At 64.2% G+C, this 55,897-nt stretch carries 51 protein-coding genes, 2 tRNA genes, 1 pseudogene and 1 riboswitch (1 of these 55 cut by a window edge); of the genes and pseudogenes, 21 read left to right on the top strand and 33 right to left on the bottom strand.

The annotated features are described in order from the left end of the window. Positions 1–565: 565 nt before the first annotated feature. Complete coding sequence (locus J6497_RS30465) at positions 566–2,263, bottom strand: diguanylate cyclase domain-containing protein (RefSeq protein WP_225707939.1); 1,698 nt, start codon at positions 2,261–2,263, stop codon at positions 566–568. A gap of 109 nt (positions 2,264–2,372) precedes the next feature. On the opposite strand from J6497_RS30465, the gene J6497_RS30470 reads away from it, so the two are divergent. Continuing rightward, positions 2,373–3,062: a YggS family pyridoxal phosphate-dependent enzyme gene (locus J6497_RS30470; RefSeq protein ID WP_225707940.1), complete on the top strand. Its 690-nt coding sequence runs from the start codon at positions 2,373–2,375 to the stop codon at positions 3,060–3,062. A gap of 144 nt (positions 3,063–3,206) precedes the next feature. On the opposite strand, the gene J6497_RS30475 is transcribed toward J6497_RS30470, so the two are convergent. Continuing rightward, the gene (locus J6497_RS30475; protein WP_225707941.1) at positions 3,207–3,776 is read right to left on the bottom strand and encodes a L,D-transpeptidase family protein; all 570 of its coding nucleotides are present in this window, start codon (positions 3,774–3,776) and stop codon (positions 3,207–3,209) included. A 215-nt stretch (positions 3,777–3,991) separates the two neighbouring features. Between J6497_RS30475 and J6497_RS30480 the strand changes: the two genes are divergently transcribed. Beyond that, entirely contained in the window at positions 3,992–4,678 is a 687-nt protein-coding gene (locus J6497_RS30480; RefSeq protein ID WP_027582830.1) for a response regulator transcription factor, read from the top strand. 41 nt (positions 4,679–4,719) lie between these two features. Continuing rightward, on the top strand, positions 4,720–5,163 hold the full coding sequence (locus tag J6497_RS30485) for a cyclic nucleotide-binding domain-containing protein (protein WP_225707942.1): 444 nt from the start codon (positions 4,720–4,722) through the stop codon (positions 5,161–5,163). 259 nt (positions 5,164–5,422) lie between these two features. On the opposite strand, the gene J6497_RS30490 is transcribed toward J6497_RS30485, so the two are convergent. The 4 genes from J6497_RS30490 to J6497_RS30505 all read right to left on the bottom strand — a co-directional run bounded on the left by J6497_RS30490 (position 5,423) and on the right by J6497_RS30505 (position 11,003). Further along, positions 5,423–6,238 carry an exodeoxyribonuclease III gene (locus J6497_RS30490; RefSeq protein WP_225707943.1) on the bottom strand — a complete coding sequence of 272 codons (816 nt, stop codon included), beginning with the start codon at positions 6,236–6,238 and terminating at the stop codon, positions 5,423–5,425. Positions 6,239–6,394: 156 nt separating this feature from the next. Then, positions 6,395–7,201: an outer membrane lipoprotein carrier protein LolA gene (locus J6497_RS30495; RefSeq protein ID WP_225707944.1), complete on the bottom strand. Its 807-nt coding sequence runs from the start codon at positions 7,199–7,201 to the stop codon at positions 6,395–6,397. Positions 7,202–7,301: 100 nt separating this feature from the next. Continuing rightward, on the bottom strand, positions 7,302–9,758 hold the full coding sequence (locus J6497_RS30500) for a DNA translocase FtsK (RefSeq protein ID WP_225707945.1): 2,457 nt from the start codon (positions 9,756–9,758) through the stop codon (positions 7,302–7,304). An 18-nt stretch (positions 9,759–9,776) separates the two neighbouring features. Then, positions 9,777–11,003: an aminotransferase class I/II-fold pyridoxal phosphate-dependent enzyme gene (locus J6497_RS30505; protein ID WP_225707946.1), complete on the bottom strand. Its 1,227-nt coding sequence runs from the start codon at positions 11,001–11,003 to the stop codon at positions 9,777–9,779. A 176-nt stretch (positions 11,004–11,179) separates the two neighbouring features. Between J6497_RS30505 and J6497_RS30510 the strand changes: the two genes are divergently transcribed. After that, a complete protein-coding gene (locus J6497_RS30510) occupies positions 11,180–11,416 on the top strand; it encodes an AbrB/MazE/SpoVT family DNA-binding domain-containing protein (protein ID WP_225707947.1) in 237 nt (78 codons plus the stop codon). After that, on the top strand, positions 11,413–11,823 hold the full coding sequence (locus J6497_RS30515) for a type II toxin-antitoxin system VapC family toxin (protein ID WP_225707948.1): 411 nt from the start codon (positions 11,413–11,415) through the stop codon (positions 11,821–11,823). The genes J6497_RS30510 and J6497_RS30515 overlap by 4 nt, the downstream gene beginning before the upstream one ends. Positions 11,824–11,973: 150 nt before the next feature. Here J6497_RS30515 and J6497_RS30520 read toward each other — a convergent pair whose 3' ends face one another. The 4 genes and pseudogenes from J6497_RS30520 to J6497_RS30535 form a co-directional block, all read right to left on the bottom strand. Beyond that, a complete protein-coding gene (locus tag J6497_RS30520; protein WP_225707949.1) occupies positions 11,974–13,416 on the bottom strand; it encodes an ammonium transporter in 1,443 nt (480 codons plus the stop codon). Between the two features lie 38 nt (positions 13,417–13,454). Next, positions 13,455–13,793 (bottom strand): P-II family nitrogen regulator, encoded by a 339-nt coding sequence (locus J6497_RS30525; RefSeq protein WP_225707950.1) that lies wholly within the window; start codon positions 13,791–13,793, stop codon positions 13,455–13,457. A gap of 305 nt (positions 13,794–14,098) precedes the next feature. Beyond that, a pseudogene (locus tag J6497_RS30530) lies at positions 14,099–15,398 on the bottom strand (ammonium transporter). Between the two features lie 72 nt (positions 15,399–15,470). Then, on the bottom strand, positions 15,471–15,809 hold the full coding sequence (locus J6497_RS30535; protein WP_028164749.1) for a P-II family nitrogen regulator: 339 nt from the start codon (positions 15,807–15,809) through the stop codon (positions 15,471–15,473). Positions 15,810–16,060: 251 nt separating this feature from the next. On the opposite strand from J6497_RS30535, the gene J6497_RS30540 reads away from it, so the two are divergent. Further along, positions 16,061–16,945: a DUF4339 domain-containing protein gene (locus tag J6497_RS30540; RefSeq protein WP_225707951.1), complete on the top strand. Its 885-nt coding sequence runs from the start codon at positions 16,061–16,063 to the stop codon at positions 16,943–16,945. A gap of 52 nt (positions 16,946–16,997) precedes the next feature. Here the strand turns inward: J6497_RS30540 and J6497_RS30545 are convergent, their stop codons facing one another. After that, positions 16,998–18,080 carry an ISAs1 family transposase gene (locus J6497_RS30545; protein WP_225707952.1) on the bottom strand — a complete coding sequence of 361 codons (1,083 nt, stop codon included), beginning with the start codon at positions 18,078–18,080 and terminating at the stop codon, positions 16,998–17,000. Positions 18,081–18,326: 246 nt separating this feature from the next. Continuing rightward, positions 18,327–19,187: an acyl-CoA thioesterase II gene (gene tesB / locus J6497_RS30550; RefSeq protein ID WP_225707953.1), complete on the bottom strand. Its 861-nt coding sequence runs from the start codon at positions 19,185–19,187 to the stop codon at positions 18,327–18,329. 292 nt (positions 19,188–19,479) lie between these two features. On the opposite strand from tesB, the gene J6497_RS30555 reads away from it, so the two are divergent. Next, the gene (locus J6497_RS30555) at positions 19,480–20,700 is read left to right on the top strand and encodes a ubiquinone biosynthesis hydroxylase (protein ID WP_225707954.1); all 1,221 of its coding nucleotides are present in this window, start codon (positions 19,480–19,482) and stop codon (positions 20,698–20,700) included. 78 nt (positions 20,701–20,778) lie between these two features. Here J6497_RS30555 and J6497_RS30560 read toward each other — a convergent pair whose 3' ends face one another. Next, on the bottom strand, positions 20,779–20,976 hold the full coding sequence (locus J6497_RS30560) for a Trm112 family protein (RefSeq protein ID WP_225707955.1): 198 nt from the start codon (positions 20,974–20,976) through the stop codon (positions 20,779–20,781). Positions 20,977–21,017: 41 nt separating this feature from the next. Beyond that, positions 21,018–21,554, bottom strand: coding sequence for a TetR/AcrR family transcriptional regulator (locus J6497_RS30565; RefSeq protein WP_225707956.1), 537 nt, complete (start codon positions 21,552–21,554; stop codon positions 21,018–21,020). Between the two features lie 93 nt (positions 21,555–21,647). On the opposite strand from J6497_RS30565, the gene J6497_RS30570 reads away from it, so the two are divergent. Beyond that, positions 21,648–21,998 (top strand): hypothetical protein, encoded by a 351-nt coding sequence (locus J6497_RS30570; protein ID WP_225707957.1) that lies wholly within the window; start codon positions 21,648–21,650, stop codon positions 21,996–21,998. A 154-nt stretch (positions 21,999–22,152) separates the two neighbouring features. Here the strand turns inward: J6497_RS30570 and J6497_RS30575 are convergent, their stop codons facing one another. Together J6497_RS30575 and trxA are read right to left on the bottom strand one after the other, a co-directional pair. After that, on the bottom strand, positions 22,153–22,827 hold the full coding sequence (locus tag J6497_RS30575) for an LON peptidase substrate-binding domain-containing protein (protein ID WP_225707958.1): 675 nt from the start codon (positions 22,825–22,827) through the stop codon (positions 22,153–22,155). A gap of 153 nt (positions 22,828–22,980) precedes the next feature. Then, complete coding sequence (gene trxA, locus J6497_RS30580) at positions 22,981–23,901, bottom strand: thioredoxin (RefSeq protein WP_225707959.1); 921 nt, start codon at positions 23,899–23,901, stop codon at positions 22,981–22,983. Positions 23,902–24,225: 324 nt separating this feature from the next. Between trxA and J6497_RS30585 the strand changes: the two genes are divergently transcribed. The 3 genes from J6497_RS30585 to J6497_RS30595 all read left to right on the top strand — a co-directional run bounded on the left by J6497_RS30585 (position 24,226) and on the right by J6497_RS30595 (position 26,782). Beyond that, positions 24,226–24,300, top strand: a tRNA-Gly gene (locus tag J6497_RS30585). A gap of 427 nt (positions 24,301–24,727) precedes the next feature. Further along, positions 24,728–26,005, top strand: a complete 1,278-nt coding sequence (locus tag J6497_RS30590; RefSeq protein WP_225707960.1) for a PQQ-dependent sugar dehydrogenase — start codon at positions 24,728–24,730, stop codon at positions 26,003–26,005. Positions 26,006–26,185: 180 nt separating this feature from the next. Then, on the top strand, positions 26,186–26,782 hold the full coding sequence (locus tag J6497_RS30595) for a c-type cytochrome (protein WP_225707961.1): 597 nt from the start codon (positions 26,186–26,188) through the stop codon (positions 26,780–26,782). Between the two features lie 32 nt (positions 26,783–26,814). Here the strand turns inward: J6497_RS30595 and panE are convergent, their stop codons facing one another. The 3 genes from panE to J6497_RS30610 all read right to left on the bottom strand — a co-directional run bounded on the left by panE (position 26,815) and on the right by J6497_RS30610 (position 28,958). Next, positions 26,815–27,732 (bottom strand): 2-dehydropantoate 2-reductase, encoded by a 918-nt coding sequence (gene panE, locus J6497_RS30600; RefSeq protein ID WP_225707962.1) that lies wholly within the window; start codon positions 27,730–27,732, stop codon positions 26,815–26,817. 161 nt (positions 27,733–27,893) lie between these two features. Beyond that, a complete protein-coding gene (locus J6497_RS30605; RefSeq protein WP_225707963.1) occupies positions 27,894–28,151 on the bottom strand; it encodes a hypothetical protein in 258 nt (85 codons plus the stop codon). 225 nt (positions 28,152–28,376) lie between these two features. Further along, complete coding sequence (locus tag J6497_RS30610; protein WP_225707964.1) at positions 28,377–28,958, bottom strand: DUF2239 family protein; 582 nt, start codon at positions 28,956–28,958, stop codon at positions 28,377–28,379. A gap of 157 nt (positions 28,959–29,115) precedes the next feature. Between J6497_RS30610 and J6497_RS30615 the strand changes: the two genes are divergently transcribed. After that, positions 29,116–29,781: a glutathione S-transferase family protein gene (locus J6497_RS30615; protein ID WP_225707965.1), complete on the top strand. Its 666-nt coding sequence runs from the start codon at positions 29,116–29,118 to the stop codon at positions 29,779–29,781. Between the two features lie 161 nt (positions 29,782–29,942). On the opposite strand, the gene J6497_RS30620 is transcribed toward J6497_RS30615, so the two are convergent. The 3 genes from J6497_RS30620 to ggt all read right to left on the bottom strand — a co-directional run bounded on the left by J6497_RS30620 (position 29,943) and on the right by ggt (position 34,196). Further along, positions 29,943–30,839, bottom strand: coding sequence for an SDR family oxidoreductase (locus tag J6497_RS30620; RefSeq protein ID WP_225707966.1), 897 nt, complete (start codon positions 30,837–30,839; stop codon positions 29,943–29,945). Positions 30,840–31,064: 225 nt separating this feature from the next. Beyond that, positions 31,065–32,363 (bottom strand): MFS transporter, encoded by a 1,299-nt coding sequence (locus tag J6497_RS30625; protein WP_225707967.1) that lies wholly within the window; start codon positions 32,361–32,363, stop codon positions 31,065–31,067. Between the two features lie 186 nt (positions 32,364–32,549). Continuing rightward, on the bottom strand, positions 32,550–34,196 hold the full coding sequence (gene ggt, locus J6497_RS30630; RefSeq protein WP_225707987.1) for a gamma-glutamyltransferase: 1,647 nt from the start codon (positions 34,194–34,196) through the stop codon (positions 32,550–32,552). Positions 34,197–34,422: 226 nt separating this feature from the next. Here ggt and J6497_RS30635 point away from each other — a divergent pair, with 226 nt between their 5' ends. Next, positions 34,423–35,802 carry an MFS transporter gene (locus J6497_RS30635; protein ID WP_225707988.1) on the top strand — a complete coding sequence of 460 codons (1,380 nt, stop codon included), beginning with the start codon at positions 34,423–34,425 and terminating at the stop codon, positions 35,800–35,802. A gap of 9 nt (positions 35,803–35,811) precedes the next feature. Here the strand turns inward: J6497_RS30635 and purH are convergent, their stop codons facing one another. The 3 genes from purH to J6497_RS30650 form a co-directional block, all read right to left on the bottom strand. After that, positions 35,812–37,404: a bifunctional phosphoribosylaminoimidazolecarboxamide formyltransferase/IMP cyclohydrolase gene (purH, locus tag J6497_RS30640; RefSeq protein ID WP_225707968.1), complete on the bottom strand. Its 1,593-nt coding sequence runs from the start codon at positions 37,402–37,404 to the stop codon at positions 35,812–35,814. Positions 37,405–37,427: 23 nt separating this feature from the next. Further along, positions 37,428–37,509: riboswitch (ZMP/ZTP riboswitch) on the bottom strand. A 59-nt stretch (positions 37,510–37,568) separates the two neighbouring features. Then, the gene (locus J6497_RS30645; RefSeq protein WP_225707969.1) at positions 37,569–39,323 is read right to left on the bottom strand and encodes a heparinase II/III family protein; all 1,755 of its coding nucleotides are present in this window, start codon (positions 39,321–39,323) and stop codon (positions 37,569–37,571) included. A gap of 114 nt (positions 39,324–39,437) precedes the next feature. Beyond that, positions 39,438–40,784, bottom strand: coding sequence for an RsmB/NOP family class I SAM-dependent RNA methyltransferase (locus J6497_RS30650; protein WP_225707970.1), 1,347 nt, complete (start codon positions 40,782–40,784; stop codon positions 39,438–39,440). A gap of 186 nt (positions 40,785–40,970) precedes the next feature. On the opposite strand from J6497_RS30650, the gene J6497_RS30655 reads away from it, so the two are divergent. Continuing rightward, positions 40,971–41,168, top strand: coding sequence for a DUF1674 domain-containing protein (locus J6497_RS30655; protein ID WP_225707971.1), 198 nt, complete (start codon positions 40,971–40,973; stop codon positions 41,166–41,168). 218 nt (positions 41,169–41,386) lie between these two features. Further along, positions 41,387–41,896 (top strand): thermonuclease family protein, encoded by a 510-nt coding sequence (locus J6497_RS30660; protein WP_376708293.1) that lies wholly within the window; start codon positions 41,387–41,389, stop codon positions 41,894–41,896. Between the two features lie 53 nt (positions 41,897–41,949). Here J6497_RS30660 and J6497_RS30665 read toward each other — a convergent pair whose 3' ends face one another. From J6497_RS30665 to acs, 3 genes are all read right to left on the bottom strand, one after another. After that, entirely contained in the window at positions 41,950–42,465 is a 516-nt protein-coding gene (locus J6497_RS30665; RefSeq protein ID WP_225707973.1) for a L,D-transpeptidase, read from the bottom strand. 290 nt (positions 42,466–42,755) lie between these two features. Next, the gene (locus J6497_RS30670) at positions 42,756–43,148 is read right to left on the bottom strand and encodes a Kazal-type serine protease inhibitor family protein (RefSeq protein WP_225707974.1); all 393 of its coding nucleotides are present in this window, start codon (positions 43,146–43,148) and stop codon (positions 42,756–42,758) included. Between the two features lie 22 nt (positions 43,149–43,170). After that, the gene (gene acs, locus J6497_RS30675) at positions 43,171–45,123 is read right to left on the bottom strand and encodes an acetate--CoA ligase (protein WP_225707975.1); all 1,953 of its coding nucleotides are present in this window, start codon (positions 45,121–45,123) and stop codon (positions 43,171–43,173) included. A 361-nt stretch (positions 45,124–45,484) separates the two neighbouring features. On the opposite strand from acs, the gene J6497_RS30680 reads away from it, so the two are divergent. After that, positions 45,485–46,633, top strand: coding sequence for a DNA topoisomerase IB (locus J6497_RS30680; RefSeq protein ID WP_225707976.1), 1,149 nt, complete (start codon positions 45,485–45,487; stop codon positions 46,631–46,633). A gap of 163 nt (positions 46,634–46,796) precedes the next feature. On the opposite strand, the gene J6497_RS30685 is transcribed toward J6497_RS30680, so the two are convergent. The 3 genes from J6497_RS30685 to tsaD form a co-directional block, all read right to left on the bottom strand. Continuing rightward, on the bottom strand, positions 46,797–47,210 hold the full coding sequence (locus J6497_RS30685; RefSeq protein ID WP_225707977.1) for an EVE domain-containing protein: 414 nt from the start codon (positions 47,208–47,210) through the stop codon (positions 46,797–46,799). A gap of 2 nt (positions 47,211–47,212) precedes the next feature. After that, the gene (locus J6497_RS30690; protein ID WP_225707978.1) at positions 47,213–48,193 is read right to left on the bottom strand and encodes an NAD(P)H-dependent glycerol-3-phosphate dehydrogenase; all 981 of its coding nucleotides are present in this window, start codon (positions 48,191–48,193) and stop codon (positions 47,213–47,215) included. A 198-nt stretch (positions 48,194–48,391) separates the two neighbouring features. Then, positions 48,392–49,465: a tRNA (adenosine(37)-N6)-threonylcarbamoyltransferase complex transferase subunit TsaD gene (gene tsaD / locus J6497_RS30695; RefSeq protein ID WP_225707989.1), complete on the bottom strand. Its 1,074-nt coding sequence runs from the start codon at positions 49,463–49,465 to the stop codon at positions 48,392–48,394. 140 nt (positions 49,466–49,605) lie between these two features. On the opposite strand from tsaD, the gene J6497_RS30700 reads away from it, so the two are divergent. The 4 genes from J6497_RS30700 (at position 49,606) to J6497_RS30715 (ending at position 53,722) form a co-directional block, all read left to right on the top strand. Then, entirely contained in the window at positions 49,606–50,343 is a 738-nt protein-coding gene (locus tag J6497_RS30700; RefSeq protein WP_225707979.1) for a uroporphyrinogen-III synthase, read from the top strand. Between the two features lie 95 nt (positions 50,344–50,438). Further along, positions 50,439–51,686: a COG4223 family protein gene (locus tag J6497_RS30705; protein WP_225707980.1), complete on the top strand. Its 1,248-nt coding sequence runs from the start codon at positions 50,439–50,441 to the stop codon at positions 51,684–51,686. A gap of 7 nt (positions 51,687–51,693) precedes the next feature. Then, positions 51,694–53,478, top strand: coding sequence for a heme biosynthesis protein HemY (locus J6497_RS30710; protein WP_225707981.1), 1,785 nt, complete (start codon positions 51,694–51,696; stop codon positions 53,476–53,478). 168 nt (positions 53,479–53,646) lie between these two features. Beyond that, a tRNA-Thr gene (locus J6497_RS30715) sits at positions 53,647–53,722 on the top strand. Between the two features lie 149 nt (positions 53,723–53,871). Here J6497_RS30715 and J6497_RS30720 read toward each other — a convergent pair. After that, positions 53,872–54,924 carry a polysaccharide deacetylase family protein gene (locus J6497_RS30720; RefSeq protein WP_225707982.1) on the bottom strand — a complete coding sequence of 351 codons (1,053 nt, stop codon included), beginning with the start codon at positions 54,922–54,924 and terminating at the stop codon, positions 53,872–53,874. Positions 54,925–55,254: 330 nt separating this feature from the next. Here J6497_RS30720 and J6497_RS30725 point away from each other — a divergent pair, with 330 nt between their 5' ends. After that, on the top strand, positions 55,255–55,467 hold the full coding sequence (locus J6497_RS30725; RefSeq protein WP_225707983.1) for a hypothetical protein: 213 nt from the start codon (positions 55,255–55,257) through the stop codon (positions 55,465–55,467). Positions 55,468–55,478: 11 nt separating this feature from the next. Here J6497_RS30725 and J6497_RS30730 read toward each other — a convergent pair whose 3' ends face one another. Then, positions 55,479–55,897: the 3' end of an MFS transporter gene (locus J6497_RS30730; RefSeq protein ID WP_225707984.1), read on the bottom strand. Its footprint extends 1,273 nt past the window's final position; the window shows 419 of its 1,692 coding nt (coding positions 1,274–1,692); its start codon lies beyond the right edge, outside the window — the gene reads right to left on this strand; it ends in the stop codon at positions 55,479–55,481.

The following is a 55,897-nucleotide window of genomic DNA, read 5'->3' on the forward strand; positions in this document are numbered from 1 at the left end:
GCACCCGTGGGCCCCGTGCAACAAAAAGCTCGGGGGTAGGACCACAGGTCAACCGAAGCAACTCCGGCTTTCCCTGCGCAGTGGTTTACGGCTTACTTCGTGCTCTTCCCGGTGACCGGGCTTTCTTGCCACCGTCGCCTCTCGCGCAAACTTGCTTCGCGCAAAAAACTTAGCGCCAGCGTCGGGGCGCCAGAACCACACGACTTCGCCGTCCACGGATAGTCACGCTCGTCAGTCGCAACACCCGCGTCCACCGCATCTCACCGCACGTTCGTGACGATCGCGAGCCGCCCCTCATCCGCCGTGAGACGCGCGGAGTTAAATCACTGATTTGCCCGACGACGGAAGCGGAATGTTTTTCGCGCGAGGGGTGGACGGGGCAAATCATCTTGGAATCACTGGCGAATTCTTCTCCGCCGTCATTCCGGGGCGCGCCTCTTGGCGCGAGCCCGGAATCCATTGAGCCACGGGCGCTGCGGAGAAATGGATTCCGGGCTCGATGCTTCGCATCGCCCCGGAATGACGGAAAAAATGGACCTTGTCCTCCTGAAATCACGAAACGAGATCAGCTCGCCATCGCCATTTCTGCCGCGCCCTTCGAGCCTTGCACAAGGCCGTGCTCGACGACGGTGTTGCGGCCCAGGTGTTTGGCGGCGTAGAGGGCGGCGTCGGCGGCTTCGATCAGATCGCCGGGGTTGAGCGACGGGCTCGGCTTGGTGCAGGCCACGCCGATGCTGGCGGTGACGATCTGGTGGCTGGAGGTCGCGTGCGGCAGGCGGAGATCCTGCACCGCGGCGCGCACGATCTCGCCGACCTCTTTCGCGCGCCCGGCACTGGTATTCGGCAACAACAGGCAGAATTCCTCGCCGCCATAGCGGCAGGCGAAGCCCAGCGTGTCGGCGGCGATGCCGGAGAGCGTCTCGCCGAGCCTCGTCAGGCAGGCGTCGCCTTCGGGATGGCCGTAGGTGTCGTTGTAGAGCTTGAAGTGATCGACATCGATCATCAGGAGCGACAGCTCGCAATCATATTGCTGCCCCTTCATCCACTCGAAATCGAGCCGGCTCTGGAAGCCGCGGCGATTGGCAAGCCCCGAGAGCACGTCGATTGAAGCCATCACCGTCAGGCGGTCGTTGGTCGCGACGAGATCGCGTTCGCGCTGGCTGAGCTGCGCGGCCATCGCATTGAAGGCGCGGGCGAGAGGAACGAACTCCGCCGGCAGCTTGTTCTTCGCGACGCGCACCGACCAATCGCCCTCGCCGAAGCGCTTGGCCATGTGGGTCATCACGTCGATCGGATGGATGATCAGTTTCTCCGCGCCGACGAGCGCGCCGAACAGCACCAGCAGGCAGACGAAGCCGAGCTGCCAGTAGGCGGTGCGGATATCGCCATCGATCGCTGCCGTCACCTTGGCCTCATCGATGCTGACGATCAGCCGCGAGCGCGTGCCGGGAATACGCGCAAAGCTGATCGTGCGGTTCGTGCCATCCGCCGCGGTGAAGGAAATCGAGCCGGAGGACTCACCGTAACTAAGCGCTTTATCCGCGATTGCGGACAGCAGCGGCACGGTGTCCAATGAGCGGCCGATCATGCCCGCCTGATCCAGAGGTGCCGCGAGAACCGTACCGGCACTGTCGACCAAAACAGAGGAAACGCCGGCTCGTCCACCGTAATTGGTCATGATCTTGGACATCCAGTCCAGATTGATCGCGGCGAGAACCACGGAGTCGGTTTCATTGTTGATGGCGGCCACCGGGTAAGCGGCCATCACGACTGGCGTGTTGGTGGGACGGGCCACGATGAAATCGCTCAGGACGAATTCCCGGTGCGCCCGGGCTTCCGTTACATAGGGCCGGTCACTGAGATCGAGGCCGACATAGGTGTTGTTGGTGGCGCACTGGACACGGTCGTCGCTGCCGAGAAACATCAGGCTGCGGATCCAGGGCATGTTGGCGGGCACGCTGGCGCGCAGGATCTCGCAGCTCTTGCCGATGCCGCCGGCGGATGCGCGGATATAGGCGGTGGATTTCAGCACCGTCTCGACCGAGGAGATGACCTCGCGCTGGGCGTCGGCGCTATGTGCCGCTAGCGCAGCGAATTCTTCGGCGGCGTGCGCGAGCTGCTTGGCCCGCGAATCTTCCAGGGTGCGGACGCGGTCCAGCATCAACGGGGCCACCAGCAACAGCGCGAGCAGGGCCAGCCGCGCGCGAATACCCAGAAGATTCTTGAGTTTGGCGCGTTGGCGGTTGAAATTAATTTTAGACATCAATGTCCCCTGCCCCACTGGTGAAAGTAGAACAAAGGGTTCAAGAAGCTTTTCCCGGATTTGGTAAAATTCGAGGAAACCCCCGGAAGAGTACGCGTTGGTAGATGACATGACACCGGAAAACACAGCGCCGCTAACCGCGCATTCACCAAACGGTCTCGCAGAGGTCGAGGCGGAAATCGCACGCGCCTGCAAGGATGCGCGTCGGGATCGTAGCTCGGTGACGTTGATCGCCGTGTCGAAAACCTTCGGCGCAGATGCAATTTCGCCCGTAGTCGCGGCCGGCCAGCGGGTTTTCGGGGAGAATCGCGTGCAGGAGGCCAAGGCGAAGTGGCCTTCCTTGATGCAGGCGCATCCCGGCATCGTGCTGCACTTGATCGGGCCGCTGCAATCCAACAAAGCCAAGGAGGCGGTGGCGTTGTTCGATGCCATCCATTCGGTGGACCGCCCCAGCATTTGCGAAGCATTAGCCAAAGAAATCAAAAACCAGAACCGGCAGCCGCAATTGTTCGTCCAGATCAATACCGGCGAGGAATCGCAAAAAGCGGGCGTCGCTCCCTCTGATGCGGATGCCTTTATCGCACGCTGCCGAGAGCATTACGGGCTCCCGATTTCCGGCCTGATGTGCATCCCGCCGGTCAACGAGCCCCCTGCTCCGCATTTTGCGCTGACGGCCAAGATCGCCGCGCGCAATGGTCTGACAAATCTCTCGATGGGCATGAGCGCCGATTTCGCCACCGCGATCCGGATGGGTGCGACCCATGTGCGCGTGGGATCTGCGATTTTCGGGGCGCGGTGAGCGCGTAGAGAAACACCCGCAAGGGCTAGTCTGTCCCCTCACCCTGAGGCCGCGCAGCGGCCGTCTCCAAGGGCGAGGCCACCAGCGGGGGCCTCGTGGTTCGAGACGCGCTGCGCGCTCCTCACCATGAGGGTTGAGAGTTTTCTATCCGATCACGATTCTCGTCTGCGGGTTCATCCGCCGCAGCAGCCGCAGCATCGAGGACTTCGTCATCGAAACGCAACCGGCGGTCGGCGCGAAATTTGGACGGGCGAGATGCAGGAACACCGCGCTGCCGCGGCCGGCGATGCGCGGGGCGGTGTTGTGGTCGATCTCGATGATAAAGTCATAGAGATGATCCTCGCGCGTCAGCCGGTCACCGTTCTGCGCGCGGGTCAGCTGCACGGGCTGGTTGTAGTGGCGATCGCGCGGATCCTCGCACCAGGCATCCTCACGCCGGATCGGGCGGGTCGGCAGGAAACTGCGCGGTCGTGGGGAGCGGTCCGCGCGCCACCACAATTGCCGTGGGTGGAAAACCCCCCGGGGTGTGCCGCCATCGCCCTCGCGCTTGTTGGCGAGGATGCCGCCCCAGCCGAGCGCCACCGGCACCGACCAGCCATCGGCGGTCAGCCACCCCCGGCACGGATTACCGGCGGCGGCGTGAACGCGAATCAGGGACAGCGGTCGATCACGCCCGGTTGTCTGATAAGTGATTGAAACGTTGGAGCTTCCCATGCAAATGCGGCGGGTTCCACCCTTGCCTCCCCGGCCTCGATTGTTCTATCTCGCCCTATTGCAGCACATTCGTCCAACCGGCCGCTGATTTGGGATAGACTGTGTTCGGCTTGTGAATCGGCAACGATCGACTACCTAAATATGAGTCTCGCTATCAAGTCCCGGCCAAAGCGCTTTCCGCTTGTCCGCTGCCCGCCTCCAAGAGGATCGTACCTATGGCCAACGCCCGCAAGATTTTGATCGTGGATGATGACACCGATTTGCGTGACACGCTCGTCGAGCAGCTTTCGTTGCATGAGGAATTCGAGGCCTCCGCGGTTGATACCGGCGCCAAGGGTGCCAGCGCCGCCAAAACCAACTCTCCCGATCTGGTCCTGATGGATGTAGGCCTTCCCGATACCGATGGCCGCGAGGTGGTACGGTCCTTGCGCAAGGGTGGCTTCAAGGCACCGATCATCATGCTGACGGGGCATGACACCGATTCGGACACCATCCTGGGCCTGGAATCCGGCGCCAACGACTATGTGGCAAAGCCCTTCCGCTTCGCGGTGTTGCTGGCCCGGATCCGGGCCCAGCTCCGGCAGCACGAGGCGAGCGAAGACGCGGTATTCTCCGTCGGTCCCTACAGCTTCCGCCCCGGCTCGAAAATGCTGACCGCCGCCAATGCGCGGAAGGTGCGGCTGACCGAGAAGGAAACCGCGATCCTGCGGTTCCTCTACCGTGCGGGTCAGATGCCGGTGTCGCGAGAGACGCTATTGCAGGAGGTCTGGGGCTACAATTCCGGCGTCACCACCCACACGCTGGAGACGCATATCTACCGGCTCCGGCAGAAGATCGAGAAGGACGCCGCCAATCCCGAGATCCTGGTGACGGAAGCCGGTGGCTACAAGCTGGTGCCGTGATACGATTCGGTCACGAATCGTACCCCCGGTCACCGGCCTGAATGTCGATCGAAGATGACGTAGCGCTGCTTGAACGCGTCTCCACCTTGCGCCTGCTGGGGGATACTGCGTTGCGCATGCTCGCGATCGGCTCCGAACAGCGCAATTTCGAACGTGGCGATGTTCTGTTCCATGCTGGCGACCAGGCGGACGCGGGCTATGTCGTCCAGTATGGCGCCTTCCGTGTCGAGGACGGCGGCGCCGAGATCATCGCCGGCCCCGGCGCGCTGATCGGCGAGCTCGCGCTCATCGTGCCGATGAAACGGCCGTCGACTGCGACCGCGCTGGAGCGTTCCACCTGCATTCGAATCGCGCGCAGCCTGTTTCAGCGCGTGCTCGAGAGTGATCCTGCCGCGGCGCGGAAACTGCGCGACGAATTCGCCAAGCGCACCAGCCAAATCGCCAGCGATATCGTGGTGGCGGGCAGGAAGATGGGTAAGTCGTAGTTCTCCGTCGTCCCGGCGACGAGAATACAGGCGTTTCAGTTCTGCGACGCCCGTGCGGCAAACTCCCGCCTCTCCCCTTGTGGGAGAGGCCGGATTTCGCGCGTAAGCGGGAAATCCGGGTGAGGGGTATGTCTCCGCGAGCTCAAGTCCCTCGATGGACCGGGACCCCTCACCCGGATTGCATTCCGCTGCGCTGCATGCAATCCGGCCTCTCCCACAAGGGGAGAGGCGGCCCTGAGCAAGCGGAAGCTGCGCAGCGCTACACCTCCAGCGTGACCGTCACCGGCACGTGATCCGATGGGCGCTCCCAGCCGCGGGCGTCGCGGGCGATCTTGAAATCGGTGACGCTGTCCTTCAGCGCGCGCGAGACCCAGATATGGTCGAGCCGGCGGCCGCGGTCGCCGACGGTCCAGTCGGCGGCGCGGTAGCTCCACCAGGTGTAGACTTTTTCGGAGAGCGGAATTCGCTCGCGCGCGACGTCGAACCATTCGCCGTGCACCTGGGCTGCGAGCAGTTTCTCGCATTCGATCGGCGTATGCGAGACGACCTTCAAAAGCTGCTTGTGCGACCACACGTCGTTCTCATGGGGCGCCACGTTGAGATCGCCGACCAGGATGTGGCGATCGCCGCCGCGCGGATGCAAGGGCTCGCAGGATTTCATCTCGTCGAGGAATTGCAGCTTGTGCTCGAATTTCGGATTGAGTGCGGGATCGGGGATGTCGCCGCCGGCCGGCACATAGAAGTTATGTAGCACCAGCGGCTGTGAAAGCTGCGCCTTGCCGCCGAACTCGACCGAGATGTGGCGGGAATCGATCTTGTCGCAGAAGGTGCGGATGTCAGTCTTCTCGAACGGCACTTTCGAGATGATGGCGACGCCGTGATAGCCCTTCTGTCCGTTCAGTGCGACGTGCTCATAGCCGAGCCGCTTGAAGCGCTTCAGCGGAAAGGCGTCGTCGATGCATTTGGTTTCCTGAAGACAGAGCACGTCCGGCCGCGCCTGCTTGATGAATTTGGCGACGAGGTCGATGCGCAGGCGCACCGAGTTGATGTTCCAGGTTGTCAGGGAAAGACGCATGGGAAATGCGTCTTAGCATGAATTGCGGCGGCGGACAGGATTGTCCACAGGGAGCGCGGGGACGTAGGATGGGTAGAGCGCAGCGAAACCCATCAATTGCTGCCGCGGTGAAGATGATGGGTTTCGCTGCGCTCTACCCATCCTACATGAGCGCAACTAACCCGGCGGGGTCTGGTAGTTCGTGAAATCGATCTTGAACAGGCCGGGATCGACCTTCTTCGTGGTATCGAGATTGTAGACGGCAACGGTGGTGTCGTAGCCTTGCGGATCGGTGACGGTCCACTGCTTGAGCTGGCCGTCCTTGGCGCCGACCATCAGCATCAAGCGGCTGGTGCCGATCAGCGCTTGCTTCTCCTCGATGGTGATCGAGATGAAGACGTCGTCGGCGGTGACGCTGACGACGTTGGTGTCCTTCATCAGGTCGATGCGGTCGGACAGGAGATAGCGCAGCGGCGTTTGCGACAGCGGATAGATATCCTGCGTGGCGAGCTTGCGGTCGCGCACCGCGACCGATGAGCCGTCGGCGACGATGTCGATCGGGCTCGGCGGCTCATATTCGAAGCGCACCTTGCCGGGCTTCTGGATGTAGAAATCGCCCTTGGTCTTGGAGCCGTCCGGGCCGACCTGCACGAAGCTGCCGGACAGCGTCTGCAGCGATGAGAGATAGTTGCTGACTTTTGCGGCTTGCGCCTTCTGGTTGGAATCGAAGGTTGCGAAGATGTTGGCGGGGACGTTGCGGCGCGGATCGGGGATGACGGGGGTCGGCGGCGTCTGCTGGGTCGAGCCTGTCGTGGCCGGGCTCTTCTGCTCCTGCGCGCTCATCTGCGTGCCGTCGCGGCCCTTCGGCGCGGGCTTCGGCACCGGCACGTTCTGCGCGGACGAAGGCGCGGCGCCGGCGATCGACGTGGCGATCAGGATCGCCAATCCGGAATGGATGGCGCGATAGGCGTGGTATTTGGCCATTCGGTATTTCGGATTCTGATGCAACGCGTGTTCCGATGACTAGTTTATCGTGCGTAGTGCCGCGGGGATATTGGCTTTTCCGTGAAATTCTCGGGCAGAATCACATACTGCCTTCTTCCTCGATCAGGATCTCGCGTTTGCCGGCATGATTGGCCTGGCCGACGATGCCTTCGAGTTCCATCCGCTCCATCAATGAGGCCGCACGGTTGTAGCCGATCTGCAGGCGCCGTTGAATATAAGAAGTTGACGCCTTGCGGTCGCGTTTGACGATCGCGACCGCCTGCGTATAGAGGTCGCCGCCGCCATCCCCGCCCATGCCGGTGGAATCGAATACCGCGCCATCCTCGTCCGTCGGCTCTTCCGCGGTCACGGCTTCCAGATATTCCGGCTGCCCCTGTGTCTTGAGATGGCGCACCACCTTCTCGACTTCCTCGTCGGAGGCAAACGGGCCGTGCACGCGGCTGATGCGGCCGCCGCCGGCCATGTAGAGCATGTCGCCCTGGCCGAGCAGTTGCTCGGCGCCCATTTCGCCCAGGATGGTGCGGCTGTCGATCTTCGAGGTGACCTGGAAGGCGATGCGGGTCGGGAAGTTGGCCTTGATGGTGCCCGTGATGACGTCGACCGACGGACGTTGGGTCGCGAGGATCACGTGGAGACCCGCGGCGCGCGCCATCTGTGCAAGACGCTGCACCGCGCCTTCGATATCCTTGCCAGCGACCATCATCAGGTCGGCCATCTCGTCAACGATGATGACGATGTAGGGCAACGGATCGAGGTCGAGCTTCTCCTCCTCGTAGATCGCCTTGCCGGTCTCCTTGTCGAAGCCGGTGTGCACGGTGCGCGTGAGGTCTTCGCCTTTGCCCTTTGCCTCGACCAGGCGCGCGTTGTAGCCGTCGATGTTGCGCACCCCTAGCTTGGCCATCTTCTTGTAGCGCTCTTCCATCTCGCGCACGGCCCATTTCAGCGCGACCACCGCTTTCTTGGGATCGGTGACGACGGGTGTCAGAAGATGCGGGATGCCGTCATAGACGGAGAGCTCGAGCATCTTGGGATCGACCATGATCAGGCGGCACTGGTCGGGGCGCAGCCGATAGAGCAGGCTCAGGATCATGGTGTTGATCGCGACCGATTTGCCGGAGCCGGTGGTGCCGGCGATCAGCATATGCGGCGTGCGCGCGAGGTCGATGATGACGGGTTCGCCGCCGATGCTCTTACCGAGACAGAGCGGCAGCTTTGCCACCGACTCCATCGCTTCCTTCGCGGTCAGGAGTTCGCGCAGGTAGACCTTTTCGCGATGCCCGTTCGGCAGTTCGATGCCGATGGCGTTGCGGCCGGCGACGACGGCGACGCGGGCCGACAGCGCACTCATCGAGCGCGCGATGTCGTCGGCGAGACCAATCACGCGCGACGACTTGATGCCGGGGGCGGGCTCGAGCTCGTACAGAGTCACCACCGGACCCGGATTGGCTTTGACGATCTCGCCGCGGACGCCGAAATCCTGCAGCACGCCTTCGAGCGCGCGGGAATTGGCTTCCAGCTCGGCTTTGCTGAGCGGCTGGCGGTCGGCGGCCTTCGGCGCCGACAGCACGGAGACCGACGGCAATTCGAACTTGTCGGAGGATTTTTTCTTGGCGCGCGGCTCGGCCTTCTTGCGCGGGGCGCGGGCGACGGGGGCTTCCTCTTCTGCCTCCTCCTCTTCTTCCTCTTCGATCTCGTCGTCGAATTCCTCGCTGGCCTCCGGGACCACGGAGGGCGCGGCGCGGCCGCCGAGACTCGGCTCCTGCCGTTCGAACGCGCCCGTGCCGCGCTGTGGCGCACTCGAGACCAGCGAGCGATAGGCGGTGGCGAGCAGCCAGCTGAGCCGCGCCTTTGCGCTCATCAGCGCATGGAACAGCCAGCCGAGCGAGACCGAGCTGCGGTCCTCATCGTCCTCTTCGACGAACGGCTCGTCATGATCCTCGATCGCCGTCGGCTCTTCTTCGCTTTCCTTCGCGCCCCAGCCGCAGGCGAACAGGAAGCTCGCGGTCGCCGCGACGAACAGGATGGCGCCGAGCACCAGGCGATAGATCAGTCCGGCCGGACCGAACACCACTGCGGGCGCGCGCACCAGCGCATCGCCGACCACGCCGCCGAGCCCGGTCGGCAATGGCCAGGCGCCATTATGCGGAAAGCAGCTCGCAAAACCGGCGGCGATCACGGTGGCAAGGATCCAGCACGCCAGCCGCAGCGCTTCGCGGTCGAACGGGCGATGCGTCAGCATGCGCCAGCCCCACACTGCGATGGGCAGGATCAGCATGATGGCGCCAAGGCCCAGGATCTGCATCAAGAGGTCGGCGCCGATCGCGCCGGGATAGCCGAGGATGTTGCGGATCGAGCGCGAGGTGGCGTGGCTCAGACTCGGGTCCTGCACCGACCACGTCATCAGTGCCGCGGCGGCAAATCCTGCAAGCGTGATCAGGCACAGCCCGCCGAATTCTCGCACCCGCCGCTCCAGGGCTTCGCGGATCGGGACCGGCAGATGGCCGACCAGGGGAATGACACGTTCGATCGCTGGCATGCGCTTGTGGCCTTGCGATTAGCTCAGGGTTTCGACCAGGCGGTGCAGCGCCTCGGCCGTTGATTCACTGTCGGAGACCAGCGCGAGGCGGATATAGCCCGCGCTTGGATTGGAGCCGTCGGCTTGCGGCCGCGCCAGATAGCTGCCCGGGATCACGCGCACGCCGGCATCGCGATAAAGTTTCACCGTCGCCGCCTCGTCGCCGCCGCGCTCGGAGACGTTGAGCCAGACGCAGAAGCCGCCGGCCGGACGCCGATAGCCGTAGCGGCTGCCGAGGATCTGGTCGGCGAGGTCGAACTTGATCCGGTACAGCCGGCGGTTCTCCTCGACATGCGCCTCGTCGCTATAGGCGGCGACCGCGACATGCTGCAGCGGCACCGGCACTTGCGGTGCGGCGACGTTGCGCAGTTCGTGGAAGGCGGCGAGGAATTTCGCATCGCCGGCGGCGAAGCCGACGCGCATGCCCGGCAGGTTCGAGCGCTTCGAGAGCGACTGAAACACGACCACATTGGTGAAGTCGGAGCCGGCATGTTCCAGCGCGCTGCCGGGCGCTTCCTTGGTGTAGATCTCCGAATAGCATTCGTCGCTCAGGATGATGAATCCGAAGCGGTCGGCGAGTACTTTCAGCCGCGCGAAATAATCGCGCGAGGCCACCGCGCCTTGCGGATTTGCGGGCGAAGCGATGTAGAACGCCACCGTGCGCGCCAGCAGCGCGTCATCAAGCGCGTCGAGATCGGGCAGGAATCCGTTGGCCGGCGTGGTCGGCAGATAGACCTGCTCGCAGCCGGCGGCGCGGGCGCCGGCGCCATAGGCCGGATAGAACGGGTTCGGCATCAGGATCGCCGGCCCGCCCTGGCGTGGGCCGACATAGCGGGCGGCGGTGATGGCGGCGAAGAACAGGCCCTCGCGGCTGCCGTTCAGCACCAGCACTTCGCTCTCGGGATCGACCGGCCGCGGCAGGCGGAACCGGTTCGAGAGCCAGCCTGCTGCCGCGCGGCGGAACGGCTCGATGCCCCTGGCGAGCGGATAGCGGCCGAACTCGGCGGTGTGCTTTGCGAGCACCGGTCCAACAAAGGCCGGAACCGGGTGCTGCGGCTCGCCCAAGGACAGCGTAATCAATGGCTTGCCGGGCTGGTACGGCGCCAGCAGTTCGGCCGTGCGCGCAAACGGGGAACGCTCGGCCTGACCGGCCGGCATTACGCTGCCAGCGTCTTGCGCCACGCCAGAGGGAGCGGTCATTGCCATGTTCTTAAACGCCAGCACTTTCAACGCAGTCGAGGGGAATCCGGCTCGACCGTAAACCGATCAAGTCACCATAGATACGGCGAGGTTAAGACGCGATTAACCATCGGCGCCGCTGGACAATTTGCGTGGTATTACTATCTATTTCGCAAGTATTACCGACGAGCTGGAGCCCAACGATGACGACAACTGTCACTCGCAAAGGCCAAGTGACGATTCCAAAGCCGCTTCGCGATTACCTGGGTATCGGCCCTGGCAGCCAGGTCAATATTCGCCGTACCAACGATGGCAGCGTGCTGATCGAGAAAGCTGATGGACCGCGGCCGCCCAGCCGATTCGCCAAGGCGCGCGGCTCCGCGGGCCCGGGCATGACGACTGACGAACTGATGGCTCTTCTGCGTGATGAGCCGGAATGACCCTCGTCGATTCGAACGTCCTTCTTGATCTTGCGACCGACGACGAGAAATGGGCCGACTGGTCCCAGGCGCAGCTTGAGCAGACGGCTTCGGCTGGACCATTGCTCATCAACAACGTCATTTATGCAGAAGTCTCGATACGCTACGGCACAGTCGAAGCCGTCGACGGCACGCTCCGCGACCTGAGAATCGAGGTTGTAGAGATTCCGCGCGCTGCGCTCTTCCTTGCAGGCAAGGCGTATCTCCAATACCGCGCCGCCGGTGGCATCCGCACTGGGGTGTTGTCCGATTTCTTCATCGGTGCCCATGCTGCGGTCGAGCAACTGCCACTTCTGACGCGGGACGTGCGGCGCTATCGCACCTATTTTCCGACAGTCACGCTGATCGCGCCGGAAGGCGAACGGTAGCTTGGCAATTCTTTGTCTTTGGCAGCAGCCAAAAAAGAAAGGGGCTCCAACTTGCGCTGGAGCCCCTCAACGGTCGGGGCATTGCCGGGTATGTGCCCAAACCGTAGTTCTGGGTGCGACCCCCGGGAGAGGTCACACCCCCGGGAGAACTCACATGTTGTAAGCGCGCTCCGTGTGCTCGGTGATGTCGAGGCCCTCACGCTCGGTTTCGACGTTGGCGCGCAGGCCGACGATCACGTCGACGACCTTGTAGAGGATCGCCGACCCAATGCCCGACCACACCAGCGTGGTGCAGACGCCCCAGAACTGCGAGGTCATCTGGGCGACGAAGTCGTAGTCGGCGATCTTGCCGGCGACATAGTCCATCACGCCGGTGCCGCCGAGCGCCGGGTTCACCAGGATGCCGGTGCCGATCGCGCCGACGATGCCGCCGACGCAGTGGACGCCGAACACATCCAGCGAGTCGTCGTAGCCCAGTGCATTCTTCACCACGGTGCAGAAGAACAGGCAGACCACGCCGACCACGAGGCCGAGCACGATCGCGCCCATCGGGCCGGAGAAGCCGGCCGCTGGCGTCACCGCCACGAGGCCCGCGACCGCGCCGGAGATGGCGCCGAGCACGGAGGGATGACCCTTGATGATCCATTCCGCGAACATCCAGGACAACGCCGCCGCCGCGGTCGCGACGAAGGAGTTGGTCATGGCGAGCGCGGCGCCCCCGGAAGCCTCGAGGTTCGAACCGGCGTTGAAACCGAACCAGCCGACCCAGAGCAGCGAGGCGCCGATCATCGACATCGTGAGCGAGTGCGGAGCCATCAGCTCCTTGCCGTAGCCGGTGCGCTTGCCGAGCAGGAGCGCGCCGACCAGGCCGGCGATGCCGGCATTGATATGCACGACGGTGCCGCCCGCGAAGTCGATCGCACCCTTCTTGAAGATCCAGCCGGCGTCGGCGTTGATCTCGTCGAGCTTGGCCTGCGCTGCGGTCTTCGCCGCGCCGTCAGCCGCGGCCGCGAGCGCCTTCGCGGCATCCGTGATCGCATCCGGACCGGCCCAGTACCAGACCATGTGGGCGATCGGGAAGTAGATCAGCGTCACCCAGAGCGGAATGAACAGCGCCACCGCAGAGAACTTCATGCGCTCGGCGAAAGCGCCGACGATCAGCGCGGGCGTGATCGCCGCGAACGTCATCTGGAAGCAGATATAGACGAGTTCGGAGATGTTGGCGTCGACGCTGAAGGTGGCAGCCTTCGAATCCGGCGTCACGCCTGCGAGGAACGCCTTTGAAAAGCCGCCGATGAAGTCCGAGCCGCCGGTGAAAGCAAGGCTGTAGCCGTAGAGCGCCCAGAGCACGGTGACGATGCACACCGTGTAGAACACCTGCATCAGCACCGACAGCATGTTCTTGGAGCGGACCAGGCCGCCATAGAACAGCGCGAGGCCCGGGATCGTCATCAACAGCACGAGCACCGTCGACGTCATCATCCAGGCGTTGTCGCCCTTGTTGACGGTCGGTTCGGCATAGGCAGCGGTCGCAGCGAGCAGGCCGACCGCGAATGCCGCCAATCCCGCGCCGTGGGGACGTTTGAACGTCATGTTATTCTACTCCTGAATTGTAAGGTTTGAGCGCGAAATCAGAGGGCCGCGGCGTCGGCCTCGCCGGTGCGGATGCGCACCGCGTGGTCGAGGTTGATGACGAAGATCTTGCCGTCGCCGATCTGCCCGGTCTTTGCCGCCGATGTGATGGCGTCGATGGTCTTGTCCACTTGGCCGGCCGCAACCGCGACCTCGATCTTGATCTTGGGCAGGAAGCTCACGGCATATTCGGCGCCGCGATAGATCTCAGTGTGGCCCTTCTGACGCCCGTACCCCTTGACTTCCGTCACCGTGAGACCGTGAACGCCAATGGCGGTCAGGGCGTCGCGGACTTCTTCCAGCTTGAATGGCTTAATGATCGCCATAACAATTTTCATGTGTCCTATCCCGCTTGGGCCCGGCGCAGACGAACCGGGTGTTTTCGACTGAGATCCACCACGCGGAGAAAATTCACGACGCGGTCACAGTCGCTGGCGTTAGAATCAAATGCCGTGCCAGATCGACGGCGCTGCCTAACGGATTATGAATCCGCCGGTTTTCGCGCTTAACGGGAATTGGCCAGACCTGCGCTATTCCGCCGCGCTCAAAACGTAATCAGTGTAGCCCAATCCGTAGGCATGACAGAGTCTGGACATAATCCTGCCCAGCGGGGTGGCAGAGTGGCGGTAACTAAGTAGCGAAGCTACTGCAGCGCCTCGCCGTGCTGCGAAATATCCAGGCCCTCCAGCTCCTGCTGCAGCGATACCCGGAGCGGGACAAACACGCTGACCAGCTTTAGGAGCACGAAGGTCACCCCGCCGCACCACACCAAGGTGACGACGACGCCGAAGAGCTGGATCAGGAGCTGCTGCGGATGGCCCTCGAACAGGCCGGCGGTGCCGCCGATGGCGCTGGCGGCGAACACGCCCGCCAGCAGCGTGCCGGTCAACCCGCCGATGCCATGGACGCCAAACACGTCGAGCGAATCGTCATATTTGAAGCGGAGCTTCAGCCAGGTGCAGGCCCAGAAGCAGACGAGGCCCGCGATGACGCCGATGATGACCGCGTGCCAGGGTTCGACGAAGCCCGAGGCCGGCGTGATCGTGCCGAGCCCTGCGACCGCGCCCGAGATCATGCCGAGCACTGACGGCTTGCGCCGTGTCGCCCATTCGATCGCGCCCCAGGTCAGCGCGCCCGCGCATGCGGAAAGATGCGTGGCGATGATCGCCATCACCGCGCGCGAACTCACCGTCAAAGCCGATCCGCCATTGAAGCCGAACCAGCCGACCCAGAGCAGCCCGGTGCCGATCACCGCGAGCGACGGGTCGAACGGCGACAGGTTCTCGCTGCCATAGCCGTGGCGCCGTCCCAATACTTGTGCAGCGACCAATCCGCTGACGCCGGCCGAAAGATGCACCACGAGCCCACCGGCGAAATCCAGCACGCCGGCACTGGCGAGAAAGCCGCCGCCCCAGACCCAATGCGCCAGCGGCACATAAGCGAAGATGAACCAGCCGACCGAGAACCAGAGATAGGCGGAGAAGCGCATGCGGTCGGCCACCGAGCCTGCCACCAGCGCCACGGTGATGATCGCAAACGTCATCTGGAACAGCATGAACAGCGCTTCCGGGATCGTCTTCGCCGCCGGATTGACGCTGTCCATGGTCATGCCGGCAAGGAACCAGCGATCGAGCGTGCCGATCCATGTTCCATCGCCGACGAAGGCGAGCGAGTAGCCGAAAGTGACCCAGAGGATAGAGACGATCGCGACGGCCGCGAGACTCTGCCATCGTCGCCAGTACGTTCTTCTTGCGCACCATGCCGGAATAGAACAGCGCAAGCCCGGGGATCGTCATCATCAGCACCAGCGCAGTGGCGACGATGATCCAGGCGGTATCGACGGCGTTGATCGCCGACGTCTCGGCACGCGCCGGCGTTGCCAACAACAGCGCCGCAAGACCAAGCAGCCCGATCAGCCGCACGGCACGAAATGGTGCCCCCATGGTGTTTCCCAGCAGAAATGAAATGATGCCTGTTGATGTGACCGTCGGCGCTGTTGGCCCGCGTGAGAATTCTCAGAGCGCGTCGCTGTCGGTCTCGCCGGTGCGGATCCGCAGCGCGTGATCGATCGGCGTGACAAAGATCTTGCCATCGCCGATCTGGCCGGTGCGCGCCTTTGCGGTGATGACTTCGACCGCCTTGTCGGCGATGTCGGATGCGACCGCGATCTCGATGCGCAATTTGGGCAGGAAGTTCACGACATATTCTGCGCCGCGGTAGATCTCGGTGTGTCCCTTCTGACGCCCGTAGCCCTTCACCTCAGTCACGGTCATGCCGTGGACACCGATCTCGGTCAGCGCCTGGCGAACCTCGTCCAGCTTGAAGGGTTTGATGATGGCGACGACAAGTTTCATGGCTAGCGGCCCGCATTTTCCTTGAGCGCGGCCACCCCTGCTCTCCGGGTGGCCTCCGATGCCGGGCAATCTGGCATCTTTCTGGGCAAATGGCACAAAAAAGTTGCAGGTTTAGGGGGAAAACATTGGCAGGGGCGGGCCTCGCTCCCTGTACAGGGGACATGATCGTCCCTCACAATGCGGCTTTCCTGCTTCGCCAGTCGCTGTATTGGCGCGCGTTTGCACCAATCGCGTTCTCCTAAGGAAATGCCATGGCCGATCGATCCTGGTTTTATGCATCCGAGGGCCAGCAAAAGGGTCCATTTCCAGAATCCCAGCTTCACGATTTCATCGCCCGAGGCACCGTCGGGCCGGATACGCTGGTCTGGACCGAGGGGATGTCGGGCTGGCAGAAGGCGGGCGAAGTTCCTGGGCTGATCCCGGATAGCTCCGACCCACTGGCAACTGGACCTGGGAGCACTCCGACCGTCGGCGCCGCCAGCTATACCGGTGGCGCGTTGTCGATCGATTTCGAGGTCTGGGAGATCACCTGGCGAACCATCGTGCTCTGGTTGGGCCTGATCTTCATCATTCCGACGCCATGGGTCATCGTGATGTACTGCCGGTGGATCGTGTCCTCCGTGCACGTTCCAGGGCGACCCAATCTCTCGTTTACCGGTCAACCGCTGACGCTGTTCTGGTATTTCGCGGCGGTAGCGCTCTTTATTGCCGTCGCCATGATCGGCTCGGAGGTGCTGAACAACTTGATGTTGCTCGTCCAGATCGCGCTATACTGGCTGTTGATTAAATGGTTCGTAGCCAACATCGCCGCAAATGGCCAGCCGCTCGGCCTGAGTTTCAGCGGCTCGATCTGGGCCTATCTCGGCTGGAATATCTTTGTCGTACTTTCAGTGATTACCATCATCGGTTGGGCGTGGGTCTACACGGCGCAGGTGCGGTGGATCTGCCGCAATATCGACGGCACACGTCGCGAGGTGATCTTCAAGGCGTCGGGGCTGGACATGCTGTGGCGAACCATCGTGTTCGCGATCGGCTGCGCCTTCCTGATTCCGATTCCCTGGGCGTTGCGCTGGTACACGAAATGGTACGTGTCGCAATTCGCGCTGATCGAGCGCAGCACGCTCGCCAACGCGTAGCGTGATCGGATGAGATGCCGATTGGCTTCACCTCTCCCGCTTGCGGGTAGGGCTATCGCATATGGGCAAGTGCGGAGAGAAGGAAGTCATTGTTCCATCTGGCCTGGAGCATTTTGTGGCTGATGCGAGCAGGTCCTGGCGTTGCCTGCAGGATATTGATGGCGAGCTTGCGGATGACGGCGAGGTTTTCCGGCCCGTGATCCTTGCGGCTGCGGCAGGCATCTTCGTCGAACACCGTATCGAGAACCCAGTGCAGGTTGTTCTCGATGCCCCAATGGGCACGCACGACGTCGAGCAACTTCTTGGCCGACAGCAGGCGCGAGGCCAGGAAGTATCGGAGCTTGTGCTTGGCGGGCTTGCCGGCGCTGGCGCGCCAACTGTCGATGCGGCCGACGGCAGCGATAGCGGGGAAGCCGTATTGCTTCGCCAACTGTGGTGCCGGCACGACGATGGCCTGCCGGCGCTCGACGCGGTCATGAGCGGAGGTCTTTCGCTGGCTCGCCCGCGCTGGCTTTCGGGCGGCATCGAGCAGCGCTTTGACGGCTTTGAAGAGCCGGCCTCGATTGCTCTTGATGGCCAACACGTAGTGGCCCTTCCGGTCGCGGATGGCCTGTGCCGTGTCGGGCCGGCAATGCAAGGCGTCGGCGGTGACAAGCGCACCGTCCAGATCGAGCAGGGCGAGGACTTCGAGAGCGCCGGCAACCTCGTTGCGATTGGGGGCCTTCCTCTGAGCCAACGCCATGCGTGTGCCTGCCGCCCAGACATTGACCATGTGCAGCGGCATGGACTGCCGGCCCCGCGGGAAGGCTCCGCGCAGGGCCTTGCCGTCGATACTGACCATCCCCCTGACGCCGAAACTCTTGCCGAGCTTGCGCAGGACCGCTTCCAGACCCTTCGGGTCCAGTGCCCGGAAGACGTTGTTGAACGTATCGTGGCTGGGAATGCCGTGTCTGAGTTCCAGGAGCCGCCGCAACAGCTCCTCTCGGCCTTTGCCGAAGAACTCGAACTCGGTGCAGGTCTTGGCGCCGGCCAGCGTCGCCGCCAAGGCGATGACGAGGATATCCACCAGACTGTGTTTGGCGTTGCTGGCACGCGGATCCTTGAGCGGGCGAAACATGCGCCTGACATTGCGCATTTGGGTCTCCTTCCGAAAGCGGGAGACACTCCAAGAATCCAATTCGCGCCGCTATGCAATACTTCTCCATGGCCATATGCGATTCCCCTACGCTTGCGGGGGAGGTCGGCGCGTAAGCGCCGGGTGGGGGCTTTCTCCACTCAAAGAGTGTCGATCGCGGAGACACCCCCACCCCAGCCCTCCCCCGCAAGCGGCGCAAGCGGGAGACGGAGCGCAGTTTCATCGCGGCTGCAATTCTACCGCGCGCTACTTCCGCTCGCGCACCGAACCTTCCTGTGCCACTGACGCCACCAGCGTGCCGTCGGGCTTGAAGATCAGGCCGCGCGTCAGGCCGCGACCTGATTGCGCGCTCGGCGAATCCTGCGCGTAGAGCAGCCATTCGTCGGCGCGGAACGGTCGGTGAAACCACATCGCGTGATCGAGGCTTGCCGGCATCATGCGCTTGTCGAACAGCGTGCGGCCATAGCGCGCCATCACCGCATCGAGCAATGAGAAGTCGGAGGCGTAAGCGAGCGCGCACAGATGCAGGGCGGGGTCGTCGGGCAGTTTGGCCGCGGTGCGGATCCAGACATGGATGCGGCCGCCCTCGATCTTCTGGCCGAAATAGCGGCCGAGCTCGACCGGGCGCAGCTCGATCGGCCGATCGGATTCGTAGTAGCGGCGGATGAAGTCCGGCATTTCACGGAACATCGGCTGCTTCGACACCTCCTCCGCGGTGAGCTTTTCCGGCGGCGCCACGTCCGGCATCTTCTCCTGGTGATCGAACGCGCCCTGCTCCTCGGCGTGGAATGACACCATGATCGAGAAGATGGCATTGCCATGCTGGATCGCGGTGACGCGGCGGGTCGAATAGCTCTTGCCGTCGCGCAGCCGCTCGACCTGATAGATGATCGGGACCTGCGGGTCGCCCGGCAGGATGAAATAGCAATGGATCGAATGCGGCAGGCGGCCCTCGACGGTGCGGCAGGCCGCGACCATAGCCTGGCCGATCACCTGGCCCCCGAACACCCGCTGCCAGCTTGTCTTCGGGCTGTTGCCGCGGAACAGGTTCACCTCGAGCGGCTCGAGATCCAGGATGGACAGCAGGTCAATCAGGCTTTTTGACATGAAAGCTTCCTCTTCCGCCGTCATTCCGGGGCGCGTCGTAGGTAGGCGCGAACCCGGAATCTCGCGCCGAAAACCTCTGGATTCCGGGTTCGCGCTGGCGCGCGCCCCGGAATGACGGTGCGTGGGATGAGATCATGATCTCATCCCTTTACTATTTGAGCATGATCCTTCGGAAAACCTGTTTCCACTTTTCCGGATCATGCTCTAAGCACCTTGTTTGGTGCCACTGTTTCGCCCAGCTGTTATCAGGTAGCAAGCACAGTCTGAGGGCATGAGCACGTAAGGGACTTGCATGTCGGCACAGCGAGGCATTGTCATTTGCGGGGGCGCCTTTGCGGGTTTGGCGCTGGCCCTGGCGGTGCGCCAGGGGCTGGGCACCGAAATCCCCGTCATCGTGACCGATCCGGCGCTCGGGCAGCGCCCGAGCCGCGATCCGCGGGCGACCGCGATCGTCGCCGCCTGCCGCCGGTTGTTCGAGGCGATCGGCATCTGGGGCGAGATCGCGGAAACCACGCAGCCGATCCTCGATATGGTCGTCACCGATTCCCGGCTCGACGATGCCACGCGCCCGGCTTTCCTGACCTTTGCCGGCGATGTCGAACCCGGCGAGCCCTTTGCGCATATGGTCGAGAACAGGCTTCTGATCGACGCGCTGGTGGCGCGCACCGAGGCCGCCGGCATCGATCTGCGCGCGACCGCGGTCTCAAACTTCGAAGCCAATGCCGATCTCGTCAGCGTGACGCTCGCAGATGGCAGTGTGATCGAAGCGAGCCTGCTGGTGGCTGCGGATGGCGCGCGCTCGAAGCTGCGCGAGCGCGCCGGCATCGTCACCCATGGCTGGGACTACGATCAGTCCGGCATCGTCGTCACGGTCGGTCATGAGCGCGACCACCAAGGCCGCGCCGAAGAGCACTTCCTGCCCGCCGGTCCGTTTGCGATCCTGCCGCTGAAGGGAAAACGCTCGTCGCTGGTGTGGACCGAGAACCGCGAGGAAGCTTCCCGCATCGTCGGCTTGAGCGAAGCGGAATTCCACGACGAACTGGAACGGCGCTTCGGCCTGCATCTCGGCGAGGTCAAGGCGCTCGATAAGCCCCGCGCGTTTCCGCTCGGCTATTTCGTCGCGCGCTCCTTCATCGGCGAACGGCTGGCGCTGGTCGGCGACGCCGCGCATCTAATCCACCCCATTGCAGGACAGGGGCTCAACATGGGCCTCAAGGACGTCGCGGCATTGGCGGAAGTCGTGGTCGATGCGGCACGGCTCGGCATCGATCTTGGCCAGGCCGATGTGCTCGAGCGCTACCAGCGCTGGCGCCGCTTCGACACCATGGCGATGGGGGTCGCGACCAATTCGCTGAACTTCCTGTTCTCCAACGAGTCGACGTTGTTGCGAACCGTGCGCGACGTCGGGCTCGGCGTCGTCGACCGCCTGCCGCCGCTGAAAAGCTTGTTCATCCGCCAGGCGGCCGGCCTGTCGGGAGAAGTACCGCGGCTGTTGAAGGGTGAAGCGCTGTAAGCCGCGAATGGCGAATCGCGAGTGGCGAATGGAAGGGTTCTCCATTCGCCACTCCCTATTCGCTATTCGCCTCTTCCATCACTCGATCTTGCGCGCTTCTTCCGGCAGCATGATGGGGATGCCGTCGCGGATCGGATAAGCGAGCTTTGCCGAGCGCGAGATCAGTTCCTGCCGTGCGGCGTCGAACTCCAGCGGGCCCTTGGTGATCGGACAGACCAGGATTTCGAGGAGCTTCGGATCGGCGGTGCTTTCGGGATGATCGGTCGGGGCGCTCATGACAGTCTTCCAGCTTGAGGACTGTTCTCTATCACATCCGATCAGCGCGCCGCCATCCGCAACAGTTCGTCGATGATCGCCTGCTGCTTGGCTTTTGGAAGCGGCTGCTCCGTCAGCGCTTGGCCGAGAAATGCCCAATAGAAGATCTGGGCGCGGATGCGGGCCACGTCGTCGGTGAGACCCGCCCGCTTCAGGAGGTCCTCGACATAGCCGAGCCGCCGCTGGTCGATCGCCTGCACGGCGGCCCGTGCGCCGGCGTCGACGTTCGCCCAGCTTCGGACGGCGTTTTCCAGTGCCAGCCTTTCGGAAAACACCCGGCGCAGCAGCACCGCCAGGGCGTCGGAACCCGCCGCTGCCGCCTCGACATCGACGATGATCCGCTCGGCGGCGATCTCGCGCCAATGTTTCAGGACGGCGGCGTGATAGGCGGCGATATCGGCGAAGTGCCAGTAAAAGCTGCCACGGGAGACGCCCATCTCTTTTGCCAAGGGTTCGGCCTTCAGCGCGGTGAAGCCGCGTTTTGCCAGTGCTTTCAGGCCCTGGTCGAGCCAGTCCTTTGCGGAAAGCTGATCGGTCATGCGGAGCACCATCGTTGGTCCGACCATACATCAGTGTATTGACAGGCGCCAAGGCGCGGCCGATAACCATACACTACTGTATGGAGGCGAACGATGCGCGATATCCTGCTGCAATGTTCCGGCCTCGCTGCGATCGCGGCGGCGCTGATCCACGGTTACCTCGGCGAGTTCAAGGTGTTTCCGAAAATGACGATCGAGCCGGCGCGGCTTCGCACGCTGATCCGGCTGGTCTGGCAGGCCGGCACGGTGGCGTGGATCGGCGGCGGCGTGCTGCTGCTCGCCGCGCCCTGGATGGCCTCGGACGTGGCGCGGCACTGGATCGTCGTCACGCTCGCCTGCGTATTTGCTTTTGCGGCCTTCGCCAACGCGGTTGCGACACGCGGTCGCCATTTCGGTTGGATGGCGCTCGGCGCCGTGGTGGCAATGGCGGTTGCGGGGTATTAGCCGGCCACGCCCAACACTGTCATTCCGGGGCACGCGCAGCGTGAACCCGGAATCCATCGCGCCGCAGCGCCGCTGGAGAAATGGATTCCGGGCTAGCCTAGTCCTTCGGACGCCCCGGAATGACGGCAGAGGAGAATGACGGACGGGGCGCGAATCACTGCAGCGGCGGGTCGCCGCTGGTGCGCTTCTTGGCGAGATCCATCTCGGTTACCGCGATCAGGATTTCGGCGCGGGTCTTGAGGTCGGGTGCCTCCAGCATCGCCTGCTTTTCCGCCGGTCCATAGGGCGACATCATCGCCAGCGCGTTGACGAGCGCCTCATTGGGCGCGGCTTCGATGCCGGCCCAGTCGACCTTCAGATTGTTGGCCTTGAGGAAGTCCGTCAGCACTGAGAGCAGCGCTTCCCGGTCGACATCCTCCTCGCCCTTGCGCGCGACGAAATCATCCTTGAAGGAGAAGAAATCGACCTTGCACTGGCGATAGGGGGTCAGCACGTTGAGCTCCTCGACCACCTTGAAGCGCGCCACGCCGGTGAGCTCAAGGATGTAGCGGCCGTCGCCGGATTCGGCGAGCTGGGTGATGCGTCCGGCGCAGCCGATGCGGAACAGCACCGGCGTCGCTTCATTGTGCGAATGAGTCACGTCGGGCTGGATCATGCCGATCAGCCGATGGCCGTCGCGGAAGGCATCGTCGACCATCGCGAGATAGCGCGGCTCGAAGATGTTGAGCGGCATCTGGCCGCGTGGCAACAGCAGCGCGCCGGCAAGCGGGAACACCGGGATGACCTCGGGGAGTTCGGCCGGGCCCCGATATTCGGCATTGATCGGCATCTGCGGCCCCGGTGTTATGCGCGCGCGTTACTCTAGATTATGATCCGATTATCCAAATCGGACTATAATCTCATCTCTTTTGTTTGAGCATGACCATTTCGGAAAGCCGGTCTCCACTTTGCGCTACGCGGCTCTCCGGATCCGGATCATGCTCTAAGAGAACAGGATCGTCGAAAGCCGCTTCCGTCCCTCAACGGTTGCTTCATCCGCCCCGCCCCACGCCTCGAAAAACTGGATCAGCTGCTTGCGCGCGCCGTCGTCGTTCCAGTTGCGGTCGCGCTTGACGATCTCCAGGAGCTGGCCCGTCGCCTCGCTGCGCTTGCCCATCGCGTTCAGTGCGGTCGCAAGATCGAACCGCGCCTGATGATCGAGCGGATTTGCGGCGACTTTCTGTTCCAATTCGCCGACCGGACCGACCGATTGCGCCTGCTCGGCGAGGTCGATCGCGGCCTGCACCGCCGTCACAGCCGGATCGTTGCGCTTGGACTCCGGCACCATGCCGAGCGTCTGCTTGGCCTGGTCGACTGCACCGGTCGTGACGTAGCATTTGGCGAGACCGGCGAGCGCGGCAATATTGGTGGCATCGATCCCGAGCACCTCGGCATAGATCTGCGCCGCGGCCGCAGCGTCGCCTTCGGCGAGCACGGCCTCGGCCTCCTTTAGGATTTCCGCAATATTTGGCTCGCCCGCGGCCGGGACGCCCTTGGTCAGCCGCTCGATGAAGGCGTTGACCTGGCTCTCCGGGATCGCGCCCATGAAACCGTCAGCCGGTTGGCCGCCCACGAAGGCGATCACGGCCGGGATCGACTGGATGCCCATCTGGCCGGGGATCGACGGATGCTCGTCGATGTTCATCTTGACGAGCTTGACCCGGCCCCTGGCGTTGGTCACCGCCTTTTCCAGGATGGGGGTGAGCTGGCGACAGGGTCCGCACCAAGGCGCCCAGAAATCGATCAGCACCGGCTGGCGCTTCGACTCCTCGATGACGTCCTTGACGAACGTCTGGGTGGTCGTTTCCTTGATCAGATCGCCTGCCTGCGGCGCCGGACCGCCGCCCTGCTCAACTATCGTCACGATATCCTCGCCTGATGTCTTAAAGATTGGCGCCTGTTCTAGCACGGCCGGAACTGAACACCCGTCAGCTAAATGGCGGCTTGGCGCCAAATTTCAATCGGCGAGCGCCGAATCGGCCCTCCATGGCGGGAGATCGAAAAGCGGGTTCCCCAATCAAAAACGCGCTGAGCCGCCAACGAATCGCCCCGGCTGCGTTGCTTTCGGCCGTTTCCTCATCATTTCTGATCAAATCAGGTGATTTCGCCACCTTCGGACCTGTTGCATTCGCGGTCCGCTTTTGGCATAGCTCTGGCGTTGCCGGCGAGTGATTGCCGCCATCAGGATGCGGGTGTAGCTCAGTGGTAGAGCACGACCTTGCCAAGGTCGGGGTCGAGGGTTCGAGCCCCTTCGCCCGCTCCAAATTTTCCCGTCCGCCGAACTGACATTTTCCCGCGGCCGCGCGCAGGCGCCTTCCTCCGCTTGACCGCAGCAAGCCCTCACCAAGAGGTATCGTCGGCGAGATGCAAGACGTCGCTCGGCCACGGCGCAGCCGATCATTCATCCGGACAATCGCATCGTCGGCCGTGACGCTGCCAGGAGGCGTTAGCTTCGAACGAATATTGCGGCGCAATGACATCGCTGGCCGCTTTCGCAAGAAAAACAGCGCAAGCGAATCCCCTCAACTTGTCTTGACCTCGCTCGAATGCGGAGTTGTTCGCCTGCGCTTCTCACGCGCGGGGGATGTGCTAACATTTTTCGCGTCTAGCCTATCTCTCGCAGACCACTGCAATCGTCTCGTTAGAATCAATAAAGAGCCAGCCGCCTGGCTGGATAGGGGAGTGACGCGATGCAATCGGTTTTCAATCGTTCCATTCTTGCGCTTGCTACCATCGCCCTTGTGGCGGGGACTGGCTTTGCGGATGCGCAACAGCAGCAGGACAAGGGTAGGGCGCTGAAGAAATACGAATCCGGCACCAAGGAATTCTGGACCCATCCGCCGGATGACTGGTTCCTGGGCGACGAGACCGAGGCGCAAAAGGGACTTGCACCGCCATCGGGACCGCCGACCGGCGCCTCCGATTCCGAACTGGCAGCGCTGATCAAGAAGATCAAGCTGCCCCAGGGCTTCAAGATTGAGGTCTATGCGTCGAACGTGCTTGCCGCGCGGCAGATGGCCTGGGGCGACAAGGGCACGCTGTTCGTCGGCTCGTTCGAGCTTGGCAATGTCTATGCGATCAAGGACAACAACGGCAAGAAAGAGGTGAAGACCGTCCTCAAGGGGCTGAACATGCCCACCGGCCTCGCCTTCCGCGACGGCGCGCTGTACGTGATCGCGGTCGACAAGCTGGTCCGCTACGACAATGCGGAAGCCAATCTAGATAATCTCGGCCAGGGCAAGGTGGTCTATGACGACATGCCCTCCTATGCCGCGCATGGCTGGAAATATATCGCTGTTGACAAGGACGGCTGGTTCTACATTCCGTTCGGACCGCCCTTCAACATCGGTATTCCCCCGACCAGCCTCTCGCAGATCCGCCGCGTCGATCCCAAGACCGGCAATGCGGAAATCTGGGCGCTCGGTGTCCGCAACAGCGTCGGCGGCGATGTCGATCCGCGCACCGGCCGCTACTGGTTCACCGAGAACGCGCGCGACTGGGTCAGCGACGACCTGCCGAGCGACAAGCTCAACATGATCTCGAAGATCGGCGAGCATTTCGGCTATCCCTATTGCCACCAGGGCGACATGCCCGATCCGAAATTCGCGATGGGGCACAAATGCTCGGAGTTCACGCCGCCCGTGCTCAATCTCGGCGCCCATGTCGCCCCGCTCGGCATGAAGTTCTACACCGGCAATCAATTTCCGGCGGAGTACAAGAACAACATCCTGATCGCCGAGCACGGTTCGTGGAACAGGCATAAGTACCAAGGCGGGCGGATCGTGCGCGTGATCGTCGGTCCCGACGGCAAGAACGCCAAGCAGGAAGTGTTGGCATCCGGCTGGATCGAAGGCGACCAGGGCTATCTCGGCCGCCCCGCCGACATCATCCTCGACAAGGACGGCTCGATCCTCGTTGCCGACGACTGGGCCGGCGCGATCTATCGCATCAGCTACAGCAAGAAGTGAGACTGTGACGATTGGGAGGCTGCGGTGGCCCGACGGTGGCCGCAGTCTCTTGTTTTGGACTCTGTCATTCCGGAGCGCGAAGCGCCTGTCCGGAACCCATAAGCATGAGTTGGGATTATGGATTTCGGGCCTGCGCTTCGCGCATCCCGGAATGACAAAACCCAGTGGGTGTGGAGCTTCATGCGCAAGCAGTTGATTTGGTCCGCCGTAAGCAGCCTTGCGCTGGCTTCAATTCTCCTCGCAACGCCCCTCGCCCGCGCCGCCGATGCCGCGGCCGGCAAGGAGAAGGCCGCGATGTGCGTCGCCTGCCACGGCGAAAACGGCATTTCGCAGATCGAGAACATCCCCTCGCTCGCCGGCCAGCCCGATCAGTTCATCCAGTGGCAGCTGGTGTTCTTCCGCGCCGGCACCCGCAAGAACGAGCAGATGCAGCCGATCGTCGAGCAGCTCAACAATGAGGACATCCGCAATCTCGGCGCCTATTTCTCCTCGCTGACGCCGCCGAAGGGTCAGAAGGACGACGATCCTGATCTGTCGGAGAAGGGCAAGCAGGCTGCCGCCGGCCGCCGCTGTGCGTCATGCCATACCGATACTTACGCCGGCACCAAGGCGGTGGCGCGCATCGCCGGCCAGCGCGAGGAATATCTCGTCAAGGCGCTGCACGATTACAAGTCCAGCACGCGCTCCGGCGGCGCCATGGCCGCAATGGCCGATGTCGCCTATCCCCTCAGCGAAGAAGAGATCGCCGCACTCGCGCATTATCTTGCGCATCTCTGATCTTACCCTCCCCTGAAAGGGGAGGATCGGAGTTACCCCCGCTGCAGTTCGTACGCCTTGAGATGCGTATACACGGTGCGCAGCTTCGGCACCGGAATCTTGGCGGCATCGGCGCGGGCGACGAGATCGCCGATCACGTGGTCGGCTTCGACTGGCAGGCCGGCCTTGATATCGCGGAACATCGAGGCGGTCATCGGCGAGCCAGCGGCAGTCAGCATGCCCTTGACGCGCTCGAAGAACGGACCGCCCAGCGCATAGCCTTCGGCGGTCGCGACCTCGCTGCATTCGTCCAGGATGCCGAGCAGGAAGTCCTTGCCGCCGGGCGCGGCCAGGATGTTGCCGACCGAGGTGCGCATCAGGCTGGTGGAGGCGGCGAGCGAAGCCAGAAACACCCATTTCTCCCACATGTCCTGCATCACGTGGTCGCTCGCGGTCGCGCCATTGACGACCGAAAACACCTCCGCGATCGCGCGCACGCGGTCCGACATCTTGCCGTCGCGCTCGCCGAAGGTCAGTGACTGCATCGGCTGCAGCTGCACCACTTCGCGCGCTTCGTTCAGCGTCGCCGCAATGGCGCAGAGTCCGCCGAGCACATGACCGGCGCCGAATTTCTGGTCGAGCACATCGAGATGCAGCATGCCATTGAGCAGCGGGATGATCGCGGTGGCCGGACCGACAGCCGGTGCAAACGACTTGATGGCGTCCTCCAGGTCGAAAGCCTTGCAGCTCAACAGCACGACGTCGAATTTTTCGTTCAGCCTGTCCGCCTGCACGCTCGGCGGATTCTTCAGCGTCACGTCGCCATTCGGGCTCTTGATCACGAGGCCTGCGGTCGCGAGTTCGGATGCGCGCCTGGGGCGGACCAGGAATGTAATGTCACGGCCCGCCTGCAGCAGCCGCCCACCGAAATATCCGCCGATCGCACCGGCGCCGACGACGAGAACGCGCATGGGATGATTCCTTGTTTGTTGTTGCTTGAGAGTGGACGGGCGAATGGACTGGCAAACCGGTGGGCGACCTTCCCTGCCATTTGCTCGGCCCTTCGGGTTTCTCCTTGGCCTCTATTGTGGCGCGATCCGCGCGGCTCGTCTACAATATGATGATTGTCATCCTATTGTGATGACCCCGTTCCGGTCAAATCAAACGCCGGATGGTCTGCTTCCGCCAGACCAGCATGTAATAGGCCATCTGCAGCAGGAACATGGTGCAGAAGGTGATCGGATAGGCGGCCCATACCCCTCGATGCCCCGATCATCTGTCCCAGATAGATGTTGTTGATGGTGCCGAACAGCGCCTGCAGGATGTTGCTGAGCATCATCGGCAGCAGGAAGGCGAGAAACGTCCTCCAGAGCGGCGGCGGCTTGGACATAAGGTATTCCTGTTGAAACGGGATAGGCAGTTGATTGAATCGGTCGGCGCCGCAGATTCACCTCTCCCGCTTGCGGGGGAGGTCGGCGCGTAAGCGCCGGGGCTCTCTCCACACAAAAGAACGGTCCGACTCGTGGAGAAACCCCCACCCCGCCCTCCCCGCAAGCGACCCGCAAGCAAGCGGGAGAGGGAGAGCACCTCCATCGTGGCTTAACTTCACCACGCGCTAATCGGCCCGGTCGCTGTAGGCGAGCTTGACGACGTGGTCGCGAATGTCGGGCGGCCAGTCGGCGATCTCGCTGACAAAGCGGCGGCGGTCGTCGGCGAACAGTGCGCGCGAGGCCTCGTCGAATTTCGGCAAGTTACCCGCCATCGCCGACATGAAATGATAGGCGGCATCGCGCGCGGCGCGCTGGCGATCGCGGTCGCCGCTCAAGCGGCGGGCCTCGTCCACCAGCTTGCGCAGCGCGACCGAAGCGCCGCCGGGCTGCGCGTTGAGCCATTCCCAATGGCGCGGCAGCAGCGTCACCTCGCGCGCGACCACGCCGAGCTTCGGCCGGCCACGGCCACGCGGCTCGCTCGGCGGCGGTTCGGGCGCCTCGCTTGATGGAGCTGATGTCGGCAGCCTCGCCAGGATCTCATCATCGCTGCCGCGAAGGTCGAGATCGATGGCACGACCGGTCCGGTCGCAGAAGATCGCGATCGGCTCGGCGGTTTGGCCGATCTGTTTGACCGCCAGCGCGACCTCGGCCAGCGGCCCGGCGGCGAGCCGACGTTGGCCCTCGAAGGCTGTAAATGTCTGGTTCATTTGGGCTATCTGCTTGATTCACGGTTCATTGATTTGTACCCGGATATAATATGAGTGTCAATATCATCCGGGTAAATAATTCGCAGCGTTTGGCCTGATCGCGAATCTCCCGATTGGCTGATAGGGAACTCCCGGCTTTGCATTTTTAGGGGACGCCGTGCTGACTGTTCATCACCTCAACAATTCGCGCTCGCAACGGGTGCTGTGGCTCCTGGAGGAGCTTGGCGTGCCCTATGAGATCGTGCGCTATCAGCGCGGGCCGGACATGCGCGCGCCGAAAGAGTTGCTGGCGGTGCATCCGCTCGGCAAGTCGCCCGTCATCACCGACAACGGCAACACCATCGCGGAATCCGGCGCGATCGCCGAATACATCCTCACCACCTATGGCAAGGGGCGCCTGGTCCCGCCGCCCGCCACGCCGGAGCGGCTGCGGTACACCTATTGGCTGCACTATGCCGAGGGATCGGCGATGCCGCCGCTGCTGCTGAAGCTGCTGTTCACGATGATGCCGAAGCGCGCGCCCGCGCTATTGCGGCCGCTGGTGCGCAAGGTGACCAATCAGGCGCTGACCATGCTGGTCAATCCGCAGCTCAAGCAGCACATGGCGTTTTGGGAGGCGGAGCTCGGCAAAAGCCAGTGGTTCGCGGGCAACGAATTCAGCGCGGCCGACATCCAGATGAGCTTTCCGCTGGAAGCCGCCGCCGCACGCGCCGGGCTGGATGAGGGCCATCCGAAGTGCATGGCGTTCCTCGAAAGGATTCACGCGCGCCCGGCCTATGCCCGCGCGCTGGAGAAGGGCGGCCCGTATCAGGTGGGGCGGTAGGCGTGCCTCACCTCGCTCCGCTCGTGCGGGGAGAGGTCGGCGCGTAGCGCCGGGTGAGGGGTGTTGCCGCGCATTCGGTGTTCGTGGAAGCAGCCCCTCAGCTCTCCCTCTCCCCGTAAGAACGGGGAGAGGGAGAGCTCGGCGCTCGCTTCGATCGGGTTCTACCGTGACTTCTGGGCTTCGCCGACGGAGGGCAGCGCCTGCACGGTGACGCCGGGCGGCGGCACCTCGTCATCGGGTACGAAGAAATCCGACATCAACGCGACCTTCGGGTCGACGCGATAGCGTTCGAAATCGCGCACGCCGGCGTCATACAGCACCTTGTCATCGATGCAGAACTGCCCGGTGAATTCTCGCGCAGGTCTGGTCAGGATGACGTGGGCGGCATCGCCCATGATCTCGGGGGTGCGGCTGGCGCGCATCATCGCGTCGCCGCCGAGGAGATTGCCGACCGCGGCGGTGGCGATCGTCGTGCGCGGCCACAGCGCGTTGACGCCGACACCGGCCGATCGCAATTCGCCTGACAGCCCGAGCACACACATGCTCATGCCGAATTTCGCCATGGTGTAGGCGGTGGAGTGCTCGAACCACTTGGTTTTCATGTCTGGTGGCGGCGACAGCATCAGGATGTGCGGGTTTGCCGCCTTCTTCAGATGCGGGATGCAGTATTTCGACACCATGAAGGTGCCCCGCGTGTTGATACCCATCATCAGGTCGAACCGCTTCATGTCGGTGGCCTGCGAGTTGGTCAGGCTGATCGCGCTGGCATTGTTGACGCAGATGTCGATGCCGCCAAATTCCGCGACCGTTTTCTCGATTGCGGCGATCACTTGCGTCTCGTCCCTGATGTCGCAAACGACCGGCAGCGCGTTGCCGCCGGCGGCGCGGATCTCGTCGGCGGCGGTATAGATCGTGCCCTTCAGCTTCGGATGCGGCTCGGTGGTCTTGGCGGCGATCGCGATGTTGGCGCCATCGCGCGCGGCCCGCAATGCGATCGCGAGCCCGATGCCGCGGCTCGCACCGGTGATGAACAGCGTCTTGCCGTTGAGCGACGTCATGGCAAACCTCCGATTCTAGTGTGAGATACCATTTGGTTGGTTCGCTCCCGCCGCACACTCAGTGCACCTCTCCCGCTTGCGGGGGAGGTCGGCGCGTAGCGCCGGGTGGGGGCTTTCTCCACTCAAAGAGTGTCGATCGTGGAGACACCCCCACCCGAGCCCTCCCCCCCGCAAGCGGGAGAGGGAGTGCAGCTCCATCCCGGCGCAGCTTGATCTCATCATGCTTCAGCCATCTGCATGTAGCACCCGGCCGCGGGTCTCCGGCAGCGCGTAGGCGGCCAGGAAGAATACCGCGTAAGCGGCGACCGCGAAAATCGCGATCGCGTTGGCGAGCGAGGTCGTGGTCGAGAGCGCGCCGACGAGGTACGGGAACAGCGCGCCGATGCCGCGGCCGAAATTATAACAGAAGCCCTGGCCGGAGCCGCGCAGCCGCGTCGGATACAGCTCAGTCAGGAACGCGCCCATGCCGGAGAAATAGCCGGAGGCAAAGAAGCCGAGCGGAAATCCCAATACCCACAATAATTCGTTGCTGATCTCCACTTGCGTATAGATCAGCACGACGGCGATAGCGCCCAGCGAGAAGGTCAGGAACAGGTTCCGACGGCCGATGCGGTCGGCGAGCCAGGCGCCGACGAGATAGCCGATGAACGAGCCGATGATGAGCGCAGCGAGATAGCCGGTCGAGGTGACGATCGAAAGATGCCGCTCGGTGGTGAGAAAGCGCGGCACCCAGAAGGTGATGGCGTAATAGCCGCCCTGGCAACCTGTCGCCGCCAGCGCCGCCAGGATCGTGGTCTTCAGGATCGGCCCGTGGAAGATCTCCCACAACGATGGCCGGTCGCCTTCGGTCTGCTGCTTCACGCGCGTCGCGGCTGCGATCTCGGGCTCGGTAACATAGCGGCGCAGATAGAACACCAGGAGCGCCGGCAGCGCTCCGATCACGAACATCCAGCGCCAGGCGGTTTCCGCTGGAAGAACCGAGAACAGGATCGCCTGTGAGAGCACCGCAAGACCCCAGCCGATGGCCCAGCCCGATTGCACTGAGCCGACCGCACGTCCGCGATATTGCGGCCGGATCGCTTCGCCCATCAGCACCGCGCCTGCCGCCCATTCGCCGCCGAAGCCCAGACCCAGGATGGCCCGCGCGATCAGGAGCTGATCGAAATTCTGCGCAATCGCGCAGATCAGCGAGAAGAACGAGAACCACAGAATGGTGATCTGCAGCGTCCTGACGCGACCAATGCGGTCGGCGAGATAGCCGCCGAGCCAGCCGCCGACGGCGGAAGAGAGCAGCGTCACCGTGCCCGCAAGACCCGCGGTGCCGGCATCGACCTTCCACAGCGTGATGATGGTGCCGATCACGAGCGGATAGATCATGAAATCCATGCCGTCGAGCGCCCAGCCCGAGAAGCAGGCCCAGAAGGTGCGCCGCTCCTGCAGGTTCATGTCACGGTAGAACGCGAGCAGGCTGCTGTCGTGGATTTCGGCGACTTCCATCGCCTTCGATGGATCCGATGTTGTCATGTCTGGGTCTCCGCGAGTTTCTTATTGGCCGGGCCTATCGCACGCAGCGGGGTCGCGGGAAAGGTAAATTTATCGCGATGATGTCGGGTGGGCAAAGCGCAGCGTGCCCACCAGTACGGGCAGAGTGTTGATGGTGGGCACGCTACGCTTTGCCCACCCTGCAAAATTGCACCCTGCGTTTCGGCGTCAATACCCCGCCGCCTCAGCGCCGCGGGTGCGGGGGTCGGGGGCGCCGAGCAGGCCCTTCGATGTGACCAGGATCGAATTCGCGGAGGAATAGCCGAGCGGCTCGACGAGCTTGTGGCCCTTGGCCCTGAGCTCGGCCAGCACGTCATCGGGAAATCCCTTCTCGATCCGCACTTCGTCCGGCAGCCATTGATGATGCACGCGCGGGGCTGCGACGGCGGCGGCGATGTTCATTTTGTAATCGATGACATCGACGATCACCTGCGTGACCGCGGAGATGATGCGGCTGCCACCGGGCGAGCCTGTCACCAGCACCGGCTTGCCGTCCTTCAGCACGATGGTTGGCGACATCGACGATAGCGGCCGTTTTCCGGGGCCGGGCAGGTTGGCCTCGAAGCCGACCAGGCCGAATGCGTTTGAGGCGCCGGGCGCGGCGGTGAAATCGTCCAGCTCGTTGTTGAGCAGCACGCCGGTGCCCTCGGCGACGAGGCCGACGCCATAGGGGAAGTTCAGCGTATAGGTGTTGCTGACCGCATTTCCGTGCTCGTCGACCACGGAGTAATGCGTGGTGTTGGAGCCTTCGCGCTGCGGCGGCTTTGCTGCCGCCTCGGCCCAGGGCGTGGCGCGCGCAAAGTCGATGGTGGCGCGCTGCCTGGCCGCATAATCCTTGTCGAGGAGGGCGACCGTCGGCGCATTGATGAAGGCGGGATCGCCGAGATAACGCGCGCGATCGGCATAGGCGCGCTTCATCGCCTCGATCATGACATGGAGCGAAGCGGCAGAGCCTTGCTTCATGTCGGACATCTGGAAACCCTCGAGGATATTCAGGATCTCCAGCAGCACGATGCCACCCGAGGACGGCAGCGGCATCGAGATGATGTCATAGCCGCGATAGGTGCCGCGCGCGGGTGTGCGGATCACAGGCTGATAGGATTTCAGATCATTCAGCGCCATCATGCCGCCGGCGTCGCTGACAGCCTTGACGAGTTTTTCGGCGACCGGCCCTTCGTAGAAGCCGCGCGGCCCCTGCTCGGCGATCGCAGTGAGCGTGGTCGCGAGATCGCTTTGGATCAGCGTGTCGCCCTCATGCAGCGGCGAGCCATCGGTGCGGGAGAATGTCCTGACCGAGTTCGGCCAGCGCGACAAGCGGCGATACATGTCGGGCAGCGTGTCCGCAGTGTCGTCTGTGACAGCAAGACCCTCGCGCGCGAGATCGATCGCGGGTTTGATAATCTGCGCCAGCGTGAATTTCCCGGAACCATATTTCTCCAGCGCCAATGCGAGGCCGGCGACGGTGCCGGGCACGCCGATGCCGAGCGCGGAATTGCGCGACTTATCGGGATCGGGCTTGCCCTCGGCATTCAGAAAGATGTCGCGGCTGATGGCGCCAGGGGCGGTCTCGCGATAGTCGATCGCGATATCCTCGTTGCGACCAGTGAGGTGGATCACCATGAAACCGCCGCCGCCGATATTACCGGCGCGAGGATAGGTCACCGCCATGGCAAAGCCGGTCGCGACTGCCGCATCGACCGCATTTCCGCCCCGGCGCAGGATCTCGGCGCCGACCCGGGCTGCGAGCTTCTCCTGCGCCGCCACCATGCCATGCTCGGCTGCGATGCCCTGCATGGCGTCGGCGGCCAGCGGCATATAGAAGCGGCGCTGCTTCTGCGCAGTCGCCGGCACGATCGCAAAGACCACGAGCACGATGGCCGCGACAATCCTGCGCCAATTGTTTGAGGAAGCTGCCATCAATATTTCGCCGCTGTTGGAGCCCAAGCAGGAACGCTCGCGCAAGCACTGCATGCTATATGGATTTGAGGCCGGCAGGCAAAGCGCCTGTTCGCGATCGGGGCAGGACGATTTTCGCATGGACATGGCGATCAGCGAGACGGGCGGCGCAGAGCGGCCGAAGGAATATCCGAGCCGTGGCGCCGTTATCAGCTGGATTTTTTTCGATTGGGCCGCGCAGCCCTATTTCACGCTGATCACGACCTTCGTCTTCGCGCCCTATTTTGCCGGCTTCATTGCGCCCGATCCGGCGAGCGGTCAGGCGATGTGGGGCTTTGCCACCGCTGCCGCGGGGCTTGCGATCGCGCTGCTGTCGCCGGTGCTCGGCGCCATCGCTGATGCCAGCGGCCGGCGCAAGCCGTGGATCGCGTGCTTCGGCGCGCTGCTCGTGCTCGGTTCCTCGCTGATGTGGCTCGGCCGGCCCGGCGATGCCAGCATCATTCCGCCGCTGTTGTTCGCCTATGCGCTCGCCTCTGTCGGCGCGGAGTTCGCCACCGTCTTCAACAATGCGATGATGCCGACATTGGTGCCGGCGAACAGGATCGGGCGGCTCTCGGGAACGGGCTGGGCCACCGGCTATGTCGGCGGCGTGCTCAGCCTATTCCTGGTGCTCGGCTTCCTCGCGGCGAGCCCGGAGACCGGCCGCACGCTGTTCGGCTTCAAGCCGCTGTTCGGGCTTGATCCCGCCGCGCACGCTGGCGACCGCATCACCGGGCCGTTGACCGGCCTCTGGTTCATGCTGTTTGTGACGCCGCTGTTCCTGTTCACGCCGGACTATCCGGCGAAGCGGCCGGTGCGGCAGGCGCTGCGCGAGGGTTTGCGCGAATTGAAGCAAACGATCGGCGAACTGCCGCAGCGGAAATCGGTCGCGACGTTCCTGCTCGCCAACATGATCTATGCTGACGGGCTGGTGTCGCTGTTCGCATTCGGCGGCATCTATGCCGCCGGCACGTTCGGCTGGCGCACGATCCAGATCGGCACGTTCGGCATCATCCTCGCGATTGCCGGCGTGTTTGGCGCCTGGCTAGGCGGCAAGCTCGATGATCTCTTTGGACCGAAGCGCGTGATCGCAGGCAGCTTGATCATCCTCTTGTTCTCGATCGCCGCGATTCTGCTGGTCGACAAGGATTCGATCCTGTTCGTGCAGGTCGCGCCGCCGGAGCCGGGCGGTCCGCTGTTCGCCGGTGCGGCCGAGCGCGCCTATCTCGTGCTCGGCTGCCTGATCGGCGCCGCCGGCGGGCCGCTGCAGGCGGCCTCGCGCACGCTTTTGATCCACCTCGCGCCGAAGGACCGCATCGCGCAGTATTTCGGACTGTTCGCGCTGACCGGCAAAGTGACGTCCTTCATCGGCCCGCTCCTGATCGGCGTGATCACCGCGACGACTGCGAGCCAGAAGGCCGGCATGGCGGTGCTGGTCCTGTTCTTCCTCGCCGGGCTCGCGCTGTTGATGCGGGTGCGGGATTAAATCTCGGCGTCAATGCCGGAAATGCCGCACGCCCGTGAACACCATGGCGATGCCGTGCTCGTCGGCGGCCTTGATCACTTCGTCGTCGCGCACGGAGCCGCCGGGCTGGATCACCGCGGTGGCACCAGCCTCGATGCAGGCGAGCATGCCGTCGGCGAACGGAAAGAACGCGTCCGAGGCGACGACCGAGCCCTTGGTCAGCGGCTCCGCGAGCTTCAATTCGGCGGCAGCGTCCTGCGCCTTGCGCGCGGCGATGCCGGCGGAATCGACCCGGCTCATCTGGCCCGCACCGATGCCGACGGTCGCGAGGTCCTTGGCGTAGATGATGGTGTTCGACTTCACGTGCTTTGCCACCCGGAAAGCGAACTTGAGATCGCGCAGTTCGGCGTCCGACGGCGCGCGCTGGGTCACGACCTTCAGCGCCATGTCGTCGACCACGGCATTGTCGCGGCTCTGCACGAGCAGCCCGCCGGCGACGGTCTTGGCGGTGAGGCCGACCGCGCGCGGATCGGGCAGGCCGGCGGCGAGCAGGAGGCGGAGATTCTTCTTCGCCGCCACGATCTTGATCGCTTCATCGGTCGCGTCGGGCGCGATGATGACTTCGGTGAAGATCTCGGTGATCGCGCGCGCCGCATCCGCATCGAGCGTGCGGTTGACCGCGACGATGCCGCCAAAGGCGGATGTCGAATCGCAGGCCAGCGCCTTGCGATAGGCGCTGATGAGATCGGCGCCCTCGGCGACACCGCAGGGATTGGCGTGCTTGACGATCACGCAGGCGGCGGTGCGACCCGCATCGAACTCGCCGATGCATTCATAGGCCGCGTCGGTGTCGTTGATGTTGTTGTAGGACAATTCCTTGCCCTGCACCTGCCGCGCGGTGGCGACGCCAGGACGCTTCTCCGGCGTCGCGTAGAACGCCGCGCTCTGGTGCGGGTTCTCGCCGTAGCGCAGCTTCTGGATCAGCTTGCCGCCGAAGGCGCGAAAATCCGGCGCGTCGGTCTTGAGCTCCTTCGCGAACCAGTTCGAGATCGCCGCGTCATAGGCCGCGGTGCGCGCATAGGCCTTCGCGGCGAGGCGGCGGCGAAGTGTGAGCGTGGTCGCGCCCTTGTTGGCCGCAAGCTCGTCGAGCACCGCCTGATAATCCTGCGCTTCGACGACAACGGCGACGTCGTCGTGATTCTTCGCGGCAGCGCGGATCATCGCGGGGCCGCCGATGTCGATGTTCTCGATGCACTCCTCGAAGCCTGCGTCCTTCTCGACGGTGGCCTCGAACGGATAGAGATTGACAACGAGCAGATCGATCGGCGCGATGCCGTGGGCCTGCATCGCCGCCGCATGCTCCTTGTTGTCGCGGATCGCGAGCAGGCCGCCATGCACCTTGGGGTGCAAGGTCTTGACCCGTCCGTCCATCATTTCAGGGAAGCCGGTGAGGTCGGAAACGTCCTTCACCTTGAGGCCGGCGCCGGCAATCGCTTTCGCGGTGCCGCCGGTGGAGACGAGCTCGACGCCGTGGACAGCGAGCGCGCGGGCGAACTCGATCAGGCCGGTCTTGTCGGAAACGGAAAGGAGGGCGCGGGTGATGCGGCGGGTCGTGTCAGTCATGGGCAAGATCCTCTGTTAGGGAGTACCTATGCCCAGGCGCGCGGCAGATATATCCCGCGCTTCCCGATGGTGCTCCATCCAAGGTCGCCAGTCGCGCGAGCGAGTGCTCGTTAGCAGCTTTCGACGATCTTCACAACGGCCCCATAGGCCTGGACGGTGCGCGTCTACAACGGCAGTTCCGGCTCGCGACGGGCGTTGCGGCGGGCATTGGTCTGGGCTGCCGAGGTGCTCGAGCGGACGAAGCTCCAGCGGATGGTAGAGACCTGCTTTGCATCCTGCCGGACCACGATCTGGGAGGTGCGGCGCGGGCCGTCATTGCCGGCGAGGAACACGCTGTCCTCGAGATCGACCTTGTCGTCGAGCGCCTCGAAGGTCCAGACATCGCGGTTCGGCAACACCAGCATCACGCCGCGGGCATCGGAAAGCCGGCTCGCCTTCACCGACGGGTGCAGGTGAAACCGCAAGGCGTATTCGGTGTCATGGCCTCTGATGCGGCCGTCTGATGGCGGCGACAGTGTGTCCTCGCCGTCGAGTCTGGAGCCGTCATGGGCCGCCATCAGCACACGCTGGTGGATGACGCCAAAGCGCGAGAGATAGCCGTCATGCGAGGTGGTCAGGACATCGCCATCGCTGGCCGCCTCGCGATAGCTCTCGACATTGTTGGGACCGCTAGTGATCGGCGCGCCCTTGAGCAGGCGCTTCATCGCCGACATCTCGATGAACTGGCACGATGAGGTGTCGTGATAGGTCAGTGTCGAATGCGCCGCGGTCGAGCGCGCGAACGGCCGCCAATTGTCGCGCCCGGTGGCCGGCATGCCGCAATTGACGACGATCCGGTGCGGTCCGGACGACAGCTCGAACGAGAGACATCCGGCATGGGCATCCTGGCTGACGCTCGGCGGCGGCGGCTGGCCGGTGTCGATGATGACGGTCATGTTGCCGGCATCGAGCCGCTGATAGCCGGTGTGCGGCATGCTCGCCATCGGCGCGCCATGGGCGTCGTCATAGGCCAAGAGCGTCGCGACGAGGTCGGATGGCGCGGAGCTCATGCCGTTGAACAGCGCGAAGCTGCCGTCGCCATGGCGGAAGAAGCGCAGCATCGGCATCATGCGGTCGATGGCGTTGAGCAGTGCCGGCGGCGGGGCGATGTTTCGGGCGGCAAAGGTCTGGCGCAGCGGCAGCATATCGCTGAGCAGTTCCACCAGCGCGCCGGGATTGCGCGAGATATGCCCGCCATCGGGCAGGATCTGCCGCTGCAATTCGTCCGACAGCCGCCGCGTCGCCGAACGGATGTAGCCGGCCTGGTTGGCAAGGCAGAGCGAGGCGTAGCACAGCGCGATCAGCACCTGCAGCCGCGGCACGCCGTCGGCGACATCGAACATGCCATAACGTAAATAGCGGATCTCGCGCCCCAGCCCGCGCAGATATTTCCGGTAGAATTTCCCGTCGGTATCGCTGAGCACCAGAGGCGCCTGCGACAACAGCGAGATGACGCGGCGCGCCCGCACGTCGGCGCGGCGCTCCAGCGGTCGCCTCCGGGACGCGTTCGACATCCAGTCGTCGATCAGGGACCGCGCGTTGGCCCGGGTCAGCGCGGTATCGGCGACGCGCAGATGGCGCAGCCAGCCGAAGCCGAGCAGGGCCGCCTCCCAATCCTCGGACGGCGGTTCGAGATCGAAGATCGAACGGCCGTGGCAGGTCACGATCTTGCCCGCGAACACGAAGCGGCCGGCATAGATTTCCGCGGCGCGGGTGGCGTCCGCCGTGCGCAGGTCATGCGGGGCGATGATCAGGCGGTCGGTGCGGCCGGGCCACAATCGCGACAGCGCGACGGTTCCCCCGCTGGCGCGCGCCACCACGCTGCGCGCGAAGCGGCCGGCAATCAGTGTCGAGATACGTCTGCGTTGAGCGACGGACACACCTAACCTATGAGGGGAAGAGGGAGTCTGGCGAATCCTTTTAATCCGGAAACGCCGCCAAGACACCATCTTGAAACGGCGCGAATCAGGAATGGGAATGAAAATCCAATGAAATCAGGATTTAACCAGCCGCGCGGCGTAAAATCCGTCCAGTCCGCCAAGCCTGGCATCGGTATGGGGCAGATGGCAGGGCAGCGTGCGCAAGTCGCCCTCGGCGGTCAGGAGCTCGGAGAGGCCCGTGACCTCGCTTGGGGCGATCGGCTCGCGGCGCAGGCCTGATTCGCTGCCGAGGAGTGCCGCGACGGGTTGTTCGCCCTCCTCCGGTTCCAGCGAACAGGTGCAGTAGACCAGCGTTCCGCCTGACTTGAGCAGCGTGACCGCCTTTTGCAGCAGCCGCTTCTGCAGGGCGGCCAGCGTTGCGATCTCGGCCTCCTGCCGCAGCCAGGCCACATCCGGATGGCGGCGGATGGTGCCGGTCGAGGTGCAGGGAGCGTCGAGCAGGACACAGTCGAAACCGCCGCCGTCGCCCGGCCACTCGACGGCATCGGCAACAATGCACTCGGCTTCGAGCCCGAGCCGCGCAAGGTTGTCGCGCAGCCGTGCCATGCGCGCCGGTGAGCGATCGATGGCGGTCACCTGCGCGCCGGCATAGGCGAGTTGTGCCGTCTTTCCGCCGGGCGCGGCGCAGAGATCGGCGATGCGCTTGCCTTTGATGTCGCCAAACAGCCGCGCCGGTAAGGCCGCGGCGGCGTCCTGCACCCACCATTGCCCTTCGGGAAAGCCGGGCAGCATCGTCACCGAGCCATGCAACAATGTGCGCACGGTTCCCGTCGGCAGCATCTCGCCGTGCAGCCGGCTCGCCCATTGCGCGGGATCGGATTTCACGGTGAGGTCGAGCGAGGGCTCGTTAGCGATGGCAAGCGCCATTTCGCGCGCGGTGGCTTCGCCGTAATAAGCGGTCCAGCGTGCAAGCAGCCAATGCGGAATATCCAGCGTCTGTGTCTTGACCTCTTCGACCAGCGCATGGCCCTCGCGCGCGCAACGGCGCAGCACGGCATTGACGAGTCCCGCATATTTGGCGGCGCGCCGGTCCGACTGCACGAGCCGTACCGACAGATCGACCGCGGCATGATCAGGCACGTCCATCCAGAGGATCTGCGCGGCGCCGATCAGCAGTGCGCTCTGCGCGCGCGGCGCGTCGGTCGGGATGCCGCGGTCGAGCAGGCGCGACAACAGATGGCCGAGGGTTCCGAGCCGCCGCAGGATCGTCGACACCAATCGACGCATCAGTGCCCGATCGCGATCGGCAAGCGTCTTCAGGCCGGGATGAGCACCGGTGCCATCGAGCTGGTCATCGAGCGTGCGATGCTTGTGCAGGACACCGTCCAGAATGTCGGCTGCGATGCGTCGCGCCGCGAGGCCGGGCACTTCGATCGACGCTGCAAATCTTGAAGGGGGCATGGAGCGGGAATATCTCAGTCGTGGAAAGCGGATAAGCGCCTCGGCTCATGCCATCGTGCGGGAGATAAAACAGCTGTGGCATGCGAATATGCCAAATGTAAGAATCGGTCTTCCAATTTCATGATCGTGATGCCAAAGGTTTTTCGGATATCCGCGATATAAAATTTGTTGCAGGAAAATCGTATCATGACCGACCATGCGCCACCGCCGGAGCGCAAGCCGCTGACGCCAGCCGCGCAGCGCGCGCTTACTGAGGCCGAAGCGCGACGGAAGGCCGCGGCGGCAAGCGCCCAGCCCATGCAGAAGGAGGTTCAGGGACCGAAGGGACCGGAACCGACGCGCTATGGCGACTGGGAGAGCAAAGGCATCGCGTCGGACTTTTGACGCGCCAGGTATTCTTTTGTCGCGTCACTCGACGCGACTTCGTTCGGGCATGATCTCCGCGCAAACGCTTTGCGTTTGTCGCGAGGGAAAACCGGATTCCACTTTTCCGGATCATGCTCTAGCGTGGGACAATGCCTCCCCGCGAGCGAATCAATCCATATAGGCAATCGTTTCGTCGCACTCCATTTGGTCGCCGGTTTTCGGCTGCCTTGCCATGGGTGTTCGTGATCGGCATTGCGTTCGGCACGATGCTGCCGATCCGGCAATGGGTGCCTTGGCAGCTCCCGCATTGGGGAAGTAGCCGCGTGCAGGATGCCGACGTGATCTGGCAGCGCGCCGGCACTTCCGACATCCGCCGCACCGTCGACGTCATCAGGACGATCGATGGCGACACATTCGAGGCCCGCGTGCATCTGGAGCAGGGACGCGATCTCATGACCCACGTCCGCTTGCGTGGCATCGATGCGCCGGAGTTGAAGGCGTCATGCCGGGAAGAGTTCGAAAGGGCCGAGGCCGCGACCGACGCCTTGCGCAGCCTGCTTAGCCAGGGCGGTGTTGTGATCTACAATGTCGGTCCCGACAAATATCAGGGTCGCGTCGTCGCAGACGTCGCGACCAGGCGCACCGAAAATGTGTCGGCGGCGCTGCTCGCGGCAGGTCATGTGCGCAGCTACAATGGCGGCCACCGCTTCGGCTGGTGCGCAAGGAATCGCCGCTTCTGGGAATGAAGGCAGCCGCGCGCAACGGCGCGACTTTTGTTGATCCGCCTGCTTCGATCAGCTCAGTGCGTGACGACCACGGTGGCGCCGACGGGGACTCGGGAATAGAGGTCGGTGATGTCGTCGTTCAGCATGCGGATGCAGCCGTAAGAGACGAAGCCTCCGACCGAGCCCGGCACGTTGGTGCCGTGGATCGCATATTCGCCGCCGGAGAGCGTCAGCGCCGCGACGCCCATCGGATTCCTGGGCGAGCCGCCAGGAATCACGTCGGGCATGGAGGGCTTGTCGCGCTTGACTGCAGCGGGCGGCGACCAGGCGGGGTAGCGGTATTTGCCGTCGATCTGGGTGGTGCCGGCCCACTGCTTGCCGGCCCTCCCGACGCCGACAGGATAACGCATGGCGTGGCCCGACTCGAGGATGAGGTAGAGGCGCCGTTCGCTGGTCCTCACAACGATCGTGCCCGGAGAATAATAGTCGCCGTGCATGTCCACGATCTCTGGTCGCGCCTCGGCGGCCGTCGGCATTATTGCGCCCAACCCAAGGGTGGCAGCCACGGCCACCGCGATCCTCATCGACATCAAGCTCTCCACTTCCAGCCGCCCTTTGGTCAGTGCCCGGAGATGCCAGGGCCTGAGATCTCGCAACGGCCGGCGAAGCTAACGGCCTGCCGTTCGCGCAAGGCATTTTTGACCGCGTTTGTTAACCAGATGCTTTTTGCGTTGGGCGCAGGACGGCTCGCGATTGGGGCGACAAAAGAAAAGTTGGAAATAAAGTAAATGATCCGGAAACAGCACCGGCGGCAAACGCGCTGCTGCCGCCCCAAAGCGCCTGACAATCGCGTGAGAAGATGTTGTTTGCGGTCGCGCGGCTACTTGCTCGACTTTTTCTTCTTGGTTGCGGGCGGCTTCTCCGACTTCGGTTCGGCGGCACCCGGCGCCTTCTTGCAAGGGCCGGCATAATCGACCGCGACCTTGACGTGCCGCGCCTCGCACTCGTTCGGATAGGTCTTGCCGTTGCAACCGCAAACCGGCCGGTGAATCCGGATGCAAAAGGCCGGGGCCTTCTCGCAGGTGCCCTTGGCATCCTCGACGGCGCATTGTCCGGCCTCCTTGTGGCAGAACAGCGCCGAGTTGCACGTGATCTTTTCCGGCCCGCCACAGGCTTCGTCGAGGTTCGCCGCTCGCAAGCTCGGCACGCCCAGCATGAGGCCAGCCGCGGCGATCAGCGCCGCGGCTGCGAGACGACCAAAAGACACCCGCATGAACGCCCCCCTTGCCGTGGTCTTAAACCGCGGCACCCTTCTTGTTCTGCCGGTTCTTGACGAGATCATCGACCACCGCGGGATCGGCCAGCGTCGAGGTATCGCCGAGGCTTGATGGCTCATCCTCGGCGATCTTGCGCAGGATGCGGCGCATGATCTTGCCGGAGCGGGTCTTGGGCAGGCCGGGCGCGAACTGGATCACGTCAGGGGAGGCGATCGGACCGATGTCCTTGCGCACCCAGGCGACCAGTTCCTTGCGCAACTCCTCGCTTGGCTCCAGGCCTGCCATCAGCGTGACGTAGGCGTAGATGCCCTGACCCTTGATGTCATGAGGATAGCCGACCACGGCGGCTTCCGACACCGCCGCATGTGCCACCAGCGAGCTCTCGACCTCGGCGGTGCCCATGCGGTGGCCGGAGACATTGATGACGTCGTCGACACGGCCGGTGATCCAGTAGTAGCCGTCGGCATCGCGCCGGCAGCCGTCGCCGGTGAAATACTTGCCCTTGTAGGCGGAGAAATAGGTCTGCTCGAAACGGGCGTGGTCGCCATAGACGGTGCGCATCTGGCCGGGCCAGGAGCGGATCAGGCAGAGATTGCCGGTGGCCTCGCCCTCCAGCACCTTGCCGTCGGCATCGACGATCTCCGGCACCACGCCGAAGAACGGCCGCGTCGCAGAACCCGGCTTGAGCTTGGTCGCGCCGGGCAGTGGGGTGATGAGAATGCCGCCGGTCTCGGTCTGCCACCAGGTGTCGACGATCGGGCAGCGGCTGTCGCCCACCACGCGGTGGTACCATTCCCAGGCTTCCGGATTGATGGGCTCGCCGACCGAGCCGAGCAACCTCAGGCTCTTGCGCGACGTTTTCTTGACCGGCTCGTCGCCACCTTGCATCAGCGCGCGGATCGCGGTCGGCGCTGTGTAGAAGATGTTGACCTTGTGCTTGTCGACGACGTTCCAGAAGCGGGAATTGTCAGGATAGTTCGGCACGCCCTCGAACATCAGCGTGGTCGCGCCGTTGGCGAGCGGACCATAGAGGATGTAGGTGTGACCGGTGACCCAGCCGACATCGGCGGTGCACCAGTAGACGTCGCCGTCGTGATAGTCGAACACGTATTGATGCGTCATCGCCGCAAACACGAGATAGCCGCCGGACGTGTGCAGCACGCCCTTGGGCTGTCCGGTCGAGCCTGACGTGTAGAGGATGAACAGCGGATCTTCCGCATGCATCGGCTCGCACGGACAGTCCGTCGTCACCATCTCGGCCGCCGCGTGGTACCAGAAATCGCGGGTCGGATTCATGTCGACGGCAGCACCGGTGTGCTTGACCACGACGACCCAGTCGACGCCCTCGGTCTTCGAAAGCGCTGCATCGACATTGGCCTTCAGCGGCACCTTCCGGCCCCCACGCAATCCTTCGTCGGCGGTGATGACTACCTTGGATTTGCAGTCGTTGATGCGCTGGGCGAGGCTGTCGGGCGAGAAGCCCGCGAACACCACCGAATGAATCGCGCCGATTCGCGCGCAGGCCAGCATCGCGTAGGCGGCCTCGGGGATCATCGGCAGGTAGATGGTGACGCGGTCGCCCTTCCCGACATTGCGATTGCGCAGGATGTTGGCCATCCGGCAGACTTCGTCGTGCAGCTCGCGATAGGTGATGTGCCTGGACTTCGAGGGATCGTCGCCCTCCCAGATGATCGCGGTCTGGTCGCCGCGCTTCTCGAGATGGCGATCGATGCAGTTCCAGGCGACATTGAGCATGCCGTCCTCGAACCATTTGATCGAGATGTTGCCCGGCGCGAAGGAGACGTTCTCGACCTTGGTGTACGGCTTGATCCAGTCGATGCGCTTGCCGTGCTCGGCCCAGAAGCCGTTGGGGTCGGAAACCGAACGTGCATACATCTCCCGGTACTTGGCGTCGTCGATATAGGCGCGTTTGGCCCAATCGGCTGAGACGTCATAGATCTTCTCGGACATGATCCCCTCCACTCGACATCCGGCCCGCGTGATCCCGGGTGTTGCGGGCCATCTTCATCGTTACGGCGATTATGCGTCGCCGGACAAGACCCGGACAAGCGCCGGCGTCTTGGACCTTGGTCGGCTGCCTGGCTCCACTTGACCGGAACGATCAAAATCACGTTTTGAGCAAGGTCAAAATCAACGTTATCGCGCGAATGGCACCTATGAGAGGTATTTAGAAACCGTCAATGGCTGATTCGCGACTCGCAAAAAGAAGAAGAACCCCCTAAATGGCCCTCCCGGGGGCCGAGGCCCCGCCGGAACCAAGCCATAACAATCGGCATTGCCGGCTAGCAGTGGAGTCAAGGCGTCAGCGGTCATGATGGATCAGCAGAATTTTGTGGCTACTCGGCCCGTTTCCGCCGATCCGACCCTGCCACTCGCGAGAGCACTGGGCCAGTGGCCGCCCAAGCTGCCGACCCCCAAGCAGAAGATCACCGTAAGGACTTCGGTGAAGGAGCTGGCCGAGGAACTGGGCCTAAAGCTCGGCGACCAGGCGCTGCTCACCATCCGCCGTGTCAAGCGCGGCAAGAGCTATTCCTTCGTTCGCGCCAACGGCTCGCACATCCGCGACGCCCGGACGATCCGCCGCCTGCACGCGATGGCGGTGCCGCCGGCTTATCGCGAGGTGCGCTACTCCCACGATCCGAGTTCGCATTTGCAGGCGATCGGCCGCGATGCCGCCGGACGACTGCAATACCGTTATCACGCCGACTGGGAAAAGATCCGCGAGCACCGCAAGGCGCATCGGCTGGCAAAGCTGGTTGCGGCGCTGCCGAAGATCCGGCGCAACGTCTCGAAATACCTGTCGGGCGATGAGCCGACGCGCGAATTCGCGCTATCGGCGGTGATCGAATTGATTGCGCGCACGGCGATCCGTCCTGGCAATGAATCCTATGCGCGGCTCAACGGGACCCGCGGCGCCACCACGCTCTTGAAATCCAACGTCACGCTCGAGGATGACTGCGTGGTGCTGACCTTCAAGGCCAAGGGCGGCAAGGCCGTGCGCAAGGAATGCGACGCTGCCAAGCTGGTGCGCGCGATCGGCATCCTGCGTACCGTGCCGGGCAAGCGCATGTTCCAGTATCGCGACAAGTCCGGCACCGTACGTGCGGCGTCGACCACGGCGGTGAATGCGTTCCTGCGCGAGATCGCCGGCATCAAGATTTCGCTGAAAGATTTTCGCACGCTGATGGCCTCGGCCGTCGTGCTCGAATCGCTGTCGCGGATCACGCCGGCGTCCAGCGCCCGTGGTCGCAAGAAGCAGGTGCTGGAAGCGGTGCGCGCCGCGGCCGATGAACTGTCCAATACGCCCGCGATCTGCCGCAAGAGCTATGTCCACGACACCATCGTCACCGCCTTCGAGGATGGCATCCTGGAGCGCTTTGCCGCGACCATGAAAGGCTATCGCACGCAAGCCAAGCGCGAGCAGTTGTTGGCGCAGGTCGTGACCGCGGCGGCGGTTTGATCTCTTCCCTTCTCCCCTTGTGGGAGAAGGTGGCGCGGACGAAGTCCGCGACGGATGAGGGGTTGCCTCCACAGGCACAGGTGTTCGCGGAGAGAACCCCTCACCCGCGCTCGCTTTCGCGACCGCACCCTCTCCCACAAGGGGCCCACAAGGGGAGAGGGTTTTAAAGCCCGCCCATCTTGCAGACGATCTTCCACTCATCCGCCGTCACCGGCTGCACCGACAGGCGCGAATACTTCACCAGCGCCATGTCTGCGAGCTTCGGTTCGGCCTTGATCGCTGCGATCGTCACCGGCGTCTTCAAAGGCTTGTCGGCTTTGATGTCGACGCAGACGAATTTGCCGGTCTTATCGGTCGGGTCGGGATAGGCCTCCTTGATTACTTCCGCGATGCCGACGATCTCCTTGCCCTCGTTGGAGTGATAGAAGAAGGTCTTGTCGCCCTTCTTCATGTTCACGAGGTTCTGGCGCGCGGTGAAATTGCGCACGCCCGTCCAGGCCTCGCCCTTGGCGCCCTTTGCCACCTGCTGGTCCCAGGACCAACTCGACGGTTCGGATTTCACCAGCCAATACGCCATCATCATCCCTCCGCCTTGAACGGCCGCGTCAAGAGGCCCTCGATCGCAGCATCGATCGTCAATTGCTTGCTAAGGATTGCTGCGACCGCATTTGATACCGGCATCTCGATATTCTGCGAAGCCGCAAGCTCGATCAGCACCGGCGCTGTGAATTCCCCTTCCGCGAGCTTGCCGGTCGCCGGCCGCTCGCCGCGGCCGAGCGCAATACCGAGCGCGAAATTGCGCGACTGCAGGCTGGAGCAGGTCAGGATCAGGTCGCCGAGGCCAGACAGTCCCGCCAAGGTTTCGGCACGGGCGCCGCAGGCGCGGCCGAGCCGCGCCAATTCGCTGAAGCCGCGCGTGGTCAGTGCCGCAAGCGCCGATGCTCCGAGCTCGCGGCCAGCCACGATGCCGGCCGCGATCGCCAGCACGTTCTTGGCGGCGCCGCCGATCTCGACGCCGCTGACATCGGTCGTATGGTAAGGCCGGAAGGTCGGCGATCCCAGCGCCTGCACCAGCACGCGCGCGAGGGTTTCATCTTTCGTTGCCAGCGTCACCGCTGTTGGAAGCCCGCGTGCGACATCGTCGGCGAAGCTTGGTCCCGACAGGATCGCCGGCGTGGCGGCGGGTGCGGCTTCCGCAATCACCTCGGTCATGAACTTGTGGGTGCCGCGCTCAATGCCCTTGGCGCAGGCGATCACGGGCGTGGCCTTCGCAAGTTGCGGTGCCAGGTGCATCACGGCTGCGCGCAGATGCTGCGCGGGTGTTGCGACCAGGATGAGGTCGGCGCGCGCCGCCGCGGCGATGTCGGCGGTCACCTTGACGCTGGCATCGAGAAGCACGCCGGGAAGCCTTGGATTGGCGCGGGTCGCCTCAATCTGCGCCGCATGCGCCGCGTCGCGCGCATAGAGCGTGACATCGCGGCCTGCCCGCGCCGCGACAGCCGCGAGCGCCGTTCCCCATGCGCCCGCGCCGATCACGCCAACGGATTGATGGGCCGGCATCAGGCAAACTCATCTGAACTCCCTCTCCCCGCTCTTGCGGGGAGAGGGTTGGGGTGAGGGGCTGCTTTCCGCGAACGCGCATAATGAGGTGTGTGCGGAGGCTCCCCCTCACCCGGATTTGCGCGGCGCGCAAATCCGACCTCTCCCCGCAAGCGGGGCGAGGTGATACTGCGTCCGTGGCGCGATCCCTCTTGCATCTCAAAATCCCGCACGGCTGTTGGCAAAGCCCGCAGGCGCCTTGGCGTTGGCGTCGAGCAGCCAGCGGGCGCGTGGCGGCGCGTCCATGGTGTCGGTGAGGCCGAGTGCCATCCGCTCGGCGCCGGCCCAGGCGATCATCGCGCCATTGTCGGTGCAGAGTGCCGGCGGCGGAATGATCAGCGTCGTCTGCGCACTGGCGGCGACGTCCTGCAGCGCACCGCGGATCGCGTGATTGGCGGCAACGCCGCCGGCCGCGACCAGCGCGCGCGGCGGGCCGAATTGCTCCTGGAATAATTTCAGGCCGACGCTCAGCCGGTCCACCGTCGATTCCAGCACCGCTGCCTGGAAGCCGGCGCAGAGATCGCTGACATCCTGCGGCTCCAGCGGTGCCAATCGGCTCGCTTCATTGCGCACGGCGGTCTTCAGGCCCGACAGCGAGAAATTGGCGTCGGGGCGTCCGAGCATCGGCCGCGGAAACGCAAAGCGCGTGGCGTCGCCGCCCTCGGCCGCGCGCTCCACCTCCGGCCCGCCCGGATAGGGCAGCGACAGCATCTTCGCCACCTTGTCGAAGGCCTCGCCCATGGCGTCATCGACGGTGGTGCCAAGCCGCACATATTCGCCGACGCCGACCACGGCAACGATCTGGGTATGGCCGCCGGACGCCAGGAACAGGCAATAGGGGAACGCCAATGCACAAGTGAGCCGCGGCGTCAGCGCATGCGCTTCCAGATGGTTCACCGCGATCAGCGGCGTGTTGTGCACCATCGCGATCGCCTTTGCCGTGGTGAGCCCGACGATGACGCCGCCGATCAGGCCGGGGCCTGCGGCCGCGGCGACGGCGGACAATTGCGCATAACCGACGTCAGCCTCCTTCATGGCGCGATCGATGATGCCGTCGAGCAGATCGACATGGGCGCGCGCGGCGATCTCCGGCACCACGCCGCCGAAGCGCGCGTGCTCGGCAGTCTGCGAGCGCACGATGTTGGACAAGACTCGTCCGCGGCCGTCGCTCTGGCGCTCGACCACAGCGGCTGCGGTTTCGTCGCAGGTGGTCTCTATACCCAACACCAGCATCGGCGTGTCGTTACCCAATATCGGTCCCTGTGCTATCGGTGCTATCGCTTGCTATCTTCCGTCCGTCACTCGGTAGCATTGTGAGGTCACAGCGTGCAATCGTCGGTTCAGCCCCAAATGTCGCTCCTGAAAGCCTGAACATGGCCGTCCTTGTCACGCGCCCGCAAGGAGATGGCGAGGCCACTGCCGACAGCCTGCGCAGCCGGGGTTTTGAGGTCCTGCTCGCGCCGATGCTGCGGTTCGAGGCACTGCCGTTCCAGGACGAAGATGCCGCGTCCTATGACGCTGTCATCGTCACCAGCGCCAATGCGCTGCGCGCCGTTGCGCCCCAGCTCGCCGGCCACGCGCTGCTTCGGCTGCCGCTGCTTGCGGTCAGCGAGCATACCGCTGCCGCGGCGCGCGAGGCCGGATTTGGCGAGGTGGCCAGCGCCGACGGGGATGCCACCTCGCTGTGCGATCTCGTGCGGGCGCACAGGAAGGCCAAGAAGCTGAAAAAGTCGGCAACTTTGCTTTATCTGGCGGGCGCCGATCTTTCGCGCGATCTCGCCGGCGAGCTCGGCGAAACGGGCTTTACGGTCATCACCCGCACGACTTACCGCATGAACCCGGTGGCGGGCCTGCCGCGTCCGGTGTGCGAGGCTTTCATGGCGGGGCATATCGAGGCGGTGCTGCATTATTCCCGTCGTAGCGCGCGGGCGTTTCTCGATGCGGCGCGGACCGAAGGCCTCGAAATATCGGCCCTGGCGCTGCCGCATTGCTGCATTTCGGCTGCTGTTGCCGCCGTCCTGCGCGAGGCCGGAGCCACCCAGGTCATCGTCGCCGCCGCGCCAGATGAAAATGCCTTGTTCGAGGCCCTGGCGCGTGCTTTGCGGCCCTGATTGGCTTAAGAGAACAGTCCGATTCTGGTAAGTCTCGTCTGGTAAGCCCTGGGCTTTCCCGGTTTCGGCGTATCAACAGTCAAGGGAACCGCTGCATGGTCGATGAGAGGCCCGAAGACACCGGATCGGCGGCAGATTCCTCCGCCCGGCCACGGCGCGCGCCGCCGACCATTGATCTCAAGGCGACCGAGGTGTCGAGCGAACCGCTCAAAACGGAGTCCGCCAAGACGGATGGCGCGGAGGCGGCCAGCGAGAATGCAAGCGGCGAAACGGCGGCCGCCGAGGCGGCATCGCAGCCTGAGCCTGCGGCGGAAACCACCACAGCCGCACCGGATCCGGAACCTGCGTTCTCCGAAGCCCCGCCTCGCCCGATCTCACCCTGGGTGATCGCGCCTGTGTCGGGCGCTGTCGCAGCCGCGCTGGTGATCGGCGTCGGTTGGCTGCTCGGCTGGCCCGCTGTACAGGTGCCTGCGCCACAGCTCAGCGGAGGCGCCATCGACCAGCTCACCGGGCGCGTCGCAGGTCTGGAATCGAAGATTAGCAATCCCGTGACCACGCGGATCGATGGGCTGGAGAAATCCGTGAGCGCGCTCCGCACCGAACTCGCGGCGTCGCGCGCGCAATCGGACAAGCTCGCCGCCGCGATCGATGAAGTGAAAGCGATGCCACGAAATGGGTCCGCGTCCGCGCCGGATCTTTCTGCCGTCAACGATCGCGTCGCAAGGATCGAGAACGCCCTGCGGACGCAAACGGCTGAGCTCGCCCAGCAAGACAAGAAGATCGCGGAAGCGGGCGCAGCCGACGCAAAGCTGGCGGACGATACGCCGCTGCGCCGCGTGGTTGCCGCATCGCTGCTCGATGTCGCGGTCCGCCATGGCGATGCCTATGCGGCGCCGCTCGAGGCCGCCAAGCAGTTTGCGGAGAATCCCGACGCGCTCAAGCCGCTCGATGCGTTCGCGGCCTCCGGTGTGCCGAGCGTCGGCGCGCTCTGCCGCGAGCTGCTCGAGATCGTGCCGAAGCTTGCGCCGCCTCCGCCTTCGGCTGCTGCTACCACCGGCACCGGCATCGTCGATCGCCTGCAGGCGGGCGCGGCAAAGCTCGTGCGTATCGAGCGCACGGATGCGTCCGGCACCGACCGTGGCAGCGTGGTTGCGCGCATCACCCAGGCTGCGCTTCGCAACGATCTTGGCGAAGCGAAGCGCGAATTGATGACACTAGCGCCCGCCGATCGCGCGGCGGCCCAAGCGTGGCTCGAGAAAGTGGAAGCGCGCGCCGCGGCGCTGGCGGCCTCGCGAACATTCGCAGACAACGCCATGGCTGGGCTCGCGAAGGCCGGACAGTAGGTTTTCGATGATCCGGATCATTCTGTTCCTTGTGTTGATCGCGCTCGCCGCGGCGGGCGTGGCCTGGGTTGCCGACCAGACCGGCGACGTCGTGCTGTCCACGGGCGGCTGGCGCATCGTAACCACGCTGCCGGTGCTCGCGCTGGCGATCGGCATTGCGATGGTCGCAGCCGTCATCCTGTGGTCCATCCTGCACGGGCTCTGGCGAATGCCGGCGCGCATCCGGCGCGGCCGGCGCGAGCGCCGTCACGCGCGTGGCCGTCATGCGATCACCCAAGGGCTGCTCGCGATCGGCCATGGCGATTCCTCCGCGGCGCGGGCGCATGCGGAAACGGCGCGGCGCCACGCGGGCAGCGATCCGCTGACGCTTCTTCTCAATGCGCAATCGGCGCAGCTCGACGGCGATCGCGCCGGCGCGCAAGCCGCGTTCCGTGCCATGGCCGAGCGCGAGGATACGCGGCTGCTCGGCCTGCGCGGCCTGTTCATCGAGGCGCGGCGGTCGGACGATGCGGTCGCCGCTGTCATGATCGCGGAAGAGGCCTTGAGGGTTTCGCCGTCATCGTCATGGGCCTCGCAGGCGGTGCTCGGCTTCCGTTGCGCCAAGAGCGACTGGACCGGCGCGCTTTCGATCCTCGACAACAACCAGACCTCCGGCCTGATCGACAAGGCGACCTATCGGCGGCAGCGCGGCGTGCTGCTCACGGCACGCGCGCTCGAGCTCGAGACCGTCGACCGCGACCTGTCGCGCGAGAGCGTGATGGAGGCGATCAAGCTCGCGCCGACGCTGATCCCGGCCGCGGTGCTCGTCGCCAAATACGAGAGCGAGGCGCATCAGGTGCGGCGCGCGATGAAGATCGTCGAGACCGCGTGGCTGTCGCAGCCGCATCCCGATCTCGCCGACGCCTATGCGCATGTGAAGCTGGGCGATTCCGCGCGGCAGCGGCTGGTGCGGGTCGAGACGCTGGCGGCGAAGACGCCTGGCCATATCGAAGGCGCGCTCGCGCTCGCGCGCGCGGCGATCGACGCCGCCGAATTCGCCAAGGCGCGCGAGGCTCTCACCCCGTTCATCGCCGCGCCGACGCAGCGCGTGGCGCTGTTGATGGCCGAGATCGAGCGTACCGAGCATGGCGACAGCGGCCGTGCCCGCGCCTGGACCTTGCGCGCGGTGCGCGCCCTGCACGATCCGGCCTGGACCGCGGATGGCTATGTCAGCGATCGCTGGCGGCCGGTCTCGCCGGTCACCGGCCGGCTCGACGCCTTCCAGTGGCAGACGCCGGTCGCCGCACTGCCGTCGGACAAGGGCCTGGCGATCGAATCTTCGCCGTTCGAGGAAGCGATGCTCGCCTCAAAGCGGATCGAGCTGCCGAAGGAGGCGCCGCCGGCACCGCCGGCGAAACCGGTCGAGCTGGCGGCCGAGAAGCCGGCCCTGGTCGCGCCCGCGAAACCAGTCGAAGCTGCGCCGCCCGCCGCGCAGGACAATACGCCGACGTCGGCTGCAGACTCGGTGGAACTGGCGCCCGCCGCGCTGCCGTCTTCTGCTTCCGCCCCGCCTGCGCCACAGCCGGCTCCAGCCGAATCATCGCCTACCGTGGTCGCGCCGCTGTTCCGCGCCCGCCAGGACATCCCCAAGACGCCGCCGGCGCCGATTCCGGCCGTGATTCCCATCGTCCGCGCCCCCGACGACCCCGGGATCGAGGAGGACGGCGCCCGTGACGAATTTTCCGAGCAAATCGGCCCGCCAAAGGCCCAGGCCGGCGGCTGGCGCGGTTTTCTGTCCCGCTGGGGCGGCTGAGACGCGGTCAAGTGACTGCGTCAACCTTGCCAATCGGGGCCACGCCCGATATCAGTGCGCACGCGATTGGAGCATGGTCCGGACCCGGAGGGCCGCGTAGCGCAAAGTGGAAACCGGTTTTCCGAAAAGATCACGCTCTAATATCAAGGACCAGTCGCCGAACGGTTCGCCGCAATAGCTCAGCTGGTAGAGCACGTCATTCGTAATGACGGGGTCGGGGGTTCGAATCCCTCTTGCGGCACCACCGCTAATAGCTTTCCTCAATGAGCTCAGCGCGAAGCGACCAGTCTGGTGCTGATCTCTGTAACCGCTCACCGTCCTCAAAACGTAGATGGCCGGGACAAGCCCGGCCATGACGACGATAGGTGCGTAGGGAGCGCGTCGTTCGATCGGTTACTGCTGCGAAACCGTCCGCACCACGCTTGAGAGCGGGCGCGCGCTGACCGTCGGGACCTTCATGTCCTTGACCAGGAGGGCGTCGTATTCAGGCAGGGTTTCCAGCGGCTCCTTTGCCTTCATCTGAACCACCTTGTAGCCGCCGGACTTGAGGCGGCGCAGCAGCGTCGGCAGGGCTTGCGCGGTGTGCTTCTGCAGGTCGTGCATCAGGATGATGCCCTTGCCCTGCTTTTCCAGCTTCGTCATGACGGTCTGGATCACCTGGTCGGGCGAGCTGGACTTGAAGTCGAGGGAATCGACGTCGACGGAGAACATCGCGATGTTCCGGCTGGCCAGATGCGCGAGGGTCGCTTGCGTGTGGGCGAGTGCCGGGAAGCGGAAGAACGGCGAGGGCGCGGTGCCGAGCGCCATCTTCACGGCGCTGAAGCCCTTCTCGATCTCGTCCTTGGCTTGCTGTTCGGTCAGTTTCTTGCTGTCGAGATGCGCATGCGACCAGGTGTGCGAGCCGATGGTGTGGCCGGCGGCGGCGACCTGCTTCAGGATTTCCGGATGATAGGTGGTGTGCAGGCCGATCGGGAAGAACAGTCCCTTGGTGCATTCGTCGGCAAGCGCCTTCAGCACCGCCGGTGTGGTCGGCCACGGGCCGTCGTCGAAGGTCAGCACGACCTCCTTGTCCGCCAGGAAGTCGAACTGCTTGTACTGCAAGAAGCCGAAGCCCGGTCCGGCCGTGGTGTCGATGACGACGGTGCGGCTGACGCCAAGCGCGTCGGGATTGGCGCAGGTCGATTTTGCCCGCATCGGCGCGGCTGCTGGTGCGGGAGCGGATGCAGGTGCCGGGGCGGCAGCTGCCTGTTGCGACACCGCGGCGGTGGTCTCGACATCGTCCTTGGCGGCCGATTTGGCGGCGGCTGGCGGCAGCGGATCCGCCGGCCGGGCGGCGACGGTTTGCGGGGCCGCATCGGTCCGCGGCGAAGCACTCCAGAACCACACTCCGGCGATCACGACCGCCGCAACAACAACGGCCAGCAACAGGCCTATCGGATTACGCATCGCTACTCTCTTGAGGAAACTCGGGTCACACGCTCGTAACGAGCCATTAGTGCCAACGAGGTCTTAACGCGATCCCAACGCACTTGCCTTTGGCGAAGAAAATTGGGTCGTTATTCTGCGTGAGGGTCATCACAGTCGGCGCGAGCCTGCCTGGCAGCAATTCGCACGACACGGGCCTTCGAATGCTTGCGGCCATGCAGCGCAGCATTCCGCCGGCTGTGATGGCTGGTCGGAACTGACTGCTGGCGCCGTCGTTTGGACCTTCTTCGGTGTGCGCAAACAATATAGAATGCCGGTGTCCCGCCTGTTGGTCATGCAAAGGCTCGAGAGATGACCAGATTGCTGTTCGTCATTCCGCTGATTTTGGCGGCATCCGCATCCTCGGCGCAGCAGCAGGGGCGGGAGGCCTGCACCCGCGACGCGTCGCGGTTCTGCCGCAAATATCTCGATCAGGGCGATCAGGCCGTGCTGGCGTGCCTGAAGGAGCATCGCGGCCGGCTCACCAGGACGTGCCAGCAGACGCTGGTCTCCCACGGGCAGTGAGGGCGCCGAGATTACGTGCTGCTCCCGGCCGCCGTCGCGACGACGGGCAAGACTTCGGTGGTTCCGGGGTCGGGCGTCTCGTCCTTCCAGCGCACCGAGCCGAAGGGACGTTCCAGCATGCGGCGCACCCGTATCGGTTCGGGACCGAGGTGGAAGGCTATCGCCTTGAGATGCAATTCGCGCTCGGATTGGGTGGCGCGGTTGCGCTGGCGCAAGTAATCGAGCCAGGTCGGGCAGTGATAGCGCTCGGTCCACAATTCGGGATCGGCGATATCGCGCGCGATCGACCAGCCATAGGCGCCGTTGCGCTGCCGGCTGAGCTGCACCTCCAGCATCACATTATGGAAGGCGCGGGCGTTGTCCTGCGCGACGCGGTACTCGATCTCGACCACCAGCGGTCCGCTGCGCGGTGTGAGCGACAGGCGGACCT

Source organism: Bradyrhizobium cenepequi (genome assembly GCF_020329485.1).
GTDB lineage: Bacteria > Pseudomonadota > Alphaproteobacteria > Rhizobiales > Xanthobacteraceae > Bradyrhizobium > Bradyrhizobium cenepequi.

Excerpts from the sequence above, each read along its gene's own strand:
- J6497_RS30680 (WP_225707976.1), top strand. The coding sequence starts at position 45,485 with ATGATGGATCAGCAGAATTTTGTGGCTACTCGGCCCGTTTCCGCCGAT.
- J6497_RS30520 (WP_225707949.1), bottom strand. The coding sequence starts at position 13,416 with ATGACGTTCAAACGTCCCCACGGCGCGGGATTGGCGGCATTCGCGGTC.
- ggt (WP_225707987.1), bottom strand. The coding sequence starts at position 34,196 with ATGCCGCTGGCCGCCGACGCCATGCAGGGCATCGCAGCCGAGCATGGC.
- J6497_RS30490 (WP_225707943.1), bottom strand. The coding sequence starts at position 6,238 with ATGCGTCTTTCCCTGACAACCTGGAACATCAACTCGGTGCGCCTGCGC.
- tsaD (WP_225707989.1), bottom strand. The coding sequence starts at position 49,465 with ATGCTGGTGTTGGGTATAGAGACCACCTGCGACGAAACCGCAGCCGCT.
- J6497_RS30525 (WP_225707950.1), bottom strand. The coding sequence starts at position 13,793 with ATGAAAATTGTTATGGCGATCATTAAGCCATTCAAGCTGGAAGAAGTC.
- J6497_RS30470 (WP_225707940.1), top strand. The coding sequence starts at position 2,373 with ATGACACCGGAAAACACAGCGCCGCTAACCGCGCATTCACCAAACGGT.
- J6497_RS30700 (WP_225707979.1), top strand. The coding sequence starts at position 49,606 with ATGGCCGTCCTTGTCACGCGCCCGCAAGGAGATGGCGAGGCCACTGCC.
- J6497_RS30545 (WP_225707952.1), bottom strand. The coding sequence starts at position 18,080 with ATGCGCAATGTCAGGCGCATGTTTCGCCCGCTCAAGGATCCGCGTGCC.
- J6497_RS30665 (WP_225707973.1), bottom strand. The coding sequence starts at position 42,465 with ATGTCGATGAGGATCGCGGTGGCCGTGGCTGCCACCCTTGGGTTGGGC.
- J6497_RS30670 (WP_225707974.1), bottom strand. The coding sequence starts at position 43,148 with ATGCGGGTGTCTTTTGGTCGTCTCGCAGCCGCGGCGCTGATCGCCGCG.
- J6497_RS30610 (WP_225707964.1), bottom strand. The coding sequence starts at position 28,958 with ATGAACCAGACATTTACAGCCTTCGAGGGCCAACGTCGGCTCGCCGCC.
- J6497_RS30625 (WP_225707967.1), bottom strand. The coding sequence starts at position 32,363 with ATGACAACATCGGATCCATCGAAGGCGATGGAAGTCGCCGAAATCCAC.
- J6497_RS30590 (WP_225707960.1), top strand. The coding sequence starts at position 24,728 with ATGCAATCGGTTTTCAATCGTTCCATTCTTGCGCTTGCTACCATCGCC.
- J6497_RS30575 (WP_225707958.1), bottom strand. The coding sequence starts at position 22,827 with ATGCCGATCAATGCCGAATATCGGGGCCCGGCCGAACTCCCCGAGGTC.
- J6497_RS30560 (WP_225707955.1), bottom strand. The coding sequence starts at position 20,976 with ATGAGCGCCCCGACCGATCATCCCGAAAGCACCGCCGATCCGAAGCTC.
- J6497_RS30605 (WP_225707963.1), bottom strand. The coding sequence starts at position 28,151 with ATGTCCAAGCCGCCGCCGCTCTGGAGGACGTTTCTCGCCTTCCTGCTG.
- J6497_RS30500 (WP_225707945.1), bottom strand. The coding sequence starts at position 9,758 with ATGCCAGCGATCGAACGTGTCATTCCCCTGGTCGGCCATCTGCCGGTC.
- J6497_RS30495 (WP_225707944.1), bottom strand. The coding sequence starts at position 7,201 with ATGGCCAAATACCACGCCTATCGCGCCATCCATTCCGGATTGGCGATC.
- J6497_RS30465 (WP_225707939.1), bottom strand. The coding sequence starts at position 2,263 with ATGTCTAAAATTAATTTCAACCGCCAACGCGCCAAACTCAAGAATCTT.
- J6497_RS30705 (WP_225707980.1), top strand. The coding sequence starts at position 50,439 with ATGGTCGATGAGAGGCCCGAAGACACCGGATCGGCGGCAGATTCCTCC.
- J6497_RS30685 (WP_225707977.1), bottom strand. The coding sequence starts at position 47,210 with ATGGCGTATTGGCTGGTGAAATCCGAACCGTCGAGTTGGTCCTGGGAC.
- J6497_RS30655 (WP_225707971.1), top strand. The coding sequence starts at position 40,971 with ATGACCGACCATGCGCCACCGCCGGAGCGCAAGCCGCTGACGCCAGCC.
- J6497_RS30720 (WP_225707982.1), bottom strand. The coding sequence starts at position 54,924 with ATGCGTAATCCGATAGGCCTGTTGCTGGCCGTTGTTGTTGCGGCGGTC.
- purH (WP_225707968.1), bottom strand. The coding sequence starts at position 37,404 with ATGACTGACACGACCCGCCGCATCACCCGCGCCCTCCTTTCCGTTTCC.
- J6497_RS30510 (WP_225707947.1), top strand. The coding sequence starts at position 11,180 with ATGACGACAACTGTCACTCGCAAAGGCCAAGTGACGATTCCAAAGCCG.
- acs (WP_225707975.1), bottom strand. The coding sequence starts at position 45,123 with ATGTCCGAGAAGATCTATGACGTCTCAGCCGATTGGGCCAAACGCGCC.
- J6497_RS30480 (WP_027582830.1), top strand. The coding sequence starts at position 3,992 with ATGGCCAACGCCCGCAAGATTTTGATCGTGGATGATGACACCGATTTG.
- J6497_RS30565 (WP_225707956.1), bottom strand. The coding sequence starts at position 21,554 with ATGACCGATCAGCTTTCCGCAAAGGACTGGCTCGACCAGGGCCTGAAA.
- J6497_RS30595 (WP_225707961.1), top strand. The coding sequence starts at position 26,186 with ATGCGCAAGCAGTTGATTTGGTCCGCCGTAAGCAGCCTTGCGCTGGCT.
- J6497_RS30570 (WP_225707957.1), top strand. The coding sequence starts at position 21,648 with ATGCGCGATATCCTGCTGCAATGTTCCGGCCTCGCTGCGATCGCGGCG.
- J6497_RS30485 (WP_225707942.1), top strand. The coding sequence starts at position 4,720 with ATGTCGATCGAAGATGACGTAGCGCTGCTTGAACGCGTCTCCACCTTG.
- tesB (WP_225707953.1), bottom strand. The coding sequence starts at position 19,187 with ATGTCAAAAAGCCTGATTGACCTGCTGTCCATCCTGGATCTCGAGCCG.
- J6497_RS30635 (WP_225707988.1), top strand. The coding sequence starts at position 34,423 with ATGGCGATCAGCGAGACGGGCGGCGCAGAGCGGCCGAAGGAATATCCG.
- J6497_RS30540 (WP_225707951.1), top strand. The coding sequence starts at position 16,061 with ATGGCCGATCGATCCTGGTTTTATGCATCCGAGGGCCAGCAAAAGGGT.
- J6497_RS30505 (WP_225707946.1), bottom strand. The coding sequence starts at position 11,003 with ATGGCAATGACCGCTCCCTCTGGCGTGGCGCAAGACGCTGGCAGCGTA.
- panE (WP_225707962.1), bottom strand. The coding sequence starts at position 27,732 with ATGCGCGTTCTCGTCGTCGGCGCCGGTGCGATCGGCGGATATTTCGGT.
- J6497_RS30690 (WP_225707978.1), bottom strand. The coding sequence starts at position 48,193 with ATGCCGGCCCATCAATCCGTTGGCGTGATCGGCGCGGGCGCATGGGGA.
- J6497_RS30725 (WP_225707983.1), top strand. The coding sequence starts at position 55,255 with ATGACCAGATTGCTGTTCGTCATTCCGCTGATTTTGGCGGCATCCGCA.
- J6497_RS30710 (WP_225707981.1), top strand. The coding sequence starts at position 51,694 with ATGATCCGGATCATTCTGTTCCTTGTGTTGATCGCGCTCGCCGCGGCG.
- J6497_RS30475 (WP_225707941.1), bottom strand. The coding sequence starts at position 3,776 with ATGGGAAGCTCCAACGTTTCAATCACTTATCAGACAACCGGGCGTGAT.
- J6497_RS30535 (WP_028164749.1), bottom strand. The coding sequence starts at position 15,809 with ATGAAACTTGTCGTCGCCATCATCAAACCCTTCAAGCTGGACGAGGTT.
- J6497_RS30515 (WP_225707948.1), top strand. The coding sequence starts at position 11,413 with ATGACCCTCGTCGATTCGAACGTCCTTCTTGATCTTGCGACCGACGAC.
- J6497_RS30555 (WP_225707954.1), top strand. The coding sequence starts at position 19,480 with ATGTCGGCACAGCGAGGCATTGTCATTTGCGGGGGCGCCTTTGCGGGT.
- J6497_RS30650 (WP_225707970.1), bottom strand. The coding sequence starts at position 40,784 with ATGCCCCCTTCAAGATTTGCAGCGTCGATCGAAGTGCCCGGCCTCGCG.
- J6497_RS30620 (WP_225707966.1), bottom strand. The coding sequence starts at position 30,839 with ATGACGTCGCTCAACGGCAAGACGCTGTTCATCACCGGTGCGAGCCGC.